Annotated in this window: 55 protein-coding genes (2 of these 55 running past the window's edge); 21 read left to right on the forward strand and 34 right to left on the reverse strand. The window is 69.6% G+C overall.

Features of this window, described 5'->3' with window-relative positions:
- The 8 genes from rimM to ABT294_RS01000 form a co-directional block, all read right to left on the reverse strand.
- Positions 1-162: the 5' end (the start) of a ribosome maturation factor RimM gene (gene rimM, locus ABT294_RS00965; RefSeq protein ID WP_350802610.1), read on the reverse strand. It extends 339 nt beyond the left edge of the window; the window shows 162 of its 501 coding nt (coding positions 1-162); it begins with the start codon at positions 160-162; its stop codon lies beyond the left edge, outside the window.
- Positions 163-231: 69 nt separating this feature from the next.
- Positions 232-477: an RNA-binding protein gene (locus ABT294_RS00970; RefSeq protein WP_214326199.1), complete on the reverse strand. Its 246-nt coding sequence runs from the start codon at positions 475-477 to the stop codon at positions 232-234.
- A gap of 1 nt (position 478) precedes the next feature.
- Positions 479-919: a 30S ribosomal protein S16 gene (gene rpsP, locus ABT294_RS00975; RefSeq protein WP_350802611.1), complete on the reverse strand. Its 441-nt coding sequence runs from the start codon at positions 917-919 to the stop codon at positions 479-481.
- 318 nt (positions 920-1,237) lie between these two features.
- Entirely contained in the window at positions 1,238-2,794 is a 1,557-nt protein-coding gene (gene ffh / locus ABT294_RS00980; RefSeq protein ID WP_350802615.1) for a signal recognition particle protein, read from the reverse strand.
- A gap of 55 nt (positions 2,795-2,849) precedes the next feature.
- Positions 2,850-3,437 carry a GTP-binding protein gene (locus ABT294_RS00985; RefSeq protein WP_350802617.1) on the reverse strand — a complete coding sequence of 196 codons (588 nt, stop codon included), beginning with the start codon at positions 3,435-3,437 and terminating at the stop codon, positions 2,850-2,852.
- Positions 3,418-3,765, reverse strand: a complete 348-nt coding sequence (locus tag ABT294_RS00990) for a DUF742 domain-containing protein (RefSeq protein ID WP_350803327.1) — start codon at positions 3,763-3,765, stop codon at positions 3,418-3,420. The genes ABT294_RS00985 and ABT294_RS00990 overlap by 20 nt, the downstream gene beginning before the upstream one ends.
- 59 nt (positions 3,766-3,824) lie before the next feature.
- Complete coding sequence (locus tag ABT294_RS00995) at positions 3,825-4,247, reverse strand: roadblock/LC7 domain-containing protein (RefSeq protein ID WP_350802619.1); 423 nt, start codon at positions 4,245-4,247, stop codon at positions 3,825-3,827.
- Complete coding sequence (locus ABT294_RS01000; RefSeq protein WP_350802620.1) at positions 4,244-7,048, reverse strand: nitrate- and nitrite sensing domain-containing protein; 2,805 nt, start codon at positions 7,046-7,048, stop codon at positions 4,244-4,246. Before ABT294_RS01000 ends, ABT294_RS00995 begins: the two co-directional genes overlap by 4 nt.
- Before the next feature lie 475 nt (positions 7,049-7,523).
- On the opposite strand from ABT294_RS01000, the gene ABT294_RS01005 reads away from it, so the two are divergent.
- From ABT294_RS01005 to ABT294_RS01025, 5 genes are all read left to right on the forward strand, one after another.
- Positions 7,524-8,471, forward strand: coding sequence for an ABC transporter substrate-binding protein (locus tag ABT294_RS01005; protein WP_350802622.1), 948 nt, complete (start codon positions 7,524-7,526; stop codon positions 8,469-8,471).
- Entirely contained in the window at positions 8,468-9,277 is an 810-nt protein-coding gene (locus ABT294_RS01010; protein ID WP_350802623.1) for an ABC transporter permease, read from the forward strand. Before ABT294_RS01005 ends, ABT294_RS01010 begins: the two co-directional genes overlap by 4 nt.
- Positions 9,274-10,050: an ABC transporter permease gene (locus ABT294_RS01015; RefSeq protein ID WP_350802625.1), complete on the forward strand. Its 777-nt coding sequence runs from the start codon at positions 9,274-9,276 to the stop codon at positions 10,048-10,050. The genes ABT294_RS01010 and ABT294_RS01015 overlap by 4 nt, the downstream gene beginning before the upstream one ends.
- A 9-nt stretch (positions 10,051-10,059) precedes the next feature.
- Positions 10,060-11,517, forward strand: a complete 1,458-nt coding sequence (locus tag ABT294_RS01020; RefSeq protein WP_350802628.1) for a dihydroorotase — start codon at positions 10,060-10,062, stop codon at positions 11,515-11,517.
- Positions 11,518-11,608: 91 nt separating this feature from the next.
- On the forward strand, positions 11,609-12,388 hold the full coding sequence (locus ABT294_RS01025; protein WP_350802629.1) for an ABC transporter ATP-binding protein: 780 nt from the start codon (positions 11,609-11,611) through the stop codon (positions 12,386-12,388).
- Between the two features lie 99 nt (positions 12,389-12,487).
- Here the strand turns inward: ABT294_RS01025 and ABT294_RS01030 are convergent, their stop codons facing one another.
- From ABT294_RS01030 to ABT294_RS01055, 6 genes are all read right to left on the reverse strand, one after another.
- Positions 12,488-13,066: a GTP-binding protein gene (locus ABT294_RS01030; protein WP_350802630.1), complete on the reverse strand. Its 579-nt coding sequence runs from the start codon at positions 13,064-13,066 to the stop codon at positions 12,488-12,490.
- Positions 13,047-13,451 carry a DUF742 domain-containing protein gene (locus ABT294_RS01035; RefSeq protein WP_350802631.1) on the reverse strand — a complete coding sequence of 135 codons (405 nt, stop codon included), beginning with the start codon at positions 13,449-13,451 and terminating at the stop codon, positions 13,047-13,049. Before ABT294_RS01035 ends, ABT294_RS01030 begins: the two co-directional genes overlap by 20 nt.
- Positions 13,452-13,471: 20 nt before the next feature.
- Entirely contained in the window at positions 13,472-13,894 is a 423-nt protein-coding gene (locus ABT294_RS01040) for a roadblock/LC7 domain-containing protein (protein WP_502911934.1), read from the reverse strand.
- Entirely contained in the window at positions 13,891-16,998 is a 3,108-nt protein-coding gene (locus ABT294_RS01045) for a sensor histidine kinase (RefSeq protein ID WP_350802632.1), read from the reverse strand. The genes ABT294_RS01040 and ABT294_RS01045 overlap by 4 nt, the downstream gene beginning before the upstream one ends.
- Positions 16,999-17,172: 174 nt before the next feature.
- Complete coding sequence (locus tag ABT294_RS01050; protein ID WP_350802633.1) at positions 17,173-18,570, reverse strand: aminobutyraldehyde dehydrogenase; 1,398 nt, start codon at positions 18,568-18,570, stop codon at positions 17,173-17,175.
- Positions 18,571-18,601: 31 nt separating this feature from the next.
- Complete coding sequence (locus ABT294_RS01055; protein ID WP_350802635.1) at positions 18,602-19,852, reverse strand: nucleotide disphospho-sugar-binding domain-containing protein; 1,251 nt, start codon at positions 19,850-19,852, stop codon at positions 18,602-18,604.
- Between the two features lie 143 nt (positions 19,853-19,995).
- Here ABT294_RS01055 and ABT294_RS01060 point away from each other — a divergent pair, with 143 nt between their 5' ends.
- A complete protein-coding gene (locus ABT294_RS01060) occupies positions 19,996-20,601 on the forward strand; it encodes a TetR/AcrR family transcriptional regulator (protein ID WP_350802636.1) in 606 nt (201 codons plus the stop codon).
- Here ABT294_RS01060 and ABT294_RS01065 read toward each other — a convergent pair.
- Genes ABT294_RS01065 through ABT294_RS01080 form a run of 4 tightly spaced genes read right to left on the reverse strand, consistent with a single transcriptional unit; the run spans position 20,595 to position 24,449 of the window.
- Positions 20,595-21,644, reverse strand: a complete 1,050-nt coding sequence (locus tag ABT294_RS01065) for an ABC transporter ATP-binding protein (RefSeq protein ID WP_350802637.1) — start codon at positions 21,642-21,644, stop codon at positions 20,595-20,597. The two genes, ABT294_RS01060 and ABT294_RS01065, sit on opposite strands and share 7 nt — an antisense overlap.
- Positions 21,631-22,410 carry an ABC transporter permease gene (locus tag ABT294_RS01070; RefSeq protein ID WP_350802638.1) on the reverse strand — a complete coding sequence of 260 codons (780 nt, stop codon included), beginning with the start codon at positions 22,408-22,410 and terminating at the stop codon, positions 21,631-21,633. Before ABT294_RS01070 ends, ABT294_RS01065 begins: the two co-directional genes overlap by 14 nt.
- Entirely contained in the window at positions 22,403-23,317 is a 915-nt protein-coding gene (locus ABT294_RS01075) for an ABC transporter permease (RefSeq protein ID WP_350802640.1), read from the reverse strand. Before ABT294_RS01075 ends, ABT294_RS01070 begins: the two co-directional genes overlap by 8 nt.
- 10 nt (positions 23,318-23,327) lie before the next feature.
- Positions 23,328-24,449, reverse strand: coding sequence for a polyamine ABC transporter substrate-binding protein (locus tag ABT294_RS01080; RefSeq protein ID WP_350802641.1), 1,122 nt, complete (start codon positions 24,447-24,449; stop codon positions 23,328-23,330).
- 365 nt (positions 24,450-24,814) lie between these two features.
- Between ABT294_RS01080 and ABT294_RS01085 the strand changes: the two genes are divergently transcribed.
- Both ABT294_RS01085 and ABT294_RS01090 read left to right on the forward strand, forming a co-directional pair.
- Positions 24,815-25,759 carry a hypothetical protein gene (locus tag ABT294_RS01085; RefSeq protein WP_350802642.1) on the forward strand — a complete coding sequence of 315 codons (945 nt, stop codon included), beginning with the start codon at positions 24,815-24,817 and terminating at the stop codon, positions 25,757-25,759.
- 40 nt (positions 25,760-25,799) lie between these two features.
- Positions 25,800-26,756 carry an SIS domain-containing protein gene (locus ABT294_RS01090; RefSeq protein ID WP_350802643.1) on the forward strand — a complete coding sequence of 319 codons (957 nt, stop codon included), beginning with the start codon at positions 25,800-25,802 and terminating at the stop codon, positions 26,754-26,756.
- Positions 26,757-26,759: 3 nt separating this feature from the next.
- Here ABT294_RS01090 and ABT294_RS01095 read toward each other — a convergent pair whose 3' ends face one another.
- From ABT294_RS01095 to ABT294_RS01110, 4 genes are all read right to left on the reverse strand, one after another.
- Positions 26,760-27,329: a GTP-binding protein gene (locus ABT294_RS01095; protein ID WP_350802644.1), complete on the reverse strand. Its 570-nt coding sequence runs from the start codon at positions 27,327-27,329 to the stop codon at positions 26,760-26,762.
- Positions 27,310-27,624 (reverse strand): DUF742 domain-containing protein, encoded by a 315-nt coding sequence (locus ABT294_RS01100; RefSeq protein ID WP_350803329.1) that lies wholly within the window; start codon positions 27,622-27,624, stop codon positions 27,310-27,312. Before ABT294_RS01100 ends, ABT294_RS01095 begins: the two co-directional genes overlap by 20 nt.
- A 66-nt stretch (positions 27,625-27,690) precedes the next feature.
- Positions 27,691-28,113, reverse strand: coding sequence for a roadblock/LC7 domain-containing protein (locus ABT294_RS01105; RefSeq protein ID WP_350802645.1), 423 nt, complete (start codon positions 28,111-28,113; stop codon positions 27,691-27,693).
- Positions 28,110-30,776: a sensor histidine kinase gene (locus ABT294_RS01110; protein ID WP_350802647.1), complete on the reverse strand. Its 2,667-nt coding sequence runs from the start codon at positions 30,774-30,776 to the stop codon at positions 28,110-28,112. Before ABT294_RS01110 ends, ABT294_RS01105 begins: the two co-directional genes overlap by 4 nt.
- A gap of 314 nt (positions 30,777-31,090) precedes the next feature.
- Between ABT294_RS01110 and ABT294_RS01115 the strand changes: the two genes are divergently transcribed.
- From ABT294_RS01115 to ABT294_RS01140, 6 genes are all read left to right on the forward strand, one after another.
- Positions 31,091-32,197, forward strand: coding sequence for a quaternary amine ABC transporter ATP-binding protein (locus tag ABT294_RS01115; protein ID WP_502911935.1), 1,107 nt, complete (start codon positions 31,091-31,093; stop codon positions 32,195-32,197).
- Positions 32,194-34,107: an ABC transporter permease gene (locus ABT294_RS01120; protein ID WP_350802651.1), complete on the forward strand. Its 1,914-nt coding sequence runs from the start codon at positions 32,194-32,196 to the stop codon at positions 34,105-34,107. The genes ABT294_RS01115 and ABT294_RS01120 overlap by 4 nt, the downstream gene beginning before the upstream one ends.
- On the forward strand, positions 34,104-35,075 hold the full coding sequence (locus tag ABT294_RS01125; protein ID WP_350802652.1) for an ABC transporter substrate-binding protein: 972 nt from the start codon (positions 34,104-34,106) through the stop codon (positions 35,073-35,075). The genes ABT294_RS01120 and ABT294_RS01125 overlap by 4 nt, the downstream gene beginning before the upstream one ends.
- Before the next feature lie 63 nt (positions 35,076-35,138).
- Complete coding sequence (locus tag ABT294_RS01130; RefSeq protein WP_350802653.1) at positions 35,139-36,074, forward strand: ABC transporter substrate-binding protein; 936 nt, start codon at positions 35,139-35,141, stop codon at positions 36,072-36,074.
- Entirely contained in the window at positions 36,050-37,699 is a 1,650-nt protein-coding gene (betA, locus tag ABT294_RS01135; protein ID WP_350802654.1) for a choline dehydrogenase, read from the forward strand. The genes ABT294_RS01130 and betA overlap by 25 nt, the downstream gene beginning before the upstream one ends.
- A gap of 69 nt (positions 37,700-37,768) precedes the next feature.
- On the forward strand, positions 37,769-38,218 hold the full coding sequence (locus tag ABT294_RS01140; protein WP_350802655.1) for a GbsR/MarR family transcriptional regulator: 450 nt from the start codon (positions 37,769-37,771) through the stop codon (positions 38,216-38,218).
- Between the two features lie 314 nt (positions 38,219-38,532).
- On the opposite strand, the gene ABT294_RS01145 is transcribed toward ABT294_RS01140, so the two are convergent.
- A complete protein-coding gene (locus ABT294_RS01145; RefSeq protein ID WP_350802656.1) occupies positions 38,533-39,465 on the reverse strand; it encodes an ABC transporter permease in 933 nt (310 codons plus the stop codon).
- Complete coding sequence (locus ABT294_RS01150; protein ID WP_350802657.1) at positions 39,462-40,400, reverse strand: ATP-binding cassette domain-containing protein; 939 nt, start codon at positions 40,398-40,400, stop codon at positions 39,462-39,464. Before ABT294_RS01150 ends, ABT294_RS01145 begins: the two co-directional genes overlap by 4 nt.
- Before the next feature lie 76 nt (positions 40,401-40,476).
- On the opposite strand from ABT294_RS01150, the gene ABT294_RS01155 reads away from it, so the two are divergent.
- A complete protein-coding gene (locus ABT294_RS01155) occupies positions 40,477-41,241 on the forward strand; it encodes a TetR/AcrR family transcriptional regulator (protein WP_350802659.1) in 765 nt (254 codons plus the stop codon).
- A 19-nt stretch (positions 41,242-41,260) separates the two neighbouring features.
- Here ABT294_RS01155 and ABT294_RS01160 read toward each other — a convergent pair whose 3' ends face one another.
- The gene (locus ABT294_RS01160; protein ID WP_350802660.1) at positions 41,261-41,710 is read right to left on the reverse strand and encodes a MarR family winged helix-turn-helix transcriptional regulator; all 450 of its coding nucleotides are present in this window, start codon (positions 41,708-41,710) and stop codon (positions 41,261-41,263) included.
- 84 nt (positions 41,711-41,794) lie between these two features.
- On the opposite strand from ABT294_RS01160, the gene ABT294_RS01165 reads away from it, so the two are divergent.
- The gene (locus ABT294_RS01165; RefSeq protein ID WP_350802662.1) at positions 41,795-42,226 is read left to right on the forward strand and encodes a hemerythrin domain-containing protein; all 432 of its coding nucleotides are present in this window, start codon (positions 41,795-41,797) and stop codon (positions 42,224-42,226) included.
- Here the strand turns inward: ABT294_RS01165 and ABT294_RS01170 are convergent.
- The 7 genes from ABT294_RS01170 to ABT294_RS01200 form a co-directional block, all read right to left on the reverse strand.
- Complete coding sequence (locus ABT294_RS01170; RefSeq protein ID WP_350802663.1) at positions 42,223-42,801, reverse strand: GTP-binding protein; 579 nt, start codon at positions 42,799-42,801, stop codon at positions 42,223-42,225. The two genes, ABT294_RS01165 and ABT294_RS01170, sit on opposite strands and share 4 nt — an antisense overlap.
- On the reverse strand, positions 42,782-43,144 hold the full coding sequence (locus tag ABT294_RS01175; RefSeq protein ID WP_350802664.1) for a DUF742 domain-containing protein: 363 nt from the start codon (positions 43,142-43,144) through the stop codon (positions 42,782-42,784). Before ABT294_RS01175 ends, ABT294_RS01170 begins: the two co-directional genes overlap by 20 nt.
- A 29-nt stretch (positions 43,145-43,173) precedes the next feature.
- Positions 43,174-43,596: a roadblock/LC7 domain-containing protein gene (locus ABT294_RS01180; RefSeq protein ID WP_049575902.1), complete on the reverse strand. Its 423-nt coding sequence runs from the start codon at positions 43,594-43,596 to the stop codon at positions 43,174-43,176.
- Positions 43,597-43,630: 34 nt separating this feature from the next.
- Positions 43,631-46,435, reverse strand: coding sequence for a sensor histidine kinase (locus tag ABT294_RS01185; protein ID WP_350802666.1), 2,805 nt, complete (start codon positions 46,433-46,435; stop codon positions 43,631-43,633).
- Between the two features lie 171 nt (positions 46,436-46,606).
- The gene (locus ABT294_RS01190) at positions 46,607-48,832 is read right to left on the reverse strand and encodes a [protein-PII] uridylyltransferase (protein ID WP_350802667.1); all 2,226 of its coding nucleotides are present in this window, start codon (positions 48,830-48,832) and stop codon (positions 46,607-46,609) included.
- Positions 48,829-49,167, reverse strand: coding sequence for a P-II family nitrogen regulator (locus ABT294_RS01195; RefSeq protein WP_184945529.1), 339 nt, complete (start codon positions 49,165-49,167; stop codon positions 48,829-48,831). Before ABT294_RS01195 ends, ABT294_RS01190 begins: the two co-directional genes overlap by 4 nt.
- Entirely contained in the window at positions 49,164-50,474 is a 1,311-nt protein-coding gene (locus ABT294_RS01200; protein WP_350802668.1) for an ammonium transporter, read from the reverse strand. Before ABT294_RS01200 ends, ABT294_RS01195 begins: the two co-directional genes overlap by 4 nt.
- A 198-nt stretch (positions 50,475-50,672) precedes the next feature.
- Between ABT294_RS01200 and ABT294_RS01205 the strand changes: the two genes are divergently transcribed.
- Positions 50,673-51,599, forward strand: coding sequence for an ABC transporter substrate-binding protein (locus ABT294_RS01205; RefSeq protein WP_350802669.1), 927 nt, complete (start codon positions 50,673-50,675; stop codon positions 51,597-51,599).
- Positions 51,600-51,608: 9 nt separating this feature from the next.
- On the opposite strand, the gene ABT294_RS01210 is transcribed toward ABT294_RS01205, so the two are convergent.
- Entirely contained in the window at positions 51,609-52,406 is a 798-nt protein-coding gene (locus ABT294_RS01210) for an alpha/beta fold hydrolase (RefSeq protein ID WP_350802670.1), read from the reverse strand.
- An 81-nt stretch (positions 52,407-52,487) separates the two neighbouring features.
- On the opposite strand from ABT294_RS01210, the gene ABT294_RS01215 reads away from it, so the two are divergent.
- Together ABT294_RS01215 and ABT294_RS01220 are read left to right on the forward strand one after the other, a co-directional pair.
- Positions 52,488-53,057: a TetR/AcrR family transcriptional regulator gene (locus ABT294_RS01215; protein WP_350802671.1), complete on the forward strand. Its 570-nt coding sequence runs from the start codon at positions 52,488-52,490 to the stop codon at positions 53,055-53,057.
- A 173-nt stretch (positions 53,058-53,230) separates the two neighbouring features.
- Positions 53,231-55,075 carry an ATP-binding protein gene (locus ABT294_RS01220; protein ID WP_350802673.1) on the forward strand — a complete coding sequence of 615 codons (1,845 nt, stop codon included), beginning with the start codon at positions 53,231-53,233 and terminating at the stop codon, positions 55,073-55,075.
- Positions 55,076-55,096: 21 nt separating this feature from the next.
- On the opposite strand, the gene ABT294_RS01225 is transcribed toward ABT294_RS01220, so the two are convergent.
- A complete protein-coding gene (locus ABT294_RS01225; protein WP_350802674.1) occupies positions 55,097-55,912 on the reverse strand; it encodes a DUF4344 domain-containing metallopeptidase in 816 nt (271 codons plus the stop codon).
- Positions 55,913-56,122: 210 nt separating this feature from the next.
- Here ABT294_RS01225 and ABT294_RS01230 point away from each other — a divergent pair, with 210 nt between their 5' ends.
- The gene (locus tag ABT294_RS01230; RefSeq protein ID WP_350802675.1) at positions 56,123-57,121 is read left to right on the forward strand and encodes an MFS transporter; all 999 of its coding nucleotides are present in this window, start codon (positions 56,123-56,125) and stop codon (positions 57,119-57,121) included.
- Positions 57,118-57,219: the 5' portion of a CASTOR/POLLUX-related putative ion channel gene (locus ABT294_RS01235; RefSeq protein ID WP_350802677.1), read on the forward strand. Its footprint extends 1,725 nt past the window's final position; only the first 102 of its 1,827 coding nucleotides appear in the window; the start codon lies at positions 57,118-57,120; its stop codon lies off the right edge, out of view. Before ABT294_RS01230 ends, ABT294_RS01235 begins: the two co-directional genes overlap by 4 nt.

A 57,219-nucleotide genomic window follows, 5' to 3' on the forward strand; every position in this document is an offset into this window, starting at 1 on the left:
CCAGCGGCAGCTCTCGATGACGAGCGGCCCCCTGTCGGCGGGGTCGGTGACGATCGACGCGCCGACGGCGAAGCGCAGCTCTGGATCGTCGGTGCGCACCTCGACGGTCACGTCACCGCGTACGCCGTGCGGGCGGCCTATCCGGCCGACGACCAACTGCACGTGAAACCTACCTCTTCTTACGCGAGCGCCCTCATCGGAGGAAACCGATGAGGGCGCACAAACCTGACGCTAACGGACTGCTTCGTGCAGGTCGAGGAGATCGACCCGGACGAACTTCCCGTCGGCCAGGGCGTTCACGACCGTGCGCAGCGCCTTGGCGGTGCGCCCGCCGCGTCCGATGACCTTGCCCAGGTCCTCGGGGTGCACCCGGACCTCCAGGACGCGCCCGCTGCGAATGCGGCGTGCGCGGACCCGGACATCGTCGGGATGTTCGACGATGCCCTTCACGAGGTGCTCGAGGGCCTCCTCGAGCACCTCAGCCCTCGCCCTCGGTCGGGGTCTCGGCGGGGGCCTCAGCCTCGTCCTTCTTCTTGGCCTTCTTCGGCGTGGTGGCGGCCGTGCCGGTGTCGCCACCGGACAGCGCCTCCTTGGCCGCGGCCTCGTAGAGAGCGTGACGGTCGGCCGCCGGCTCGGCGACCTTCATCGGCGCGGGGGCGGGCTCGCCCTTGAACTTCTGCCAGTCGCCGGTCAACTTGAGCAGCTTGAGAACCGGCTCGGTCGGCTGCGCGCCGACACCCAGCCAGTAGGCAGCGCGCTCGGCGTTGACCTCGATGCGCGAAGGGTTGTCCTTCGGGTGGTACAGGCCGATCTCCTCGATCGCCCGGCCGTCACGCTTGGTGCGGCTGTCGGCGACGACGATTCGGTACTGAGCGTTGCGGATCATGCCGAGCCGCTTGAGCTTGATCTTGACTGCCACGGGTGTGGTCTCTCCTGCATTCGAGCGTGGGCGAACGGCACCGCATCGAGTGGGGCACGATGGGGTGGCGTTCAAGGGACAGGCACAACTGGCGGGAGGTGAGAGGGCACCCGCCTGGTCGCGATGTTCCAACATGTCATTGTGCCAGATCCACGGCACTGCCTACGCCTGGAAGGCACATGCCGACGCAAAGGGTCGGCAAGCGTCGCGTGTCGTCCCGCCGTCAGGTCCGGCGCGGAGCCGCCTTGATCAGCAGCGCGCCGACGATGAGGTAGGCGGAGGACGGCCGGGCGAGCGGAGCGGCTCGCCCGGGTTGGGTTACTTCTGGCCGGGGAGGCGCAGCTTGCTCGGGTCGAAGCCGGGCGGGAGCTCCATGCCCGGCGGGAGCTTGCCGCCCAGGTTGCCCAGCACTCCGCCCTGCGTGGGCGCCGCGGGAGCCTCTCCCGAGGACGAGGACGACTTCTCGAGCGCCGCCTTACGCGGGTCGCCGCTGACGCGACGCCCCTTCTTCGTCTTCTTCTGCGCCTTGGCCGCCTTGCCCCGGCCGCCGCCCGGCATGCCGGGGATGCCCATCCCGCCGGCCATGCGCTTCATCATCTTCTGCGCGTCGAAGAAGCGGGTGACGAGGTTGTTCACGGCGGTCACCGTGACGCCGGAACCGGCCGCGATCCGCGCGCGGCGGGAGCCGTTGATGATCTTCGGGTCCTGCCGCTCCGCAGGGGTCATCGACCGGATGATGGCGGCGATGCGGTCGAGGTCGCGGTCGTCGATGGAGTTGAGCTGGTCGCGCATCTGCCCCATGCCGGGCATCATGCCGAGCAGGTTCTTGATCGGCCCCATCTTCTGGACCATCATCATCTGCTCGAGGAAGTCTTCGAGCGTGAAGCTCTCGCCCGAGGTCAGCTTGCCCGCCATCTTGGCGGCCTGTTCCTCGTCGAACGTCTTCTGCGCCTGCTCGATCAGGGTGAGGATGTCACCCATGTCGAGGATGCGGGAGGCCATCCGGTCGGGGTGGAAGGCGTCGAAGTCTTCCAGCTTCTCACCGGTGGAGGCGAACATGATCGGCTTGCCGGTGATGTGCCTGACCGACAGCGCGGCGCCGCCCCGGGCGTCGCCGTCGAGCTTGGTGAGGACGACGCCGTCGAAGCCGACGCCGTCCATGAACGCCTGCGCGGTGGTGACGGCGTCCTGGCCGATCATGGCGTCGACCACGAACAGGACCTCGTCGGGACGCACGACGTCGCGGATGTCGGCGGCCTGCCGCATCATCTCCTGGTCGATGCCCAGGCGGCCGGCGGTGTCGATGATGACGATGTCGTGCTGCTGCCGCTTGGCCTCGTCGATCGACTGGCGGGCGACCGCGATCGGGTCGCCGGAGCCGTTGCCGGCCTCGGGAGCGTACACGGCGACCTGCGCCCGCTCGCCCACGACCTGGAGCTGCTGCACGGCGTTGGGCCGCTGCAGGTCGGCGGCGACCAGCATGGGCGCGTGGCCCTGCTCGCGCAGCCACCTGGCGAGCTTGCCCGCCAGGGTGGTCTTACCGGCGCCCTGAAGACCGGCGAGCATGATGACGGTCGGCGGCGTCTTGGCGTAGCGGAGCCTGCGGGTCTCACCGCCGAGGATCTCGATCAGCTCGTCATTGACGATCTTGACGACCTGCTGCGCCGGGTTGAGCGCCTGGGAGACCTCGGAGCCGCGGGCGCGCTCCTTGACACGGGCGACGAACGCCTTCACCACCGGGAGCGCGACATCGGCCTCGAGCAGCGCGATGCGGATCTCGCGGGTGGTCGCGTCGATGTCGGCGTCGGACAGCCGACCCTTGGAACGGAGGGAGGAGAAGACCGATGTCAGCCGGTCGGAAAGGGTCTCGAACACGTGGTTGGCCAGTCCTCGAAGCGAAAGTGGGTCTGGACTCAGCCTAGCCGCTCTGTTAGCCGCTCCAGCCTGGCACGGCCATCCGGACTGTCAGCGCGTGCTCGACGAGATTGATCAGGGCGCTCTTGACGGAGTCCTTGGACCGGGCGTCCAGTCGGATCAGCGGGATGTGCGGCGCCAACGTGAGAGCGTCGCGCACCTCCGCGTCACTGTGCCCGTACTGGCCGTCCCAGCCGTTCACGCCCACGATGAAGGGCAGCTGGGCCTCTTCGAAGTAGTCGATGGCGGGGAAGCTGTCGGCCAGACGACGGGTGTCGACCAGGACGACCGCGCCGATGGCGCCGCGTACCAGGTCGTCCCACATGAACCAGAACCGGTGCTGTCCGGGCGTGCCGAACAGGTACAGGATCAGGTCACGGTCGAGTGAGACCCGCCCGAAGTCCATGGCCACGGTGGTGGTGGACTTCAGCGGCGTCATGCCGAGGTCGTCGATCCCGGCGGAGGCGTCCGTCATGACGGCTTCGGTGGTCAGCGGCATGATCTCCGACACCGCACCGACGAACGTCGTCTTGCCCACCCCGAAACCGCCGGCCACCACGATCTTGGTCGAGGTGAGGCCGGGGCTAGAGCCTGCGAAGTCCACTGAGCACCCTTTCGAGCAGGTTGACGTCTGGCCTTCCGGCATCCAGCTCCGGCTGATGCACGCGTACCAGACCTTCGGCCGCCATGTCGGCGATCAGCACGCGCACCACACCGAGCGGGATCCGGAGCAGGGCCGACACCTCGGCCACCGACCGGACCTGCCGGCACAGCTGGCTGATCGCCTGATACTCCGGCGTGATATGGGAGAACTCCCGGTACTCGGCCGTCGCGGACGATACCAAGGCCTCCATGGCCAGCTTGACCCGCGGCGCGGTCCGTCCCCCCGTCACTGCGTAGGGACGGACCGGCGACGCGGGATCAGAATGCAGCTGCGGCTGGGGCTGGGGTTCCCAACCGCCGCTGTTCCACCTGGGGTCCGTCACCTACATCACCTGGTCTGGCTTGCGCGCAACTCTGCGCGCACCGCCGGAGTGAGCACCTGTCCGGCGCGATCCACCATGAGCGTCATCTGGTACGCCACCAGCCCCATGTCGCAGTCGGGTGCGGCCAGAACGGCCAGGCAGGAGCCGTCACTGATCGACATGATCAGCATCAGCCCCCGCTGCATCTCGACGATGGTCTGGTTGACAGCGCCACCCTCGAAGACCCTGGCCGCTCCCTGCGTCAGGCTCACGAGCCCGGACGCGATGGCCGCCAGCTGATCCGCCCGGTCGGGGGGAAACCCCGACGAGGCGGCCAGCGGAAGGCCGTCGGATGACACGACGACCGCGTGGGCGACTCCTGGAACGGTGCTGACGAAGTCGGTGATCAGCCAGTCGACTCCGCGTGCCGCGTGGCTCAGGTCGTTCATACGCCCTCCTCCCTGCTATCGATGGGTCTCGGGCCGTTGGTGTTCGCCCTGCCCTCACTGATGTCTTCGCGTGCCGCTCTGAAGCCCTGCTGGAAGCTGGACAGGCGGCTGCGTACCTGGTCGGGTGAGACCGACGGCATCGGCGTGACGCCCTTCGGCGCCGAGGCAGTGTCCGCGGAGCCTGGCACGAGGTTCGCCTTGGGCACCCGTTTGGGCAGCCCGGCGGCGGTCGAACCGTCGCGCACCGGCTCGATCACAGCTTCCGCGGCGTGCCAGCCGACGTCGGCCTGGGACGAGCCCCAGTCGGCGGCGTTGTCGCTGTGCTCGAACCAGGCCGACTCCACCGAGGCGAAGATCGGCAGGAACTCGTCACCGGCCGACGGCGGGGTCACCGCCGGAATGGGGCCGGTGGCCGCCGCCTCCGTCTCCGGGAAGTCGAACTGCTGCCGGGGCGGCGGGCTCGTCTCCATCCGGTCGGCGAAGCTGCTCCAGTTCGGCGGCGGCTCGGCGGTGGGACGCTTGGGCAGGCCGTTGTCGCCCGTGCCCCGCGACGGCACCCAGACGTCGGCGGTGTCGTAACCGCCGCTGCGTGCGCCCGGCTCGGAGGGCCAGCCGTTGACCTCGGACGGCCACTGGGGCATCGACGGCCAGGCGTTGGCCGGCTGCGGATTGGACGGGTACGACGGGTGTCCGGGACCCATCTGGTAGCCGCCCCCCTGCCACTGCGGCGCGGGAGGCGCGGGGGGCGCCGGAGGCGCGGGCATCGCGGGGGCCGCGTAGGTCTCCTCGCGCGCGCCGCCGCCCGGCGAGCCGGCGTAGGAGGGGGGCGCCTGGTTGCCGAGCAGCGCCTCGGGCAGCAGCACCATGGCGGTGAGCCCTCCGGAACCGTGCGGGCGCAGCTGGACGCGGACGCCGTGCCGGTGCGCCAGCCTCGCGACCACGAACAGGCCCATGCGGCGCGAGACCGAGACGTCGACGGTCGGGGCGTCCGTGAGCCGCTCGTTGGCCTGGGTCAGCTCCTCGCCGGTCATGCCGATGCCGGCGTCGGTGATCGACAGCATGACGCCGCCGCCGTCGATCCTGCTGCCGGAGACCGTCACCCGGGTCTCGCGCGGCGAGAACGACAGCGCGTTCTCGACCAGCTCGGCGATCAGGTGGATGACGTCGTTGACGGCCTGCCCGGCGACGGACACCCCGTCGGGCACCTGTAGGACGACCCGCTCGTAGTTCTCGACCTCCGACAGCGAGGCGCGGGCCACGTCGACCAGCTTGACCGGCTGGCTCCAGCGGCGTGGCGGGTCCTGTCCGGCGAGGACCAGCAGGTTCTCGCTGTTGCGGCGCATGCGGGTGGCCAGGTGGTCGAGCTTGAACAGGTTCGCGAGCCGGCTCTCGTCCTGCTCGCCCTGTTCCAGGCCGTCGATGAGGGTGATCTGCCGCTCGACCAGGGTCTGGCTTCTGCGGGACAGGTTGACGAACATCGCGTTGACGTTGCTGCGGAGCCTGGACTCCTCGCCTGCCAGCCGGACGGCCTCGCGGTGCACCTCGTCGAAGGCCCGGGCGACTTCACCGATCTCGTCGACGGACGCGACGCCGATCGGCTCGACCTCCGGCAGGGCGGTCGACTCGGACTCGCGCAGCTGCTGGACCGTCTCCGGCAGGCGGCGGCCCGCGATGAACAGCGCCTCCCTGCGCAGCCTGCGCAGCGGGCCGCTCAGCGAGCGCGCCATGAGCGTGGTGACGACCAGCACGAGGATGAGCAGGATCGCGATCGCGATCGCGATGATCCACGCGCTCTGCTGCTCCGCGCCCTGCAGGGTGCGGCTGCGCAGCAGGATCGAGTCGGCGACCTGCTGCTCGACCTTGCGCATGCCGTCGATGGTCTTGCTGACGGCGTCGAACCACGCCTTGCCGTCGCGCTCGACCCCGAGGTTCCTGTCGGCCAGCGGCCGGCCGGAGTCCTGCAGGAACAGCGCGCGGGCCTGGATCAGCTCGGCCTGGTCGACGGCCTGGCCGCTGACGATGTCGTCGTACGCCTGGCGCAGGTTCAGCGGGACCTGGGCCCGGAAGGTGGCCAGCTCGCTGTTGCGCTGGGCGCGGGCGGCGATGAAGGCGTCGAGCTCTTCCTTGCCGAACTGCCTGGCGGCCAGCGCGGCGACGAGGAGCGCGCGCTGGCGGGAGACGTACTGTTTGGCCCTGGACAGCGCGGCGAAGCCGGAGACGCTGTCGGCCAGTTCCTTGTCGACGGCACCTTGGTCGATGCTGTCGTTGAGTGCGATGAAGTCGGAGATGCTCCGGTCGTAGAGCTCGATCACGGAGCCGACGTTCAGCTGGGAGTCGACCGCGGTCTTGCGGGACTGCTCGAGTTCGTCGAAGCGGTTCTTGATGCGAACGGCCTGCGCGCGCTGGGGGCTGTCGGAGCCGGCGAGGGCGTCGATGCCGCCGCGCACGTCGTCGACGAGCTTGTTGACCACGCTGTACTGGGCGGTGACGTCGGCCTGGCCGGATTCCCTGCGCCCTTGCGCGACGAAGCTGGCGGTGAGGTCGCGTTCCAGTTCGACCTCATGGGCGAGCGCGGTGAGCTTGCTGGCCAGGATCGCGGTGTCGTTGACCCGCTCGTACTCGCTGGCGCTGCTGATCGAGGTCGCGACGCGGAAGCCGCCGAGGACCAGGGCCGCCAGGGTGGGAATGACGACCAGTACCAGCAGCTTCGAGCGCACCCGCCAGTTACGAAGCGCGAAACCACCCGTCTTCTTCGCACGCCCGGCCCGTGCCGCGGCCTTGGACTTGACGTGAAGCGCCACGGGGGCGGACGCCTCAGCCGTTAAGCCGGGATCCCCGCCTGCTGGGGGGAATGCGTTCCTCACTGGCCTCCGCAACCTCTCCTCGACTGGTCTGGTGCAAGAGGATCACGTCATGCATGTTTTGCCGTGTGACGCCGACGCACCCATGGGGCGAGAGCTTATTTGAGCACAACAGCAGGAGATCGGCCAATACCGCATAAGTCGCAGCCGATCCGTATCCATACATATAGGGACAAATCCGACATTACCACTCGGCTCTGGTAGAGGCCGATATCTCACCTCCTAAACCAGGACATATCGCCCAGATGCTCACCTTGATCACCTTTTCCTGATATATATTGTTTAATTTCCAGAATCGGGGGGCCATGCGCAAGAGTTAGCTGCGCTAGGGTGCGACCGTCGTCGATCACCCCCCGTTCGAAGGAGACGCGACATGCGGTTCGGTGCACTAGGGCGCACCGCCCTGATTGGACTTGTGGCCACCCTTGTCATTACGGGGTGTTCCAGCTCAGATAGCAAGACCGGAGGCGCCACCAATGCCAATGGTCTTGAGAAGACGGACCTTCTGATCGGCGAGTACCCCGGAGCCGACGCCGCTCCGCTGTTCATCGCCATCGAGCGCGGCTTCTTCAAGGAGCAGGGCCTCAACGTCAAGACCGAGGCCATCCAGGCCCCGCAGGCGGTCCTGCCCAAGCTGGCCAACGGCAGCATGGACGTGGTGCTGGGCAGCTACCCGACCATCCTGTTCATCCAGGGCTCCGGTCAGGAGAAGTTCAAGTACATCGCCGACTCCTACCAGGGTGCGGCCGGGGCCTTCGGCGTGATGGTGCCGAAGAACTCGCCGATCAAGAAGGTCGCGGACCTGAAGGGCAAGAAGATCGGTGTTAACGCCACCACCGGTCTGGGAGTTCTCACCATGAACCCCCACCTCAAGATCGCCGGTCTCGACCCGAAGACGGACGTCCAATACGTTGTGGTACCGACCACGAACCAGCTGCAGTCGCTGGAGAAGGGTGACGTGGACGCGGTCTGGATGACCGACCCGTACGTCAGCGAGGCCAAGAACAAGCTCGGCGCGACCATGCTCCTCGACACCATGTCCGGTCCGACCGAGAGCCTGCCGATCACCGGATGGGCCGCCACCGAGAAGTGGGTGTCCGGCAACCCCAAGACGCTGGCCGCCTTCCAACGGGCCATGGCCAAGGCGCAGAACATCGCCGCCACCGACCGCAGCGCCGTGACGAAGATCCTGCCGACCTTCACCCAGATCCCGGCGGCGACCGCCGCCACGATCAACCTGGGCAACTACCCGACCACGCTGAGCCCCCAGCGCATCCAGCGGGTCGCGGACCTGATGCTCGAGTACGGCTTCATCAAGCAGAAGATCGACGTCAACTCGATGATCGTCGCCTCGCAGGGATGACGACGGCGACAACTCTGGCGCGCGGTGAGCGGTCCTCGCTCGCCCGCGCCAGGCTGGCCAAGCTCGCCCGCCACGCCATCGGCGTGGCGGCTTTTCTGCTCGTCTGGGAAGTCGTCGGCAGGACCGGCCTGGTCAAGTGGCTGCCCACCGCGTCGGACTCGCTGGCCAGGGCGATCGGCCTGGCGTTCGAGCCGGAGTTCCTCGGCGACCTGGTCTCCACGCTGACCGCCGCCGCGATCGGCCTCCCGCTCGCCGTGGTCGTCGCCGTGCCGGTGGGCCTGCTGCTCGGCACCGTGCCGGTCGTGGAGGAGATGACCCGGGCGATCGTCGAGTTCCTGCGGCCCATCCCCTCGATCGCGCTGATCCCGCTCGCGCTGTTCATCTTCCAGCCCGAGATCAACGCCAAGGTCGCGCTCATCGTCTACGCCTCCTCCTGGCCGATCCTGATCAACACTCTGTACGGCGTGCGCGACGTCGACCCGGTGGCCACCGACACGCTGCGCTCGTTCGGCTTCGGCTCGGGGGCCGTGGTCTGGCGGGTTTCGCTGCCGAGCGCCGCGCCGTTCATCTTCACCGGCATCCGGCTGGCCGCCTCGATCACGCTCATCCTGGCCATCAGCGTGGAGTACGTCGTCGGCGGCGCCGGCGGGCTCGGGGCCTTCCTCATCCAGGCGAGCACCGGCATCGGCGCCGACGCGATGATCGACGTGATCGCGACCCTGGTGTGGGCCGGGGCCATCGGGCTGGTCGTCAACACCCTGCTGCTGCGTGCCGAGCGGCGCCTGTTCAGGTGGCGGAACGCATGATCATGACCCTCGTCAAGCGCTTCTGGCTGATACCGGTGGTCCTCGTCGCCTGGGAGCTCGTCACCAAATCGGCCGCCAACCCGTACTTTCCCCCGCCCACGCAGATCGCGTCCCACATGTACGAGCTGTGGTTCTCCGGCCCGTACGTCCTCACCGATGAGGCGGTCCGCAACTGGGTTCCCAGCCTCGTCCGGGTGATCGGCTCGTGGAGCGCGGCCGTGGTCATCGGCGTCGCGCTCGGCGTCGCGATCGGCAGGATCGGGCAACTGGCCGACTACATCGACCCCCTGGTGGAGTTCGGCCGCGCCGTGCCGCCGCCCGCGATGCTCCCGGTCTTCCTGGTGCTGTTCACCATGGGCACGCAGGTGCAGGTGGCGACCATCATCTTCGGCATCATCTGGCCGATCCTGCTGAACTCCATCGACGGCGCGCGCAGCGTGGACCGTCTGCAGATCGAGACCGCCACCGTCTTCGGGGTCTCCGCGAGCCTGCGCTTCTTCCGGATCATCCTGCCCGCCGCTTCACCGAAGATCTTCGCCGGGCTGCGGCTGAGCGTGTCGCTCGCCCTGATCCTCATGGTGGTCTCCGAGCTCAAGGCCAGCACCGAGGGCATCGGCTACCTGCTCAGCCTGGCCAGCGACAACGTCGACTTCTCCGCCATCTGGGGCGGCGTGGTGGTGCTCGGGGTGCTCGGCTACGTACTCAACTCCCTGTTCCTCATGGCCGAGCGCCGCATGCTCAGGTGGCACCGCGGCGCCCGGCGTACCGCGTAGGAGGCCAATGTGACGGATCTGTTGCTGAAGAACGTGCGCGTGGTCACGCACGATCGGGACGAGCCCGTGCCCGCGGACATCGCCGTGACCGGCGGGCGGATCGACCGGGTCGGCCCCGGCCTGCCCACCGACGGCGTCGACGAGGTGATCGACGGCGACGGCAGGCTCGCCTTCCCCGGCGTCGTGGACGCCCACCAGCACTGGGGCATCTACAACCCGCTGCCGGAGGACTCGTCCTCGGAGAGCATGGCGAGCGCCCAGGGCGGCGTCACGACCGCGCTCACCTACATGCGCACCGGCCAGTACTACCTGAACAAGGGCGGCGCCTACGCCGACTTCTTCCCCGAGGTGCTGGCGCAGGCCGAGGGGCAGGCCTACATCGACTACGGCTTCCACCTCGCGCCGATGTCCAGCGGGCACATCGGCGAGCTGCCCGACCTGGTCGAGCGGTTCGGCGTGCCGTCCTTCAAGATCTTCATGTTCTACGGCGGGCACGGGCTGCACGGCCGCTCGGCCGACCAGAGCAGGTTCCTCATGCTGCCCGAGGGCGAGCGCTACGACTACGCGCACTTCGAGTTCGTGATGCGCGGCGTGCAGGCCGCCAGGGAGCGCTTCCCCAAGCTGGCCGACGAGATCTCGCTGTCGCTGCACTGCGAGACCGCCGAGATCATGACGGCCTACACCAAGCTGGTGGAGGAGGCGGGCGAGCTGTCCGGGCTGGCCGCCTACAGCGCCTCGCGGCCGCCGCACTCCGAGGGTCTGGCCGTCTTCATCGCCTCCTACCTGGCGCACGAGACCGGGCTGGGCAACGTCAACCTGCTGCACCTGTCGTCGCGCAAGGCGCTGGACGCGGCCATGCTGATGGCCAAGGCCTTCCCGCACATCAACTTCCGTCGCGAGGTCACGATCGGGCATCTGCTCGCCGACATCGACACGGCCAGCGGGCTCGGCGCCAAGGTGAACCCGCCGATCAGGCCGCGCGAGGACGTCGAAGCGCTGTGGCAGCACGTCCTGAACGGCAACGTCGACTGGGTGGTCAGCGACCACGCCTGCTGCCGGGAGGAGCTGAAGTTCGGCGAGCCGGCCGACGACGTGTTCCTGGCCAAGGCCGGTTTCGGCGGCGCCGAGTACCTGCTGCCCGGCCTGGTCACCGAGGGCGGCCGCCGTGACCTGTCGTACGGCCGGATCGCCGCGCTGACCGCGTGGAACCCGGCCCGCCGGTTCGGCCTGCGGACCAAGGGCACGATCGCGCCCGGGTTCGACGCCGACATCAGCCTGGTCGACCCCGACCAGGCGTGGACGGTGCGCGCGGCCGAGTCGGAGTCGACGCAGGAGTACACGCCGTTCGAGGGCTTCAAGCTCACGGCCAAGGTGACCGACACGTTCGTGCGGGGCAACCACGTGCTGGACTCCGGCAAGATCGTCGGCCGCCCGGTGGGACGGTACCTGTCCAGGCCGCTGGTCTGAGCCGATACCAGAATCAACCGCTTCGTAGGCAACATTTCGCCGCTTCGGTAGAGTCGCCGTGTTGTCTCCGGATTCCCCCTAAGGACATCCCTTGCTCGAGATAGACAACCTCACGCACGTGTACGGCAGCGGCCCCGGCGCCCACCGCGCCATCGACGGGCTGAGCCTGAGCGTCGCCGAAGGCGAGCTGCTGTGCATCGTCGGGCCGTCGGGGAGCGGGAAGTCCACACTGCTGCGCTCGATCGCCGGGCTGATCAAGCCGACGGGCGGCGAGATCCGGGTCGAGGGCACGCTGGTCAGCCAGACGCCCGACAACCTCGCGGTCGTCTTCCAGGACTACAGCCGCTCGCTGTTCCCCTGGATGTCGGTGGCCGACAACGTGGCGCTGCCGCTGCGGCGCAAGGGGATGGACAAGAAGGGCCGTCGCGAGGCGGCCGGCGAGGCGCTGGAGTCGGTGGGCCTGGCGGAGGCCGGGCGCAAGTACCCGTTCCAGCTCTCCGGCGGCATGCAGCAGCGGGTGGCGATCGCCAGGGCGCTGGCCTACCGTCCGACGCTCATGCTCATGGACGAGCCGTTCGGCTCGGTCGACGCGCAGACCCGCGAGGACCTCGAGGACCTCGTGCTGCAGGTGCGCGGCCACCACAAGATGACGATCGTGCTCATCACCCACGACATCGACGAGAGCGTGTACGTGGGCGACCGGGTGGTGGTCCTGTCCAAGGCCCCGGCGCGCGTGGTGGGCGACCTGAAGGTGGACCTCCCCGCGCCGCGTGACCAGATCACCACCAGGGAGCATCCCGACTTCGTGCATCTGCGCGCCGAGGTCGGGCGGCTGGTGCGCGGCGTCGAGTCGGAGACCACTCCCGCCTGAGGTCCCGGCTGAGGTCCCGCCTGAGGTCCCGCCTGACGAACGGCGAGTGCCGCCGGACTCCGGTCCGGCGGCACTCGGCGAAAGTCTTCTCGGCTCGTGTCAGGCAGGCGTGTGCATGTGGCGCGTCAGCGCGTGCTCCACGAGCGTGATCAGGGTGGACTTCACCGAGTCGCGTGCTCGGGCGTCCAGCCGCACGATGGGCGTGTGTGAGCCCAGTGACAGCGCTTCCCGGATCTCCTCCTCCTGGTGGGCGAATGTGCCGTCCCAGCCGTTGATGCCGATCACGAAGGGCAGCTTGGCCTCTTCGAAGTAGTCGATGGCGGGGAAGCTGTCAGCCAGACGACGGGTGTCGACCAGGACGACCGCGCCGATGGCGCCGCGTACCAGGTCGTCCCACATGAACCAGAACCGGTGCTGTCCGGGCGTGCCGAACAGGTACAGGATCAGGTCACGATCCAGCGAGACGCGGCCGAAGTCCATCGCCACGGTCGTCGTCGTCTTGTTCGGCGTGAGCGAGACGTCGTCGACGCCCGCCGACGCGTCCGTCATCACCGCTTCCGTGGTGAGCGGCAGGATCTCCGAGACCGCACCCACGAACGTCGTCTTTCCCACGCCGAAGCCGCCGGCCACGACGATCTTCGTCGAGGTGAGGCCGGGGCTAGAGCCTGCGAAGTCCACTGAGCACCCTTTCGAGCAAGTTGAGGTCCGGCTTTCCCGCGTCCAGCGCAGGCTGGTGCACGCGGATCAGGCCCTCGGACGCCATATCGGCGATCAGCACCCGGACCACGCCGAGAGGCTGGCGCAAAAGGGCGGAGATCTCAGCAACCGATCTGACGTTCCGGGTCAGCTGGATGATCGCCTGATACTCCGGACTAAGTAGTGAAATGTCTTGATATTCCGACGTCACGGAGGACACCAGCGCCTCCATGGCGAACTTCATCCGTGGGGCCGTGCGGCCACCGGTCACGGCGTAGGGCCGTACCAGGCTGCTCGGCTTCTGCGGACGTGGAGCCGCCGGATGCGGCGGAGTGTTATCACCAGCCCGACCTTGACCTGACACCATGATCTCCTGTCACCGCCCGGCTAGCGGGGGCGGGCCGCTTGCAGCTCGGCGCGGACGGCCGGGGTGAGCACCTGACCGGCGCGATCGACCAGCAGCGTCATCTGATAGGCCACCAACCCCATGTCACAGTCGGGCGCGGCAAGGACCGCCAAGCAGGACCCATCGCTGATCGACATGATCATCAGGAGCCCACGCTGCATCTCGATGACGGTCTGCGTCACCATGCCGCCCTCGAAGACCCGGGCGGCGCCCTGGGTCAGGCTGACCACACCGGAGGCCACCGCGGCGAGCTGGTCGGCCCGGTCCTTGGGGAAACCCTCGGAGAAAGCCAACGGCAGGCCGTCCGACGACACCACGACGGTGTGCGCGACGCCGGGCACATTGTTGACGAAGTCAGTGATCAGCCAACTGATGCCACGTGCTCCCTGGCTCAGTTCTCTCATTTGTCCTCCTCATTCTCTTCTCCGCGGGTGAACGCTCGGCCTTGGCGAACGCCCTGCTGGAAGCTGGAGAGCCGGCTCCGCAGCCGCTCGGGAGAGACCGGCGGCGCAGGAGACGTCGCCTCGGGCTCGGCCGGACTGGCCGTGCCCGGCACCAGGTTCGCCTTCGGCACGCGCCTCGGCAGACCTGAGGCGGTGGTGCCGCCCTGGGCGGGCTCGGCGGCGGCCTGCGCCGCCTGCCAGCCGCTGTCGGCGGGCGACGACCACGACGCGCCCGCACCCGACTGCCCGGGCTTGCGCTGCGGCAGCGCCGGTCGTTGCGCGGCCGGCGCCTCCGGCGGCGCGGAAAGCTCGGGCACCGCTTCCGGCTCCGGTTCGGGACGCGGCCTGAGCTCCTCCGGGTCGGGCCGGCGGAACCAGTCGGAGCCGACGGAGGAGAAGATCGGCAGGAACTCGTCGCTCTGCTCCTCGATCGGCGAGCTGCGCACCACGGGGAGCGGGCCGGTCAGGTCCTGCGAGGAGTAGTCGCCGGGGCCGAACGGGCTGTACGCGGAGTTCCCGTTCTGCTGTGCCTGCGGCTCCGCAGCGGGCCTGGGCGCGTCGCCGAACGACGGCCAGCGCGGCTCCTCGCCCGCGAACGGCGACCTGCGAGGCTCCTCACCGAACGCCGGACGACCCTGATCCTCACCGAACGCCGGGCGGGGCTGATCCTCGCCGAACGCCGGACGGTGGAGGTCGCCGAAGGACGGCCAGCGCGGCTCCTCCTTCATCGGAGGCGGCTCGGTCGCGAAGGACGGCCAGCGCGGCTCGTCCAGCGGAGGCGGCTGCTCGGCGAACGACGGCCACCTGGGCTCGTCCTGCTGCCTGGGCGGCTCGTCCGCGAAGGACGACCAGCGCGGCTCCTCCTGCTGCGCGGGCGAGTCGCCGAACGACCAGCCCGTGCTTCCCGGGGCGGGCAGCGTGCCCGGCCACTGGGTGTCGACGGGCATGTCGTCCTGGCTGCGGATGTCCGGCGTGTCGACGGCGGGCGGCGCGGCGAAGACGCCGGAGTTGTTCTGCGCCGGCTGGTCGAACAGGCTGCTCGGGTCGAACGTGGTGAAGGCGTCGTACTGGCTGCGCTGGTGCGGCACGTCCGGCTGCGAGCCGGCGATCAGCATGTCGGGCAGCACGACCAGGGCGCTCAGACCGCCGGTCTCGCGCATCCTGAGCTGGACCCTGACACCGTGGCGCAGGGCCAGGCGGCCGACCACGAACAGGCCCATGCGACGCGAGACGGCCACGTCCACGACGGGCGGGTTGGCCAGCCGCCAGTTGGCCTCGGCGAGTTCCTCCGGGCCCATGCCGATGCCCAGGTCGTTGATCGACACCAGCACTCCGCCCTCGGTGGGCGTGCTGCTGACCTGCACCTTGCTCTCGCGCGGCGAGAAGGAGATGGCGTTCTCGATCAGCTCGGCGAGCAGGTGCACGGCGTCGGTGACGGCGGGGCCGACGATCGAGATGTTCGACGGGATCTGGATCTGGACCCGCTCGTAGTTCTCGACCTCCGACAGCGAGGCGCGGGCGATGTCGACCAGCGGCACCGGCTCGCTCCACTTGCGCGCGGCCTCCTGGCCGGCGAGGACCAGCAGGTTCTCGCTGTTGCGGCGCATGCGGGTGGCCAGGTGGTCGAGGCGGAACAGGTTGGCGAGCCGGTCCTCGTCCTCCTCGCCCTGCTCCAGACCCTCGATCAGCTGCAGCTGCCGCTCGACCAGAGTCTGGCTGCGGCGGGAGAGGTTGACGAACATCGAGTTGACGTTGGTGCGCAGCTTGGCCTCGTCGCCGGCCAGCCTGATCGCCTCGCGGTGGACCTCGTCGAAGGCCCGGGCCACTTCCCCGATCTCGTCGCGGGTGTTGATGCCGATCGAGGGGACGTCCGGCACCTGGGCGCCGTCTCCGGACTCGCGCAGCACGCGGACCGTCTCGGGCAGCCGGGCGGTGGCCACCTGGAGCGCCTCGGCCCGCAGCCTGCGCAGCGGGCGGACCAGCGAGCCGGCGACCCGCGTGGTGAACACCAGGACGAGGAGCAGCAGGACCAGGATGGTGGCGCCGGAGACGATGGCGTTGCGCTGCTCGGTGTCGCTCAGCTCACGCGTCGTGGCCACGATGCCGGTGGCCAGGCCGTCCTCGACCTTGCGCATCGCGTTGGTGGTCTGCGAGGTGCTGTCGAACCAGGCGTTGATGTCGCGGCCGGGCGTGGTGATGTCCAGGTCCCTGATGCGGTGGTACTCGCGCTGCTGGGCCAGGGCGCGCTGGCGCATGGCGTCGGCGCGGTCGATCTCCGGGCCCCTGACGGCGTTGCGGTAGGTCTTGAGGTCCGCGGCGGAGGCTTCCTGGGTGAAGACGTCCTGCTCGGCCTGCTGCCTGTTCCACGAGCCGAGGAAGTCCGACAGGTCGTCGTAGTCGAGGTCGCGCTCGATCAGGGCGACGATCAGGATGACCTGCTGGCGCGAGACCTCCTCCTTCGCGCGCGAGAGCGCGACGAGGGCGGCCACGTCGCCCTGGAGGCCGTCGTCGCTGACGCCGGCGCCCAGGTCCTTCTGCAGGCCCGCGAGAACCTCGATCATCGTCGAGTAGGTGCGGACGGAGGCTCGGGGCGGGACGCTCGGGGCCGAGATCGAGTCACGCAGGCCGTCGAGGCCGTTCAGCCAGCGCCGCATGTTGTCGACGCTCTCGCGCACTCGGCTGGAGTGGGAGGCGTCGATGAAGGCGGCCGAGTCGAGTACCCGCTTCTTGGCGCTGTTGACGGCCTCGCGCTGGGTGCGGAGCGGGCCCATGCGGGCGCCTCGCCGGTTGTCGGCGAGGAACCACGCGGTGAGCGTGCGCTCCTTGCCGAGCTCGTGCGACAGCGCGCCGACGCGCTGGACCAGCTCGGCCACCTGGGTGAGCCGTCGGTACTCGGCGCTGGTGCCGATCGCGTTGGCCAACTGGACACCGGCGAGCAGCACACCCACGACGGTGGGGATGAGGATCAGCGCCACCAGCCTGGAGCGCACACGCCAGTTGCCCAGCCGGAACAGTCCGCCTGTGTACTCCCCCGACCTGGTATGCCTGGGGTTTTCCGTCCTCACTGAGTCTCGCAACCTCTCGCCGGTACGTGCTCGAAAAATCTGACACGCTTGGGGCGCATGGGATTATGTCGGGCCGGGTAATTGGAACACAACCCGTACCAGATCGGCCAACCGGACATACCCCATCAAATGCGACCAATGTGCCATGGACGTCGCATTTCGCCGCGCGTAATTTCAGGCCGGCCGGAAGGAGTCCCGCTCCGCCGGCGCCGCGTGCTTGACCATCAGATGCCGGGTGACCGAGTACTCCTGCACCGCTTCCTGGCTCATGTCCTTGCCGAACCCGCTGCCCTTGACACCGCCGTGCGGGGCCTCACTCGCGATGGGCAGGTGGTCGTTCACCCAGGTCACGCCCACATCCAGGCGGTGCGAGACGCGCATCGCCCTGGCCACGTCACGCGACCAGACCGAGGACGCCAGCCCGTAGCGCGTGTCGTTGGCGAGCCGGACGGCCTCGTCCTCGCCGTCGAACGGCAGGGCCACTAGGACCGGTCCGAAAAGTTCACCTTGGACGATCTCGCTGGCCTGCGCGACGTCCGCCACGAGTGTCGGCGGGTAGAAGAAGCCCGGCCCGTCGAGCGGCGCGCCACCGTGCACCACACGCCCGCCCGAGCGGGAGACGAAGCCGTGCACCCGGTCGCGGTGCGCAGCCGAGATCAGCGGGCCGATGTCGGTGGACGGGTCCCGCGGGTCGCCGACGGTGATGCCGGCGAGCGTCTCCCTGATCGCCTCCACCGCCTCGTCGTACACCTGGCGGGCCACGTAGACCCGGGTGGCGGCGGTGCAGTCCTGGCCGGTGTTGTAGGTGGCGCCCATGGCGACGCCGTGGGCCATCTCCGCCAGGTCGGCGTCCTCGAAGACCAGCGCAGGAGCCTTGCCGCCCAGTTCCAGGTGGACGCGCTTGAGCGTCTTCGCCGCGCCCGTCATCACGGCCCTGCCGGTCTCCGTCGAACCCGTGACGCTGACCATGTCCACGCCCGGGTCGGTGACCAGCGCCTCGCCCACCTCGGCGTCGCCGGTGACGGCCTGCACCAGCCCAGCGGGGGCGCCCGCCTTGGCGAACAGCTCCGCCAGCCGGAGCGTGGTGCGCGGCGTCTGCGGCGCCGGCTTGATGACCACCGCGTTGCCCGCGGCCACCGCCGGGCCGACCTTCCAGACGGCCATGACGAACGGGAAGTTCCACGGCGCGATCGACCCCACCACGCCGACCGGGCGGCGCAGCATGACCGAGGTGTAGCCACGGCTGAACACCCCGGCCCCCGAGCCCTCCAGCGAGCGCGCGGCGCCCGCGAAGAAGCGCAGGTTGTCGACGGCGAAGGGCAGCTCGCCGTCCCTGAAGACGGCGGCGGGCTTGCCCGTCTCCTCGACCTCCAGCCGGGTCAGCTCCTCGGCGTCGGCCTCGACCAGGTCGGCCAGCCGCAGCAGCAGCCGGGCCCGCTCGGCGGGCGTAGCCTCCGACCACTCGCCGAACGCCTCGCGCGCCTTCTGCACGACCGGCTCCACGGCCGCGACCGGGGTGTCGGGGACTTCGGCGCACGGAAGGCCGGTGGCGGGGTTGATCACTACACGCATGGGGGTTCTTTCCTCAGGTCGGCCCCGGCTCCTACTGGCCGAGCTGCTCGATCAGGTCGGCGGCCTTGCGCAGGCCGTCGCGGCGGCGGATCTCCTCGCCCGCGGCGGCCAACCGGGACCGCATCTCGGCGTCGCCGAGCAGGCGGTCGAGCGCGCCCGTCAGCTCCTCGTCGGTGAAGCCGTAGGTCGAGAGTCTGACACCATAGCCCAGTTCGTCCACCCGCTGGGCGTTGTCGTACTGGTCCCAGAAGAGCGGCAGCAGGATCATCGGCTTGCCGAAGTGCGCCGCCTCCGTGGTGGTGTTGTTGCCTCCGTGCGTGATGACCAGGTCACACATCGGAATGATCTTGGTCTGCGGGAGGAACTCGGCGCCCCACATGTTGTCGGCCAGCTTGATCTCCTCGTGCAGCGGGCCCTTGGAGACGATGTACTGGTGCGGGGTGCCGGCGAGCACGTCGATCACCCGCTGCATCAGCTCCACGTCCGACGAGCCGAGCGAGCCGAGGGAGAAGTAGACCAGCGCGCCCTCGCCGCGGGTGAACGGCAGCTCGAACGGCTCCTCGGTCTCGCGCACCGACGAGTCGAGCCGGTGCCAGCTCTCGCCCAGGGGGCGGGCGTCGGTGTAGTCGAGGATCTCCGGGTACACGTAGAGGTTCAGGTCGCCCTCGTGGATGAAGTCGAGGTCGGGCAGCGGCTCGGCGCCCTGCTCGACGCACCACTCGTTGAAGGCGTTCCACAGCTCGCGGTGGGTGCGCTCGTACTCGGCGCGGAAGGCCGCCCACTCGCCGCGGTGGTCGGCTGGCAGCCCGGAGAAGACCGGCGCGACGTTCTCGCCGCGCACCTCCAGCGGGTTGCAGGAGACGATGCGGACGAACTTCTTGCCCGTCGTGAGCAGCGCCGGGAACGTGATCACGTTGTCCTCGACGATGACGTCCGGCTGGACCCGCTCGATGATCGCCTTGAGCTGCGGCTCGCAGTACTTGACGCCGTCGATCAGCGACTCCCAGATCGGCTTCGTCACGGTCTCCAGCTGCTCGAGCGTGCTCTTGCGGTACTCGGGCGCGGTCTCGCGGATGAAGTCCTTCCAGAACTGCCCGGGGTCCTGCTCCTCGGCGTCCTCGGCCGGAGGGGCGAGGTCGACCAGGTCCTCCTCGAAGCCGAGCGCTTCCAGCTTGCCCTTCCACGACGCCTCCGCCGCGAAGACGACGCGGTGACCCCGGCGGCGCAGGATGTCGCCGATGCCGATGCTGTTGTTCGTCGGTCCGTAGGCGCTTTCAGGCATGAACAGGATGGTGAGAGACATCGAGCAACTCCGGGGGGGACGTCAGCTTTGAAGGGGAATTCAAATACTTGTCTAGCGGGAAGGTCAACTTCAAGGCACTATGGTCACGGCTTCCTGAACGACGCACAAACAAGGTGGTGAGCATGGCCCAGCGCAAGAGCCGTACGGACCGGCGCCTCGACCTCATCGAGGCCGCACGCAGGGCCATCATCCGCCACGGCATCGACGGCGTGCAGCTCTCGCACGTGGCCGAGGAGGCCGGGCTGACCTCCGGCGCCGTGCTCTACCACTACCCCGACCTGAGCGAGCTGCTGGTCGAGGCGCAGCACTCCGGGATGGAGCGCTTCTACGAGCAGCGGCTGCGCCAGCTCTCGACGCTCACCGACCCGGCGGAGAAGCTGGCCAAGACGATCAGGTCGGGGCTGCCCACCGGCTCGCTCGACCCCGACGTGCGGCTGCTCAACGAGCTCGGCGGGGCGGCGGGCCGCAACAGGGTGTACGGCGTGCTGCTCACGTCCCTGTACGACCGCCAGGTGTCGATGTACCAGTCGATCCTCGACACGGGGGCCGCGCTGGGGGTGTTCACGCTGCGCGGCGACTCGCTGACGATCGCGCGCAACCTGGTGGCGCTGGAGGACGCCTACGGCTACCGCATCACCGCCAGGCACCCGGTCATCGGCCCGGAGGAGGCGGCAGAGCTGATCCTCTCCTACGCGCGCACGGCGACGGGCCACGCCCTCGATCATTGACCCACCGGGATGATGACCGCGTCCCTGGCCTCCCACTGGAGCTTGACCTGGGCCCCCGGCTGCACGGTGCTCGCCCCCTGGACGGCCACCAGGACGGGCTTGACGTGTCCTGGCACGTCGATCGACAGGTGCGAGACGCCGCCGTAAAAGCTCACGTCCAGGACGCTGCCGTCGAGGCCGTCCGCGGCCTCCGCGTCGCCCAGCCTGATCTTCTCCGGGCGGACGCCCAGCAGCGCCTTGACGCCGTCCTCCAGGCCCTCCAGCGGAGTGCCGGGGAGCGAGCCGAAGTCCGGCGTCTGGAGGGCGTCGGCGCCGCCCGCCGTACCCTCGAAGAGGTTGTTGGCGCCGACGAAGTCGGCCACGAACCGGGTGCGGGGCCGCTCGTACAGGGCGACGGGCTCGTCCACCTGGCGGACCTGGCCGGTGTCGAAGACCGCGATGCGGTCGGCGAGCGACATGGCCTCCTCCTGGTCGTGGGTGACGACCACGAAGGTGATGCCGACCTCGTGCTGCAGCCGCTTGAGCTCCAGCTGCATGTCGGCGCGGACCTTCTTGTCGAGCGCCGACAGCGGCTCGTCCAGCAGGAGCAGCCGGGGCCGCTTGACGATCGAGCGGGCCAGCGCGACCCGCTGGCGCTGGCCGCCGGACAACTGCGCGGGCTTCCTGTCGCCGTGCGCCGACAGGCCCACGGTCTCCAGCACCTCGCCGACGCGCTGCTTGATCTCCTGGCGTGGCAGCTTCTCCTGCTCCAGGCCGTAGGCGACGTTCCTGGCCACGGTCATGTGCGGGAACAGCGCGTACGACTGGAACATCAGGCTGATCGGCCGCCGGTTCGGCGGCGTGGCGAGCAGGTCGTCGCCGTCGAGCGTCACCGTGCCGCTGTCGGGCGTCTCGAAGCCCGCCAGGATGCGGAGCAGGGTGGTCTTGCCGCAGCCCGAGGGGCCGAGCAGGGCGAAGAACTCGCCCTGCCCGATCTCCAGTGAGACGCCGTCGAGCGCGGTGACGTCGCCGAACCGGCGGGTGATCCCGTCAATCTTGAGCACGTGACTCCCCGATCTTGGTCATCCGCTGCCCGGCGATCACCGCCGTGAAGCTCACCAGGAGCAGGATCGCGGCCAGCGCGTTGATCTTCGGGGTCACCCCGAAACGAATCATTGAGTAGATGACGATCGGCAGCGTCTGTTCGGTGTTGCCGATCGTGAAGAAGGCGATGACGAACTCGTCCAGCGAGAGCGTGAACGCCAGCAGCGCGCCCGCCACGATGCCCGGCACGAGCTGCGGGAGCGTGACCCTCATGAAGGTGGTGACGGGTCCCGCGCCGAGGTCGCGGGAGGCCTCCTCCAGCGAGGTGTCGGTGTTCGTCAGCCTGGTGCGCACCACGGCGGCGACGAACGCCATCGAGAACAGCGCGTGCGACAGGACCACCGAGTAGAGGCCGAGCGTCAGCTTGATCGTGCCGTAGAAGATCAGCAGGCCGATCGCGATCACCAGGTCGGGCAGCACGGCGGGCATCAGCGCGAACGCGTCGAGCGCGCGCGACCGGGTGTGCCTGGCCAGGCCGACCGCCAGCAGCGTGCCGAGGACGGTCGCGATCACCGTCGAGCCGGCCGCCACGATCAGCGTGTTGACCAGTCCGTCCCTGACGCGCTCGTCCTGGGCCAGCTCGCCGTACCACTTGAGGCTGAACCCCTCGTAGGTGTACGCCGACTTGCCGGAGTTGAACGACATCACGACCAGCACCGCGATCGGCAGGTACAGGAAGGCGTACGTCAGCCAGAACGGGATCTGGAGCAGTTTGAACCTACGCACGACGGGCCGCCCATGCCTGCACGACGAGCAGCACGATCAGCACCGCCACGAGCGCCAGCGCCAGCGTGGAGCCGAACGGCCAGTCGCGCGCCTTGAGGAACTCGGTGCGGATCAGGTTGCCCACCATCACCGTCTTGCCTCCGCCGAGCATCTCCGGAATGACGAAGTTGCCGAAGCTGGGCACGAACACGAACAGGCAGCCGGTCAGCACGCCCGGCACGGTCAGCGGCAGCGTCACCTTGCGGAACGTGGTGAACGCCGACGCGCCCAGGTTCGCGGACGCCTCGCGCAGCTGCGGGTCGAGCTTCTCGATCGTCGCGTACAGCGGCAGCACCATCAGCGGCAGGTAGGAGTAGAGCAGTCCGGTGACGATGGTCCCCTGGTTGTACAGCAGCTCGAACGGGCCCAGGCCCAACGCCTTGAGCCCGGAGTTCACCAGGCCGGGCCCGCTGAGCAGGATGATCCAGGCGTAGACGCGGATGATGAAGTTCGTCCAGAACGGCAGCACGATCGCGATCAGCGCGATCGTCTTCCACTTCTGCGGCAGCTGGGCGATCAGGTAGGCCGTCGGGTAGCCGAGCGCCAGCGCGATCAGCGTGGTGAGACCGGCGATCTTCAGCGAGCTGCCGACGACGTCCAGGTAGAGCGGGTCGAACAGGCGGGTGAAGTTCTCGGTGGTGAACTCGTAGACGACGCCACCGAAACGTCCGCGCTGGAAGACCGTGTAGCTGAGCACCAGCGCCAGCGGCACCAGCAGGAGCACGATCAGGTATGTCAGGCCGGGCGCCAGGAAGGTGACCGCGGCGAGGGGGCCGCCAGGCCGGCCCGCCTTCCGGCCACGCTTCCCGCGCGCGGGCCTGGCGTCCCCCGAGGGGGACGCCGGCCTGGCCTCGGTTTCTGCCTTCACTGCACTACTTCTACTTCGCCCCGACCTCGGTCTGGAGGCGGGTGAACTTCGTTGACGCCTGCCCCAGGTCGATGATCGACTCGCCGTTGAGCAGCTCGGCCGGCTTGATCCCCAGCAGCGAACCCTTGGCGATCTTCACCTGGTCCATGGCCGCCTTGTTCGGGACCTTGTAGTTGATGTTCTCGGCCGCCCAGCTGTGGATCGCGGGGTCGAGGATGTAGTTGATCAGGGCGTGCGCCGCCTCCTTGTTCTTGGAGGACTTCATGATCACCATGGTGTCCACCCAGAGGTCGCTGCCCTCCTTCGGCACCACGAACTTGATGTTCTGCTTCTCGTCGGTGGTGGGGCACCAGCCGTCCCACGCCTCGACCATCATGGCCTCGCCCGACTTCAGCTTGTCGCCGAAGGTGGTGTCGTCGTAGCCGAGCAGGTGCGGCTTGGCGTCCATCAGGAGCTGCTTGGCCTTGGCGATCTCGTCGTCCTTGTCGGTGTTGACCGAGTAGTGGAGCGCCTTGAGCGCGGGCAGGGCCAGCCAGCGCTCCGTGGTCATCATCGTGACCTTCTTCTCGGCCCAGGACGGCGGCTTGAGGATGTCGTTCCAGCTCGTCGGCGGCGACTTCACCAGGTCGCTGCGGTAGCAGATGCCCGTCGTGCCCCAGGTGTAGGGGACGGAGTACTTGTTGCCCTTGTCGTAGGAGAGCTGGGTGGCCTCGGGGTAGAGGTTGGCCAGGTTGGGGATCAGCTCCGGGTGGATCGGCTCCAGCAGGCCCTGCGCGTTCAGCGCCTGCGCGTACTGACCCGACACGAACGCCACGTCGATGCCGCTGTCGCCGTTGGCGGTCAGCTTGGTCATCGCCTCTTCGTTGGTGGCGTGCAGAGCGATCTTCATGTCGGAGACCTTGAGCTTCTCCTTGACCTTCTCAGGAAGCTCCTTGGGCGTGTAGCCGTCCCACACCGTGATGCTCAGCGACTGCTTCGACAGGTCGGCGTTCGGGTTGAGCTGGTCAGCCGTCGCCTGGGGCGCGCTCTCCGCGCTGTTTGACGACTCACCGCCGCACGCCGCTGCGGCGAGCGCGAGGCCGGCCACCGCGACGACGGCCGGCAGACGACGGGTGATCCGGGTACGGAACACGTCCGCTACTCCTTCTGAATTGCGATGGACGAGAGGGCGCGATCAACCGGGCACGGCAGACCAGACCAGGAGTGTTGCAGCAGAAATCAACATGGGCAAGACTTTTCCGGACATTGTCACCAGGAAGTTTGATCACAGTGTTGAATCCGGATTCAATATGGAAGCGGCTGACCTCTCTCGGTGAGACCCCCCTCACCGCCCGGGACCGCGGGCTGACCACCGCGCTCCTCACCGGTCTGGCACGTTCCGGCACCGAGGTGCCGCCGCCGTTCGCCGTCCGCCGGTTCCGTGCCCTGCCAACCTTCTCGTACGAAGGTCGCGAACTCCACACTGGGGCCCCCGCTGAACGAGATTTCGGTGAACACGTGGACCAGACGAACTACTCCGTCGTGGTGGGCGAGCAGGTGGTGGTCAAATGGCTCACACCGCCGGTGGCGATGCCCCATCCGGCCCCGGAAATCCTCGCCCATCTCGTTGAGGTCGGCTTCAACGACACCGCTCCGCCCTACGCCGCCCTCACCTGCGTGGACGGAGATCAGGAGACCCTCCTGGCGCTCGCCACGGGCTACCTCCCCGGCGCCAGGGACGGCTGGGAGTGGTGCGTGGACGAGGCGGAGGCCGCCCGCACCGCCTTCGCCGCCGAACTCGGCCGCCTCGCCGCCGACCTCCACCTCGCCCTGTCCACCCTGCGCCCCTCCACCGACATGGGCGGCACGGCGAACAGCGCAGCAGGCCGGGCGGCGGGCGGCGTCGCCGATCGTGCGGCGCGGGCCGTTGACGAGGCGCTGGCCCTCACCGACGGCGAGGACGGCCGGTGGCTGGCGTCGAAGGCCGCGGAGCTGAGGCGCGGGCTGGCCCCGCTGCGGGACGGCGTCACCACTCCCCTCATCCGCATCCACGGCGACCTGCACGTGGGCCAGATCCTCCAGTGGCGCGACGGCTACGCCGTGATCGACTTCGACGGCAACCCGACCGTCACCGACGCGGAGCCGTACCAGCCGGCCGCCCGGGACGTGGCCCAGCTGACCACGAGCCTGGAGCACGTGGCACAGGTGGCCGTCAAACGGCGAGGCGTCCCGGCGGACCAGGCCGCCGCCTGGGCGCGGGAGGCACGCGCGGTGACGCTGGACGCCTACCGGGCACGCCTGGCCGAGCGCGGCAGGCCGGAGTTGCTGGACGAGTCGCTGCTGCGCCCGTTCGAGATCGAGCAGGAGTGCCGCGAGCTGATCTACGCGGCCCGCCACCTGCCTCGCTGGCGCTACGCCCCCATGGGCGTGCTGCGCGCCTGGTACCAGGACGACACCCGATGAACCCCGCCCTCGACCAGGCCGGACACCAAGAGGAGACCCCATGAACCCCGAGCTCTACCTGGCCGATCTGGAGGCCAAGCCCGCCGCCCTGGCCGCGCTGGCCGACGCGCTGGACGCGGCCGACCCGTTCGACGCGCTCCCGGAGGGCGTCCGCCGGGTGCTCTTCCTCGGCATGGGCAGCTCGCGTTACGCCGCTGGTGTGGCCGCGCTGCGGCTGCGTGCCGCGGGCGTGGACGCGTACGCCGAGTACGCGTCCGCCTCGGCGACCTTCCCGCCGGGGCCGGAGACGCTGGTCGTGCCCATCTCGGCGACCGGCGGCAGCCGGGAGACGCTGGACGCCGTGGCACGCTACACGGGCCGCGAGTCGTTCGTGGCGGCGCTCACCAACGACCCCGACTCACCGATCGCGCAGGACGCCGACCTGGTGGTCCCGATGCTCGCGGGCCAGGAGCGCGGCGGCGTGGCCTGCCGGACGTTCCAGCACACGCTCGCCCTCCTGCTCGCGCTGGAGTCGCGCCTGACCGGGTCCCGGCGCGACGTGGCCGCCCTGGTGCGGCGGAGCGCCGAGGCCACCGCCGACCTCCTCGACCGCCGGGACCAGTGGCTCCCGACGGCGCTGGAACTGCTCGACGGCCCGCACGGCGTCTACGCGATCGCCCCCGCCGAGCGCCTGTCGTCGGCCCAGCAGTCGGCCCTGATGTTCCGCGAGGGCCCGCGCCGCCCGGCCGACGCCTGCGAGGCGGGCGACTGGTCGCACGTGGACGTCTACCTCACCAAGACCCTCGACTACCGGGCCATCCTCTACCCCGGTTCGCGCTACGACGAGCAGGCCATGGACTGGGTCCGCCAGCGCGGCTCGACCGTCCTGACCGTGGGCGCGGACGTCAAGGACGCGGCCGCCGCGGTCCACTACCGGCACGAGGAGGACGCCGACGTGGCCCTGCTGACGGAGACGCTGGTGGCAGAGCTGGTGGCCGCCCACTGGTGGAGCCGGTAACCGTCAGGGGTGTGTCCTGGCCATGAGGGCGTGCTCGACCAGCGAGATGAGCGTGCTCTTGACGGCCTGGCGGGCGCGCGCGTCCGTGCGGACGATCGGGACGTGCGGCGAGAGCGTGAGCGCCTCCCGCACGTCGTGCTCGCCGTGCGGGAACTCCCCGTTCCAGCCGTTCAGCCCGACGACGAACGGCACCTTGGCGTTCTCGAAGTAGTCGACGGCGGGGAAGCTGTCGGCCAGCCGCCGCGAGTCGACCAGGACGACCGCGCCGACGGCCCCGCGCACCAGGTCGTCCCACATGAACCAGAACCGGTGCTGACCTGGGGTGCCGAACAGGTAGAGGATCAGGTCGTGGTCGAGGGAGAGGCGGCCGAAGTCCATGGCCACGGTGGTGGTGGTCTTGCCCGGCGTGCGCGCCAGGTCGTCGATGCCGGCCGAGGCGTCGGTCATCAGCGCCTCGGTGGTCAACGGCATGATCTCCGACACCGAGCCGACGAACGTGGTCTTGCCGACGCCGAACCCGCCGGCGACGACGATCTTCGTCGAGGCGAGCCCACTAGAGCCTCCGAAGTCCACTGAGCACCCTTTCGAGCAGGCTCCTGTCGGGCAGGCCCGCTTCCAACTGCGGCTGGTAGACCCGTACCAGCCCTTCCGCCTCCATGTCCGCCACCAGCACCCGGGCGACGCCGAGCGGGATCGCGAGCAACGCGGAGATCTCCGCCACCGACCGTACCTGACGGCACAGTTCGCTTATCGCACGGTACTCCCTCGTGAACGCCATGCCCAGCTGAGCGGACGTCGCCGAGGACACCAGCGCCTCCATGGCCAGCCCGCTCCGCGGGGCCGTACGGCCGCCGGTGACCGCATACATCCGGACCAGCGAGCTGCGCTCCGGCTCCGGCCCGCCGTCATGCCACGATGCCAAGATCCACTCCGATCACCAGGGGCGTGCGGCCGACAGCTCCGCGCGGACGGCAGGTGTGAGCACCTGCCCCGCGCGTTCGACCAGGATCGTCATCTGGTACGCCACCAAGCCCATGTCACAGTCGGGTGCGGCCAACACGGCAAGCGACGATCCATCACTGATGGACATCACCAACAGCAGCCCGAGATCCATCTCGATCAGGGTCTGGGTGACTCCTCCACCCTCGAACACGCGCGCCGCGCCCTCGGTGAGGCTGACCAGCCCGGCCGCGATGGCCGCCAGCTGGTCGGCGCGGTCTCGGGGAAAGCCGCGGGAGAAGGCCATCGGCAGGCCGTCCGCGGAGACGACCACCGCGTGGGCGACTCCGGGCACCTGCTCGACGAAGCCGGTGACCAGCCAGTTCACATCCCTGGCCTCCGGGCTCAGATCCTTCACTCGTCCTCCTCTAGCTCGGCGCGGCCTTTCCGCACACCCTGCTGGTAGCTGGCAAGCCTGTGACGCAGCCGGTCGGGCGAGACCGGCAGTGCCGGCGGCGGGCCCTGCTGCAGGGCGGACGACGCGGAGCCGGGCACCAGGTTCGCCCTCGGCGTCCGCCTGGGCAGCCCGGAGGCCGTCGTCCCGCTGTCGGCGGGCTCGCTGGCCGCCCCCGCGGCCTGCCACCCGTCGTCAGCGGGCGAGTCCCAGGAGGGCTCGCGCCGGTCCGGTGTCGGCGCGGCCTTGCTGAACCAGCTGCTCGACTCGACGGCGCTCGACTCGACGCTGCTCGACTCGACGGAGGAGAAGATGGGCAGGAACTCCTCGCCCGACGGCGAGGGCTGCGGCGGTTCGGGCGCGGGCGGCGGCGTCTCCGCCGAGTGGGTGCGCTGAGAGACGAACCAGGACGACGGCTCGGGCGGCGGCACCGTGTCGTAAGCCGAACCGGTGGCCGACTCGTAGGCCGACTCTGCGGACGGGAAGACGGGCCCGTCGAAGGACGGCTCGGGCGCGCGGACGGCCCTGTCGAACGGCGACTCGGTCAGAGAGTCGAACGAGCTGCCGAAGGAGCTGTCGAACGAGGGGTGGCCGTGCCTGGGCATGGACGGTGTGGCCTGCATCGGCACAGAGACGAACGGCGCCGGGTCCGGCAGCGCGCCGGGCACCGGCGTCAGCAGGGTCTCCGGCACCAGCACCATGGCGGCCAGCCCGCCGACGTCCTGCCGGCGCAGCTGCACCCTGATGCTGTGCCGCAGCGCGAGGCGGCCGACCACGAACAGGCCCATCCGGCGGGAGACGGACACGTCCACGACGGGCGGGTTGGCCAGCCGCCAGTTGGCCTGGGTCAGCTCCTCCGGGCCCATCCCGATGCCGTTGTCGGTGACCGACACCATCACCCCGCCGCCGTCGATGCGGCTGCTGGAGATGACGACCTTGGTGTCGCCCGAGGAGAACGAGACGGCGTTCTCGACCAGCTCGGCGAGCAGGTGCACGACGTCGCTGACGGCCTGCCCGGCGACCGCGACCTCCGACTGCACCTGGATGCTGACCCGGTCGTAGCTCTCCACCTCGCCGAGCGCGGCGCGCACGATGTCCATCAGCTCGACCGGCTCGCTCCACTTGCGTGCCGCCTCCTGCCCGGCGAGGACCAGCAGGTTCTCGCTGTTGCGGCGCATGCGGGTGGCCAGGTGGTCGAGTCTGAACAGGTCGCCCAGCCTGGTGTCGTCGCGCTCACCGCGCTCCAGCCGCTCGATCAGGGTGAGCTGCCGTTCGACCAGCGTCTGGCTGCGTCGCGAGAGGTTGACGAACATCGCGTTGACGTTGGAGCGCAGCCGCGCCTCGTCGCCCGCCAGCCGGACCGCTTCCCGGTGCACCTCGTCGAAGGCGCGGGCGACCTCGCCGACCTCGTCCTTGGAGAAGATGCCGATGGGCGGCACCTGCGCGTTGGCGGCGCCGTCCCGCGTCTCGCGCAGGTGCTGGACGAAGTCGGGCAGCCGCTTGCCCGCGATCTCCAGCGCCTCGGTGCGCAGCTTGCGCAGCGGGCGGACCAGCGACCTGGCCACCCCGGTGGTGATCAGCAGGACGGCCACCAGCAGCGCCAGCACGGCACCCGCGATGACGTAGGCGCGCTGCTGCTCGGCCGAGCTCAGCTCCTGACTGCGGGTGACGATCCCGGCGGCCTGGCGCTGCTCGACCTCGCGCATCGACCCGGCGACGACGTCGCTCGCCTCGAACCACTCCTTGGCGTCGTCGCGCCTGCCCCTGCCCAGGTCCAGGCCGCGCAGCGGAAGCCCGGCGGTGGCCCTGATCAGCACCAGCTCGCGCAGGAACAGCATGCGGTCGGAGGACCTGCCGTTGACGGTCTCGTCGAAGAAGCGCCGTTCGCCGGAGGTGGCCTCCGCGGCGAAGCTTCTGCGCTCGTTGGTCTCCCGCGACAGCTCGCCGAGGAAGCGCTTGAGTTGTTCCTGGTCGAACCTGCCCTCGACCAGGACCGTGGTGACCAGCGCCTGCTGGTGGGAGATGCTCTCCTTGGCGTGGGCGAGCGCGTCGAGCATGCGCGACTGGCGGAACAGTTCGTCGTCCTGGCTGCCCTTGATCAGCTCGTTGTGCACGGAGAGCAGGTCGTCGATGACGGTGGTGTAGAGGTCGACGGCGGCCGAGGGCAGCAGGGCCGCGTCGAGTGCCTGCTGGCGCAGCCCGGCGAGGTCGTCGAGGCGGCTCAGCATGGTCTCGATCTGGTCGGCGGTGCGTCCCGTCACCTCGCCCAGGAGTTGCTGGGCGTTCGCGCGTACCTGTTTGACGCCCTCGTTCACCTGGTCCATCTGGCTGCGCACGCTCGACAGCATGGTGGTGGGCCGTCTCTTGGCGATGTACCAGGAGGTCCTGGCGCGCTCGCCGGAGATCAGGTGGGTGAGCGCGCCGACCTGTTCGGAGAGACGGGCGAGCTTGTTGGTGCGGGCGTAGTCGGCGGCGGCGCCCGTCGAGGCGATCACCTGCACGCCGCCGAGCAGCACGGCGGCGGCGGTCGGGATCAGGATGAGGGCCACCAGCCGTGCCCGGACGCGCCAATTGCGCAGGCGCCAGTTTCCCTCGTCTGGCTGCCTCTCGCCCAACTCAGTACTCACCGAACGCAACCTCTCGCCCGAATCGGCGTATTTGGAGGGACCTGTGGGATCCCTGAGAAATCCAGCAAGTCCGGGTAATTGGAACACATCCCAAGTGAGACGGCCAATCGAACATAACGCGACAAAAGTCAAGCTATGTGACGGGAGTGAAGAGAAGCTGGTGCTCCTATCGTGGAGCCATGGGGCGAAAAATAATCCTATGACTTGATAGGTGTCCACTTATGGGCGATTGTCGCGTTCCAACGAGGTAACGCCGGAGAGGCACCCCGGTCTCTTCAAGGTCACGCCGTTGAGATTTCCGTTTACGAAGCCATATGTTGAGCCCCGCGATAGCCAAGGAGGCGAGCGTGGGGGATTCTCCCGACAGTGCGGCCATTGACGTCGAAGGGCTGTGGAAGATCTTCGGTGCGACGGCGGAAAAGGTGCTGGGCAGCGAGGACAGGAATCTCGAACCGGCGGCGCTGAGGGAGAAGACCGGCTGCACCGCCGCCGTCAGGGACGTCAGTTTCGCCGTACGCCCCGGTGAGGTCTTCGTGGTCATGGGGCTGTCGGGAAGCGGAAAGTCGACGCTCGTCCGCTGCCTGACCCGGCTCGTCGAACCGAGCGCGGGCGAGATCAGGATCGGCGGCGAGGACGTCGGCCGCGCCTCCCCCGCCCGCTTACGCGAACTGCGCCGCCATCACGTCAGCATGGTCTTCCAGCACTTCGGCCTGCTCCCGCACCGGCGGGTGATCGACAACGTCGCCTACGGGCTGGAGGTCCAGGGCCTGGCCAAGGCCGCCAGGCGCGCCCGCGCCGGCGAGATCCTCTCCCTCGTCGGCCTCGACGGCCACGCCGACGCCTACCCCGACCAGCTCTCCGGCGGCATGCAGCAGCGGGTCGGGCTGGCCCGCGCGCTGGCGGTCGATCCCCAGGTGATGCTGTTCGACGAGCCGTTCAGCGCGCTCGACCCGCTGATCCGCCGCGACATGCAGGCCGAGGTGATCCGCCTGCACAGGGAAGTCGGCAAGACCATGGTGTTCATCACGCACGACCTGTCGGAGGCGCTCAAGCTGGGCGAGCGCATCGCGATCATGCGGGCGGGCTCGATCGTGCAGCTCGGCACGCCGGAGGAGCTGGTGGGCGCCCCCGCCGACGACTACGTGGCCGACTTCGTCCGCGACGTGCCGAGGAGTCACGTCCTCACGCTGCGCTGGATGTGCCGCCCGCCCGAGCCGGGCGAGTCGCTCGACGGCCCGGCGCTGCCCGCGACCACCATCATCAAGGACGCCATCGCCGTCGCGTCCGGCTCGGCCCGGCCGATCAGGGTGGTCGACGGCGACGAGCTGGTCGGCGTCGTGGACCGGGTCGACCTGCTCACCTTCCTGTCCGGGCAGGACCAGCCGGTCCACGACGCGCACGCCGCACGGGCCGGCGCATGAGCACCACGGCCGTCTCGACCCCGTCCAGGATGAAGCTGCCGCGGTGGGCGGCCCCGGCGGGAGTGACGGTCCTGCTCGCGCTGGCGTACCTGGTCTTCCGCGGGACGGGCACCCTCCCCCACGACAACGACGCCCCGCAGTTCACCGCCATCACCGACCTGCGCGAGTGGATCGACGACAACAGGAACTCCAGCCCGCTGTTCCTGTACTTCCTCAACTACATCCGGCTGTTCGTCGGCGGCGTCTACACGCTCTTCCAGAGCGTCCTGTACGTGCTGGGATGGCCGGGGCTGATCGGCGTGCTCGGCGCGCTGGCCTGGCTGGCGGGCGGCTGGCGGATCGCGCTGCTGGCCGTGGCCGGGACCGGCTCGTTCGGCGTGCTGGGCCTGTGGGAGTCGAGCGTCGACACGCTGGCGCTGGTCGCCGCGTCGGTGCTGCTGTCTCTGGCGGTCGGGATCCCGCTCGGGGTGTGGGCGGGGCTCTCGCGCCGGGCGCGCGGGGTGGTCACGCCGGTGCTCGACATCATGCAGATCATGCCGACGTTCGCCTACCTGGCGCCGCTCGTGCTCTTCTTCCACATCGGCCCGGCCGCGGGGGCCATCGCGACGATGATCTACTCGATCCCGCCCGCGATCCGCATCACCTCGCTGGCCATCCAGCAGGTCTCCCCCACCGCGGTCGAGGCGTCCGCGTCGCTCGGCGCCACCCGCGCGCAGACGCTGTTCAAGGTCTACCTGCCGCTCGCCAGGTCCACGATGGCGCTGGCCGTCAACCAGACGATCATGATGGCGCTGTCGATGGTGGTCATCGCCAACCTGATCTCCGCGCCGGGGCTGGGCGGCGACATCATCCGCGGGCTGTCGCGGGCGCAGGTCGGCATCATGCTGCCCGCGGGCATCGCGATCGTGGTCATGGCCGTCGTCCTCGACCGGACCATGACGGCCCTCGCCAGGCGCGACCCGCACAGCAGGCTCGGCAGGGGCCGGCTGGTGGGGGCCGCCGCGCTGGTCGTGGCCGGGCTCGCGCTGACCCCGCTGCTGCCCGCCGAGTGGCCGCAGAACTGGTCGGTCAACTTCGTGGCCGCGGTCAACGACGCCGTCCACTGGGCCGAGAGCAACTGGTACGCCGTCACCACCTTCGTCAAGGACGCCACCTCCACGGGCCTGCTCAACCCGCTGGAGGAGGTGCTCACCTCGGCCCCGTGGTGGCTGGTCGCCACCGCCATGCTGCTGCTGGCCTGGTGGGTGAGCGGTGTGCGGGCCGCGCTGACGGCGCTCGGCTGCCTGCTGGCGATCGCGCTGCTGGGCACCTGGGACCACGCCATGCGGACGCTCACCACGGTGACGGTCGCGGTGCTCGTGACCCTGGTCATCGGCCTGCTGCTCGGCGTGGCGGGGGCCCGCTCGCCGAGGTACTCGGCCGTGCAGCGTCCGATACTCGACGCCGCGCAGACCATGCCCGCCTTCGTCTACCTGCTCCCCGCGCTCGCGCTGTTCGAGACCACCAGGTTCACCGCGATCTTCGCCTCGGTCATCTACGCGGTCCCGCCGGTCGTCCGCCTGGTCGAGGACGGCATCAGGGCGGTCCCCGCCACCGTGGTGGAGGCCGCCGTCTCCGCCGGGTCCACCCCGGGGCAACTGCTGTGGAAGGTGCAGCTCCCGATGGCGCGCCGGGCCATCCTGCTGGCCGCCAACCAGGGCATCGTGCTGACCCTGGCCATGGTGGTCGTCGGCGGGCTGGTGGGGGCGGGGGCGCTCGGCTACGACGTGGTCACCGGCTTCTCCCAGCGCACGGACTTCGGCATGGGCTTCGCCGCGGGCATCGCGACGGTCCTGCTCGGCATCATGCTCGACCGCATCACGCAGGGCGCCGACAGGCGCCCGTCCCCCCAACAAAGGAAGAACGCATGAAGATCCGCCTGCTCGCAGGCCTGCTCACGCTCGGACTCGCCGCCGCCGGGTGCGGTGGCGCCAAGGTCGAAGAGTCTCCCAGCGCCGCCGCTCCGCAGCAGGGCAGCGCCAGCGCCGCGAGCGCCGGCACCGTGAAGATCGCGATCAACCCGTGGGTGGGCTACGAGGCCAGCGCCAACGTCGTCGCGTACCTGCTGAAGAACGAGCTGCACTACACCGTGGAGCTGCCCGAGATCAAGGAGCAGCTCTCCTGGGAGGGCTTCGAGACCGGCGACGTGGACGTCATCATCGAGAACTGGGGCCACCCGGATCTGAAGAAGAAGTTCATCGACGAGAAGAAGGTCGCGCTGTCGGCCGGGTCGACGGGCAACAAGGGCATCATCGGCTGGTACGTCCCCAAGTGGATGGCCGACAAGTACCCGGACATCACCGACTACAAGAACCTGAACAAGTACGCCTCCCTGTTCAAGACCTCCGAGTCCGGCGACAAGGGCCAGATCCTCGACGGCGACCCGAGCTACGTCACCAACGACGAGGCCCTGGTCAAGAACCTCAAGCTCGACTACAAGGTGGTGACGGGCGGCAGCGAGGCGGCCCTGCTCAAGTCCGCCACGCAGGCGCAGGAGCAGAAGAAGCCGCTGCTGTTCTACTTCTGGACGCCGCACTGGCTGTTCGACAAGGTCGAGCTGACCCGGGTGAACCTGCCCGCCTACGCCGAAGGGTGCGACGCCGACCCCAAGAAGGTCGCCTGCGACTACGCCGAGCTGGACCTGGACAAGATCGTCAGCAAGAAGTTCGCCGACACCGGCGGCAAGGCGTACGAGCTGGTCAAGAACTTCACCTGGACCAACGAGGACCAGAACGCCGTCGCCAACGACATGACCAACAACGGGCTGACCGGCGAGCAGGCCGCCAAGAAGTGGATCGAGGCCAACACCGCCAAGTGGCAGGCCTGGATCCCCAAGTGACCCTCACGTGACCGCTCGTGACGGTGGCCCGGACATCCGCGGCCACCGTCGTGGAGACCTCTGATGCGAACCAAGACGCTCGCGGGGCCGCTGGTCGCGGCCCTGCTCCTGACCGCCTGCTCCAGCGAGGAGCCCGCGCCGGCCGCCGGGGCGAAGGGGACGGTCGACATCGACATCCACGGCTGGCTGGGGTACGAGGCCCAGGCGGCCGTCCTGAGCTATCTGCTCGAGCACGAACTGGGGTACAAGGTCCGGACCAGGAAGATGAAGGAAGAGGATTCCTGGAAGGACTTCCAGAGCGGCAAAGTCGACGTGATCGTTGAGAACTGGGGCCACAACGATCTCAAGAAGGAGTACATCGAGGACAGGAAGGTCGCGTTGTCGGCCGGTCTCACCGGGAACAAAGGCGTGATCGGATGGTATGTCCCTGAGTGGATGGTCAGGAAATACCCAGATATCACCGACTGGCGACGTCTGAACAAGTATGCAAGCCTCTTCCGTACCGCTAAATCGGGAAATGCCGGTCAAGTGCTCGACGGCGACCCGTCCTTCGTGACCAACGACGAGGCGCTCATCCGCAACCTCGACCTCGATTACAAGGTCGTCTACTCCGGCAGCGAGGACGCTCTCATCAAGGCGGCCGAGTCGGCGACCAAGAATCGGACGCCACTACTCATGTATTTCTACGAGCCGCAATGGCTGTTCACCAAGCTCAAACTCGTCAAGATCAACCTCCCGCCGTACGCCATCGGCTGCGACGACGACGCCGCCACGGTCGCCTGCGACTACCCGCCGTACCTGCTCGACAAGATCGTGAGCAGGTCGTTCGCCCAGAACGGCGGCAAGGCCTACGAGCTGGTGCGCAACTTCACCTGGACCAACGACAACCAGAACGCGGTCGCCAGCGACATGGTCAACAAGAGGATGACCGCCGAGCAGGCCGCCAAGCGGTGGGTGGACGAGAACAAGATCGTGTGGAAGGACTGGATTCCGCGTTGAGCTTCGACTACGTCATCGTGGGCGGCGGATCGGCCGGATGCGCCCTGGCCAACCGGCTGAGCGCCGACCCGTCGGTGTCGGTGCTGCTGCTGGAGGCGGGCAGGCCCGACTACCTCTGGGACGTGTTCATCCACATGCCGGCCGCGCTGATGTTCCCCATCGGCAGCCGCTTCTACGACTGGAAGTACGAGTCCGAGCCCGAGCCGCACATGGGCGGACGGCGCATCTACCACGCCCGCGGCAAGGTCCTCGGCGGTTCGAGCAGCATCAACGGCATGATCTTCCAGCGCGGCAACCCCCTCGACTACGAGCGCTGGGCCGCGGACCCGGGCATGGAGCACTGGGACTACGCGCACTGCCTGCCGTACTTCAAACGGATGGAGAACTGCCTGGCGGACCCCGGCTCGGCCCTCCGCGGCGACGGCGGCCCGCTCAAGCTGGAGCGCGGCCCGGCCCGCGGCCCGCTGTTCGACGCGTTCTTCGAGGCCGTCCAGCAGGCGGGCCACCCGCTCACGGACGACGTGAACGGCCTGCGCCAGGAGGGCTTCGCGGCCTTCGACCGCAACATCCACCGCGGCAGACGGCTGAGCGCGGCGCGCGCCTACCTGCATCCGGTGCGAAACCGCCGCAACCTCACGATCAGGACGCGTGCCCTCGTGGAGAAGGTCGTCTTCGAGGGGACGCGGGCGGTCGGCGTGGTCTGCGGCGGCGAGCGGATCACGGCCGGCGAGGTGATCCTGTGCGGCGGGGCGATCAACTCGCCGCAGCTCCTGCAGTTGTCGGGTGTCGGGCCCGCGCGGGTGCTCGAACCGGTCGGCGTGCCGGTGGTGCACGACCTGCCGGGCGTAGGGGAGAACCTCCAGGACCACCTGGAGGTCTACGTCCAGCACGCCTGCACCCGGCCGGTGTCGCAGCAGCCGTCGCTGGCCATGTGGCGCAGGCCGTTCATCGGCGCGCAGTGGCTGTTCCTGCGCGGCGGGCCCGGGGCGACGAACCACTTCGAGGCGGGCGGGTTCATCCGCTCGAACGACGACGTGGCCTACCCGAACCTGATGTTCCACTTCCTGCCCATCGCGGTCCGCTACGACGGCTCCGCCCCGGCGGGCGGGCACGGCTACCAGGTGCACGTCGGGCCGATGTACTCCGACGCCCGCGGCCACGTCCGGATCACCTCGGCGGACCCCGGGAAGAAGCCCGAGCTGCGGTTCAACTACCTGTCCACCGAGCAGGACCGCCGCGAGTGGGTGGAGGCGATCAGGCACGCCAGGGAGATCCTGTCGCAGCCCGCGTGGGCGGACCTGGACGGCGGCGAGCTCTCGCCCGGTCCCGAGGTCCGGACCGACGAGGAGATCCTGGCCTGGGTCGCGCGTGACGGCGAGACCGCGCTGCACCCGTCCTGCACCTGCAGGATGGGCGTGGACGAGATGTCGGTGGTCGACCCCGCGACCATGCGGGTGCACGGCCTGGACGGGCTGCGCGTCGTGGACGCGTCCGCCATGCCGTACGTGACGAACGGCAACATCTACGCGCCCGTGATGATGCTGGCCGAGAAGGCGGCCGACCTCATCCTCGGCAACACCCCCCTGGCTCCGGAGCCCGTCGAGTTCTACCGCCACACGCCCTGACGATTCGCCTAGTCCAGGAGTTTCAGCCTATTCTGAAATAGCATCAGACGACGAAAGGCTGTGGCCGACATGGCACCATCGGGTGACGCCGATCACGAGCAGTTGCTCGAATGGGTCGAGCGCGTGGCGACGTTCTGCAACGAGGCGTGGGGGCTCGCCCCGATCACCGGCCGCATCCTCGGCTGGCTGCTGATCTGCGCCCCGCCCGAGCAGTCGGCGGGCGACATCGCCGACGCGATCGGGGCCAGCAGGGCGTCGCTGACGTCCAACATGCGACTGCTGACGTCCATCGGCCTGGTCAGGCGGCACACCCGGGCCGGCGAGCGCACCGCGTACTACCGGATCGAGGACGACGCGTTCGAGAAGGTGGTGCGCCAGCGCCTGGCGGCGTTCGCCGCGTTCGGCGCCATCGCCGAGGAGGGCCTCAAGCTCGGCGTCGCCGACGAGGCCCGCACCCGGCGCATCCGCTCAGCCCAGCAGTCGATCGCCCTGCTCACGGAGCCGGGCCGAGCCCACTGAGCCGCAGCACCACGCTCCCACCCGGAGCGTCACCGATCCCATAGGGCGCTGATCGGCAGCGCGGTCAGCCGATCACCGAAGGCCAGCGATCGCGCTCCGGTCCGGTGCCCGACCTGCGAGTCCGGTGTCCGTGACGTGCAACTTGGGACGTCGTATGGCGCGGGCGTTCAGGTTGCGTGACCAGGCAAGCAGGAACCTCTCCTCCTACCTGTGGAATCGACATTCCACAGGTAGGTGAACCGACATTTCACGGGTCGTCGTACCGACATTGTGCGACCACAGCACCGACATCTCACGACCTGGGTCGGTGGATCTCAGCGGTCGAGGCGCTGGTAGAGGCGGACCGAGAGGGTGAAGAAGACGGCCGTGATCAGCAGTGGCCAGACGACGGCCATCTGCACCGGATGCTGGGCCACCCAGGAGTCGCCGCCCCAGCCGGGGTTGCCGAACAGCTGTCTGGCCGCGGCCACCGTCGAGGAGAGCGGGTTCCACTCGGCGATGGCGCCGAGCCAGCCCGGCATGGTGCCGGGGGCGACGAAGGCGTTGGAGAGGAAGCCGATCGGGAACTCCAGGGTCTGGATGGCGGTGATCGCACCCGGTTCCTTGGTCAGCAGTCCGAGGTAGATCCCCGCCCAGAGCAGGGCGAAGCGGAGCAGGAGCAGCAGACCTACCGCGCCCAGGGCGCCCAACGGGTCATCAGGACGCCAGCCGACCGCCAGCCCGCAGGCGAGCATGCCCGCCAGCATCAGGACCGAGGTCAGCAGGTCGGCGACCGCCCGGCCGAGGAGGACGGCCGAGGGTGCCATCGGCATCGAGCGGAACCTGTCGGTCACGCCGCGCGACAGGTCCGTGGTGACCGCGACCATGGTGGCGCCGAGGCCGAACAGCATCGTCATGCCGTACATGCCGGGCATGAGGAAGGCGAAGTAGTCGGCGCCGTCGGGCACGTCCACCGCACCGCCGAACAGGTAGCCGAACGCCAGGGTGATCATGACGGGGAAGACCACCCCGAACACGATCGTCATGGGCTGGGCGGTCCAGTGGATCAGGTCCCGCCTGGCGACGGTCCAACCGTCGGCCAGGGCCCAGCGCAGCCGGGCTAGCGGCCCGTCCTCGACGGCGGGCCTCTGGTTCGCGAGCGCCTGACTCGCCGCCGTCGAGCGAGCGGCCGTCGGGTTCGCGAACGCGGCGCTCGCGGGCCGCTGGTTCGTGGGTGTCGGGTTCGTGGGTGTCGGGTTCGTGGTCATCGAGGCAGCTCCTCGTTCTCCGTGAGGCTCAGGAAGACCTCGTCCAGCGTCGGCCTGCGCAGGCCGACGTCCTCCACGTCGACGCCCGCCGCCGCGAGCGCGCCCAGCACCTCCGTCAGCGCCTGGACCCGCTCCGTCACGGGAGCGCTGACATGCCGGGTGTCCTCGTCGCACTCCGCCGGCGCGGACGCCACCCGCCCGACGATCTCCACGGCCTCCGCGAGCCGGTCCGCGTGCCTGACGACCACGTCCACGCGGTCGCCGCCCAGCCTGGACTTCAGCTCGTCAGGGGTGCCCTCGGCGATCACCCTGCCGCTGTCGATCACCGAGACGCGGTCGGCGAGCTGGTCGGCCTCCTCCAGGTACTGGGTGGTGAGCAGGACCGTGGTGCCGCCCGCGACCAGCCCGCGCACCGCCCGCCACACCTCGGCGCGGCTGCGCGGGTCGAGGCCGGTCGTGGGCTCGTCCAGGAAGAGCACCGGCGGGGAGAGGATCATGCCGGCCGCCAGGTCGAGGCGGCGTCGCATGCCTCCCGAGTACTCCTTGACCGGGCCCGGATGCTCCAGGCCGAACGCGTCGAGCAGCTCGGCGGCCCTGGTGCGGGCCGTGCGGGAGTCGAGGTGGTAGAGGCGTCCGAACAACTCCAGGTTCTGCCGCCCGGTCAGCACCTCGTCCACGGCCGCGTGCTGGCCGACCAGGCCAATGCTGCGCCGCACCTGGTGGGGCCGCGTGGCCAGGTCGAAGCCCCCCACCGACGCGTGACCGCCGTCGGGACGCAGCAGCGTGGTGAGGATGCGGACGGCCGTGGTCTTGCCCGCGCCGTTGGGGCCGAGCAGCCCGCAGACGGTGCCCTCCCTCACCTCCAGGTCGAACCCGTCCAGCGCGGTCTTCTTGCCGTAGGTCTTGCGCAGGCCCTGCGCCAGTACCGCTGACATGGCACCTCCATTTCCGTACGCCGTACCGTACAGCATACGATTGAAGCCACGCAACCGTACGGTGTACCGTACGGATGTGACGATCGAGTACTCCGGCAAGGGCGACCCGGCGCGCAGCCTCGCGCTGCTCTGGCGCACGAGCGAACGCACCAGCCGCAAGGGCAAGCCCGACCTGAGCGTCGACAGGATCGTGCGCGCCGCCATCGAGGTGGCCGACGCCGAGGGGCTGCAGGCCCTGTCCATGCGCCGGGTCGCCGAGAAGCTCGGCGTCGGGACGATGTCGCTCTACACGTACGTGCCGGGCAAGCCCGAACTGTTCGACGTCATGCTCGACACCGTGTACGGCGAGACGGCCAGGCCGGAGGACGTGCCCGGCGGCTGGCGGGAACGCCTGGCGCTGATCGCCAGGGAGAACTGGGCGCTGTACGTGCGCCACCCCTGGCTGCTCCAGGTGGCGACGAGCCGCCCGGTGCTCGGGCCGAACGTCATCGCCAAGTACGACTACGAGCTCCGCGCCGTCTCCGGCATCGGGCTGACGGACGTGGAGATGGACTCCGCGATCACGTTGATCACCGGGTTCGTGCACGGCACGGCCAGGGGCGCGGTCGAGGCCGCGCAGGCGGAGAGTGAGACGGGGATGTCCGACGACCAGTGGTGGGCCGCGCACGCGCCCTTCCTCAGCCGGATCGCCGACACCAGCCGCTACCCGACGGCCGCACGGGTCGGCGAGGCCGCCGCCGAGGCCCTGGGCAGCGCCTACAGCGCGCAGCACGCCTTCGAGTTCGGCCTGGAACGCGTCCTCGACGGCATCGGGGCCCTGATCGCCGGCCGCGCGACCTGAGGGGCCGACAGCGCTCAGCTCAGCCCGACAGCGCCTGCTCGTAGGCGAGCAGCGTGCGCACGAACAGCCGCCGCTCGGCGGGAGTGAGCGGTTCCAGGGCCGCGCGCCAGGCGGCGGCCCCGTGGCCGAGCCATTCCGAGATGGCGTCGCGCCGCGCCTCGGCGATGCTGACGATCGTCCGCCGCCGGTCGGCGTCGTCCTCGCGCCTGTCGAGGACGCCCTTGCGGCTCAGTTCGCCGACCATCAGGCTGACCGTCGCCGGCGCCACCTCCAGCCGCGACGCCAGTTCGTTGACCGTCATCGCCCCGTCGAACAGCAGGTAGGCCAGCAGCGACAGGTGCCGGGGCGCGAGCGAGAGCGACCGCAGCTCTTCGGGCACTCCCAGCCGCTTGGCCCTGCCCACCATGCGCGGCATCAGCAGCAGCAGCGTGCGGATGCTCTCGTCCACGCTCAGGCCGTCCGTTGACATCCGCCATGCACCCCAATACCTTTAATGAGCAATTAGCTATGCATACAAAGCTATTTTGCCCCGCCTGGACGAAGGATAGTGAACATGATGGAAGCCCAGCAGGACGGCACCGGCGACGCGGAACGGGTCCGGGCCTTCGGGGACGAGCTGGTGGCCGTGCACGACTGGTTCCGCGCCGAGCTCGCCCGGCTCCGCACCGGGGAGCCGCTCAGCGGCGAGCTACGCGCCCACTGCGTGACGTTCTGCGAGCGGCTGAGCTTCCACCACTCGGGCGAGGACCGGGTGGCCTTCCCCCACCTGGAGGAGCGCTTCCCCGAGCTGAAGGCCGCCCTCGACCGGCTGCGCGCCGAGCACGTGGTGGTCGCCGGGCTGGTCGAGCGGCTGGCCAACGCCGGCACCCGGGACGAGCTGGACCGCCTCTCCGCCGAACTGGAAGCCCACTTCGACTACGAGGAGAAGCAGCTCGTCCCGGTGCTCAACTCGCTGGACGGAGTTCCCTGGGAGGTCCGCCGCTAGGAGACGGGAGCCGACCGCAGCCGCACCACGTGCTCCACCAGCGAGATCAGCGTCGCCTTGACCGAATCGCGGTTGCGCGCGTCCGTGCGCACGATCGGGACGTGCGCCCCCAGCGCCAGCGCCTCACGCACCTCGTTGTCCGAGTGCGGGAACTGCCCCTCCCAGCCGTTGACGCCGATCACGAAGGGCAGCTTCGCCTCCTCGAAGTAGTCGATGGCCGGGAAGCTGTCGGCCAGCCGCCGGGTGTCGAGCAGCACCACGGCCCCGATGGCGCCACGCACCAGGTCGTCCCACATGAACCAGAACCGGTGCTGTCCGGGCGTGCCGAACAGGTACAGGATCAGGTCGCGGTCGAGGGAGAGGCGGCCGAAGTCCATCGCCACCGTCGTCGTCTGCTTGTTGGGGGTCAGACCGAGGTCGTCGATGCCCGCGGACGCGTCCGTCATCACCGCTTCCGTGGTGAGCGGCAGGATCTCGGACACCGCCCCCACGAACGTCGTCTTACCGACGCCGAACCCGCCCGCGACGACGATCTTCGTCGACGTGAGGCCAGGGCTAGAGCCTGCGAAGTCCACTGAGCACCCTTTCAAGCATGTTGAGGTCTGGCTGTCCCTGGCTGAGGCGCGGCTGGTGCAGGCGGACGAGCCCTTCGTCGGACATGTCCGCAACAAGCACCCTGGCCACACCCAGCGGGACCCGGAGCAGGGCCGATATCTCGGCGACCGACCGGAAGGTCCGGCAGAGCTGCATGATGGCCTCCTGCTCGGGTGTGAGCATGGCCATCTCGTCGTCCGGTATGGACATGGACGAGATCAGCGTCTCCATCGCCAGGTGGTAACGCGGCTCCGAACGGCCGCCGGTCACCGCGTACGGGCGGAACAGGGGCTCGTCGTCCCCGGTTCCGCTACTGCCGTACACGGCCCTCCTCCATCAGTTCCACCATTGCATCACCGCGTCCTGGCGGCCTGGAGCTCGGCGCGCAGAGCCGGCGTGAGGGCCTGCCCGGCCCTGTCGACCAGCAGCGTCATCTGGTACGCAACCAGCCCCATGTCGCAGTCGGGCCCAGCCAGCACGGTGAGCACGGAACCGTCGCTGATCGCCATCACGATGAGCAGGCCGCGCTGCATCTCGACCACGGTCTGTGACACCGAGCCGCCTTCGAACACGCGGGACGCGCCCACGGTCAGGCTCAGCAGCCCGGCGGAGACCGCGGCGAGCTGGTCGGCCCGGTCCGGCGGGAACCCCTCGGAAGCGGCCAGGCAGAGGCCGTCGGCCGAGACGACGACGGCATGCGCCACGCCGGGGGTGTTCCGCACGAAGTCGGTGATCAACCAGTCAAACCGGTGCGCCTCGTGGCTAAGGGTCGTCACGCGTCCTCCTTGATGGGACACGCAGGCCGCTCGCTCACTGTTGTTCCTCCTGTTCACGTACCTCCGCGCGACCCCGCCGCACGCCTTGCTGGTAACTGGCCATCCGGCGGCGCATCCGGTCGGGGGAGACCGGCGGCGTCGGGTCCTGCCGTTGCTGCTGCTGCGGCGCGGGCTGGCTGGCTGTACCTGGTACCAGGTTCGCTTTGGGCGTGCGTTTGGGGAGCCCGGCGGCGGTGGTGCCGCCGAGGCTCGGGTCGCTCGCGGCGGCCGCCGCCTGCCAACCGGCGTCAGCGGCGGTTCGCCACGCTTCCTCCCCAGAGCGTACGGCTTGCGCGGAGTCCTGCTCATCCCGATGGGACGAATCCGAGCCCTGCTCGCCTTGCGGCCTACGGAACCACGCCGACTCGACCGAGGCGAAGATCGGCAGGTACTCCTCCTGCTCCGCGTCCATCGGCGAGACCTCCACCGACGGGTGCGGGTCGGGCCTGCGCACCTCGTTCGTGTTGTACGGCGAGGACGCGGGCGCGGGCGGCGGCGCCTGGAACGGGCCCCGCGAGAAGTCGTTGCTCGGGAAGGACGGGAAGGAGCCGGTGCGCTCCGTGCTCGGGTACGAGGCGCCCGGGGGGCGCGGGGGGCTCTGAGGGCTCTGGGAAGTGGGCTGGCTCGGGTACGAGCCGCTGGGCGGGCTCGGGTAGGACGTGGGGCTCGGGTACGACGGGAAGGAGCCGGGGTCGAACGACGGCTGCCTGATGCTGCCGCCGTCCGTGTTGGCGGTGAACGGGCTCCTGGGCGCCGAGCCGGTGCTGTCGAAGGAGTCGAAACTGCCGAAGGAGTGGAACGAGCCGTTGCCGTTGCCGTTCTGCCCCGCGGGGACCATGCCGCCGCCGGCGCCGTAGGCCTGGCGCGGCTGCAGGGGCTGCTGTACCGCCTGAGGGAGCAGCGACGTCGGCAGCAGCACCATCGCGATCAGGCCGGCGCCGTCGCCCTTGCGGAGCTGGACCCGGATGCCGTGGCGCAGCGCCAGCCGGCCGACCACGAACAGGCCCATGCGGCGGGAGACCGACACGTCCACGACCGGCGGCTCGGCCAGGCGGCGGTTGGCCTCGGCCAGCTCCTCCTCGGTCATGCTGATGCCGGAGTCGGCCACCGACAGCAGCGCGCCGCCGCCCTCGACGAGGCTGCTGGAGACGACGACCTGGGCGCTGCTCGGCGAGAACTGGATGGCGTTCTCGACCAGCTCGGCCACCAGGTGGACGAGGTCGTTGGCGGCGCTGCCGAGCACGGATGTGGAACGGTGCACCTTGACCTGGACCCGCTCGTAGCCCTCGACCTCCGACAGCGCGGCCCGTACCACGTCGACCAGCTTGGCCGGCTGGCTGCGCCTGCGGGTGGCCTCGTGACCGGCCAGGACCAGGAGGTTCTCGGAGTTGCGCCGCATGCGGGTGGCCAGGTGGTCGAGCTTGAACAGGTCGGACAGCCGGCCGCCGTCCTGCTCGCCCTTCTCCAGGCCGTCGATCAGCGAGATCTGCCGCTCCACCAGCGTCTGCGTGCGGCGGGAGAGGTTGACGAACATCGCGCTGATGTTGCTGCGGAGCTCGGCCTCCTCGCCGGCGAGCCGCACGGCCTGGCGGTGGACCTGGTCGAACGCCTTGGCGACCTCCCCGATCTCGTCGTCGCCCTCGACCTCGATCGGACGCACCTCGGTCGAGACGTCGCCGGTCACGCGCAGCTTGCGGACCACGTCCGGCAGCCGGAATCCGGCGATCTCCAGGGCCTCCGTGCGCAGGCGGCGCAGCGGGGTGACCATCGAGCGGGCGATGGCCACGGTGAGGAGCAGGACGAGCAGCAGCAGCGCCAGGATCAGCACGCCCGCGATGACCGCGTTGCGCACCTCGGCGTCACGCAGTTCCTGGCTGCGCAGGTCCACCTTGTCCTTGAGCGTGGTCTCGACCGAGCGCAGCGCCTCGATGGTGGCGGTGTTGTCGTCGAACCACTCCTGGGGGCGGGGGATCAGGTCCGCCCTGAGCCTGGCGCCCGGGGCCCTGCCGCTGGCCAGCGTCACGGCGCGGGACTTCATCAGCTCGGTGCGGTAGTACTTGTCCAGGGTCAGCGCCTTGGACAGCTCCATGCCGACCTGCGCGCCGGCCTCCTGGCCGACGGAGGCGATCTCGGAGTGCTGCTCGGCGCTGGAGGCGATGAACCGCTCGACCTCCTTGGCGTCCACGCCGGACGCGTTGTAGGCGTTCATGAGCAGCTGGATGCGCTGGCGGGAGACCTGCTCCTTGGCCCGCGCCAGCGCGCCCATCGCGCGGAACTGGCCGATGATCTGCGGGTCGTCGCTGAGCAGGCTCAGCTCGTCGTGGACGCGCAGGAGGCTGTCGACCGGGGAGTCGTAACGCGAGGGGTCCTTCTGGCCCTCCTTGCGGACCCTGGGCAGCACCACGGTGAGGTCGGAGCGGGCGCGCTTGATGGCCTCCAGGACGCGCTCGCCGTACGACTCGTCCATCGCCGCCATGTCGTCCAGGACGGTCTTGACCAGCCGGTCGACGGCGGCCTTGCGCTCGTTGTACACCGCGCCGAGCTTCTTGCGCATCGCGGAGCTGGCGCCCATCCAGCCGCCGGTGTCACGCTCCAGCCCGATCGCCTGGACCAGGTCGCGGAGCCGGCCTGCCTCGGCGGCGGCGGCGGAGGTGCGGTCGTAGGCGCCGATGCTCTGGACCGAGGCCAGCACGCGCGCTCCCCCGAGCGCGACGCCGACGACGGTGGGAACCAGGATGAGCGCGGTGAGGCGCCACCGGACACGCCAGTTGCGCAGGCTGTACCGCGACAGCGGCCGCACTGGGCGGTCCCGCCTCGCGGCATGGCCGCTGTCGGAATTCCCCGTTGTCACTGCTACCGCTACCCCTCAATCCGCTGTCAAGCCGTCCCACAAGGTATCCGCAGCATCCGACGTATCAGGTCAAATCGGACACAATTGTTACAAATGTGACCGCTGGTCGTGTGCCGTTGGTTACCGCAGTGCAGCAAGCACCACGTCGCGGACCTGGGTCCGCTGAGCGTCGTCGCTGAGGGGGCGTCCGGCGCGGTCAACCACATAGAAGACGTCCACCGCCTCCGCGCCGAGAGTCTCCACTCGGGCGGCTCGTACGTCAAGACCGCACTCACCGAAAGCGCGTCCAATGCGCCACAGGAGTCCCGGCCTGTCATGGGCCCTGACTTCGACCACCGTGGCCGTCTCGGAAGCGTCGTCGACCAAGGTCACACGCGGTGGCGCCACGGGCACCCGAGCAGGCCTCATCGACCTGGTACGGCGGGCCAGCCGCTGCTCGATGTCAAGGCGTCCAGCAAGGACGAGCCGGAGGTCCGCCTCCAGGGTCGCGGGGTCGGGCGGCGACCCGTACTCCGGGATCACCGAGAACTCGATCACGGCCGTGGACCCGGCCGAGGCGGCCGAGGCGGAGCGGACCACGAGCCGGTGCGCCGCCAGCACGCCCGCCGCGCTCCACAGCAGCCCCACCCGGTCGTGCGCGACGACCGTGACCGCTCCCCCGTTCACCCGGATCGCGCCCCCGCCGTGCCTGGCCAGCGCGGCCTGCTCGGCCGACAGATGGGGCGCCTTGGGCGGCGGTGAGCCCGACAGCACCGAGCGCACCCGCCGCACCAGGTCGGCCACCAGCCCGGCCTTCCAGGCGTTCCAGGCGGCGGGCCCGGTGGCGTGGCCGTCGGCGATGGCCAGCGGGGCGAGCAGGTCGAGCACCTCGCGGGAGCCGACCGTGCCCGCGACCTTCTCGATGGTGACCGGGTCGTCGAGGTCGCGACGGGTGGCGGTCTCGGGCAGCAGCAGGTGGTGGCGGACGACGGTGGCGAGCGTGTCGACGTCCTGCGGGGGCAGGCCGATGCGGGCGGCGATGTCGCGGACGACGACCTCGCCGGTCGCCGAGTGGTCGCCGGGCCAGCCCTTGCCGACGTCGTGCAGCAGCGCCGCGATCAACAGCAGGTCCGGGCGGGACACGTCGCGGGTGTGGCTCGCGGCGTTGGCCGCCGCCTCGATCAGGTGCCTGTCGACGGTGAAGCGGTGGATCGGGTTGCGCTGCGGACGATGCCGCACCCGCTCCCAGTCAGGAAGCAGCTTGACAAGGATGCCCGCCTGGTCGAGCTCCTCCCACACCGGGACGGCGGCCCGTCCCGCGCCCAGGATGGAGACCAGCGCGTCGCGCGCCTCCTCCGGCCACGGCACCGGCATCGGAGGCGACTGAGCAGCCAGGACGGACACCGTGGCGGGCGCGAGCGGCAGCCCGGAGTCGGCCGCGGCGGCGGCCGCCCGCAGCACCAGCACCGGGTCCTTGCGCGGGTTCGCGCCCCTGGCGAGCACCACCTCCCCGCCGTGCTCGACCACCCCGTCGGCCAGCGGACGGCGGCCCCGGGGAGCCGGGCCTGACACCAGCCTGTCAACCGTGCGCCAGGTCGCGTCGAAGGCGTGTGAGATCGTCCGGCCCGCCTCGGCGAGCCTGCGCATCAGCGCCTCGGCGTCGAGCAGGCCGAGCAGCCCGGCGACGGCGTCCTGCTCCTGCAGCACCAGCCTGTCGCTGCCGCGGGCCGTGACGACATGCAGGGCGTGCCGCACGTCCAGGACGAACTCGTGGGCCTCGCGGGCGCGCGGGCCCGGCGCGGACGCCACCCACGCCGCCGCGACCGCCTGCATGGCCTGGACGTCACGCAGCCCGCCCCGGCCGTCCTTGAGGTCGGGTTCCAGGAGGAAGGCCAGCTCGCCGCTGACCTGGGCACGCTGGTCGGCCGCCTCGCGCAGCTCCCCCAGCCTGCGCCGGGAGTCGGCCCGCCACTCGGCGAGCACCGCCTCCCTGGCCTTCCTGGTCAGGTCGGGGTCACCGGCGATGTGCCTGGCCTGGATGAGGCCGAGCACCGCCTTGAGGTCGTCGCGGGCCACCGCCACGGCCTCCTCCACGGTTCGCACCGAGTGGTCGAGGCCGACGGCGGAGTCCCAGATCGGGTACCAGATACGGTCGGCGATCCTGGCCACGTCGCGGCGGCCGCTGTGCAGCAGGACCAGGTCGAGGTCGCTGCCCGGAGCCAGTTCGCCCCGGCCGAGGCTGCCGACGGCGACCAGCGAGACCTGGCCGCCGTCGTTCGCCGTCCGGAAGAGATCCTTGAGCCAGCGGTCGGTGTCCGCGGCCCGCTCCTTGCGGGCCGCGGCGAAGGAGCGCGCCTCTCCCCTCACAGGGCCTCAGGACCGCGCTCTCCCGTACGGACCCGGATCACCGTGTCGACGGGGACGGACCAGACCTTGCCATCACCGATCTTCCCGGTCTGGGCGGCCTTCACGATGACGTCGATCACGTCCTCGGCGTCGTCCTCCTCGGCCAGGACCTCCAGCCGAACCTTGGGCACCAGGTCCACCTGGTACTCCGCGCCGCGGTACACCTCGGTGTGACCGCGCTGGCGGCCGTAGCCGCTCGCCTCGCTGACCGTCATGCCCTTGACGCCGAACTGCTCCAGGGCCGCCTTGACGTCATCGAGCTTGAAGGGCTTGATGACGGCCGTGATCAGCCTCATGCTTCCACCTTCTTCTGGGCCGGAGTGAGGGGACCGTTAGGGGAGGTCACGCCGGAAGCGTAGACCGTGCCGAGGTCGTAGCCGGTCTCGGCGTGCGCGGTGACGTCGATGCCGGTGACCTCTTCCTCGACCGGGATGCGGAAGCCCATCGTCTTGTCGATGACCTTGCCGATCACCCAGGTCACGATGAACGAGTAGCCGCCGACGGCGATCGGGCCGAGCACCTGCAGGCCGAGCTGGGTGAGGCCCCCGCCGTAGAGCAGGCCCTTGTTCTGCTGCGGCAGGAAGGGGTAGACGGCCAGGAAGCCGAGCGAGACCGCGCCGATGACGCCGCCGACCAGGTGGACGCCGACCACGTCGAGGGAGTCGTCGAAGCCCAGCTTGTACTTCAGGCCCACGGCGTAGGCGCAGACCGCGCCCGCGACCAGGCCGATCAGCATCGCGGCCCACGGGTCGACGAAGCCACACGCGGGGGTGATGGCGACCAGGCCGGCGACCGCGCCGGAGGCGACGCCGAGGCTGGTGGCGTGCCCGTCGCGCAGCTTCTCCACCACGAGCCAGGCGCCCGCGGCCACCGCGGTGGCGATCTGGGTGTTCATGAACGCCAGCGCCGCCGTGCCGTCGACCGCCAGCTCGGAGCCGGCGTTGAAGCCGAACCAGCCGAACCACAGCAGGCCCGCGCCGAGCAGGACCAGCGTCAGGTTGTGCGGACGCATCGGCTCCTTGCGCCAGCCGTGCCGCTTGCCGATCACCAGGGCCAGGGCCAGCGCGGCGGCGCCGGCGTTGATGTGGACCACCGTGCCTCCGGCGAAGTCCTCGATGCCGAGGGCGTTCAGCCAGCCGGTGCCCCACACCCAGTGCGCCACGGGGAAGTAGACGATCGTCGCCCAGACGAAGGTGAACAGCACCCAGGCGCCGAACTTCGCCCGGTCGGCGATCGCGCCGCTGATCAGGGCCACGGTGATGATGGCGAACGTCAGCTGGAAGGCCGAGAAGACCAGGCTGGGCATCCCGGTGCCGTCGTCCTTGGTGGCGGTGTTCACCAGGCTCTGCAGGCCGATGTGGTCGAGCCCGCCCACGAAGTTGTTCAGCCACGCCATGCCGTTGTCGCTGAAGGCCAGCGAGTGCCCGAAGAGCACCCAGGCGATGGTGACCGTGATGATGGCGACGAACGACATCATCATCATGTTCAGGACACTCTTGGCCCTGGTCATGCCCCCGTAGAAGAACGCGAGTCCCGGTGTCATCAGCAGCACCAACGCGGTTGCCGCAAGCATCCAGGCTGTCGTGCCGCTATCGATCTTCACGACGCGACCCTCCTTACATGTGACGTGTGGCCACAGCGTGTTCGCCCGCGGTTTCGTGGCTCGACCGGGTGTGTTTCACATGCGTGAATCTCGCCACAGTGGTGTTTCGCCCGTGTTTCGGACCACTCACACCCCGCATTGCGGACGTGAGCGGCGCTAGGCTTAGGGTTGCCTAACCTAATAGATCAAGGAAGTTTCATGCGCCTGCGCCTGGCCGTCGCCGCCGTGCTGCCCCTCCTCGCCCTCGCCGCCTGCGGCACCTCCACCTCCTCCCAGGAGGCAGGCCCCACCCGGACCGTCAAGCACGCCATGGGCGAGACGAAGGTGCCGGAGTCCCCCAAGAGGGTCGTGGTGCTCGACACCGACAAGCTCGACACGATGGTCTCCCTCGGCCTCGCCCCCGTCGGCGCGGCGCAGGCGACGGAGAGCCAGGCGTGGCCCAAGTACCTGGGCTCCGCGCTGTCAGCGACGAAGGCGGTGGGCACCCTCCAGCAGCCCAACCTCGAAGCGATCATGGCGCTCAAGCCGGACCTGATCCTCGGCACCAAGTTCCGCCAGGCCGCCTTCTACGACAAGCTCAGCAAGATCGCGCCGACGGTGTTCACGGAGAAGGTCGGCGTCACCTGGAAGGAGAACTTCCTCCTGGACGCGACGGCGCTGGGCAAGAAGGACCAGGCCGACCAGCTCCTTTCTGCCTACGAGAAGCGGGCCAAGGAGGTAGGGGCCAGGTTCTCCGCGCTGAAGGTGAGCATCGTGCGGTTCATGCCGACCGAGATCCGGATGTACGGGCCCGAGTCCTTCAGCGGCATCGTGGTGGGCGACGCGGGAATCCCCCGGCCTGAGGCGCAGCAGCTCGCCGCGCAGCAGGACAAGCGCTTCGGCAAGCTGAGCCAGGAGAACATCGCGCAGGCCGACGGTGACGCGATCTTCTACACCGCGTACGGGGAGGCCGCGGCGAAGAGCCAGGCGGCGGTGACCGGCGGGCCGCTGTGGAAGAACCTCGCCGCGGTCAAGGCGGGTCACGTCCACAACGTCGACGACGAGGTCTGGATGCTGGGCATCGGGGTCACCGCCGCGGGCAAGATCCTCGACGACCTGGACAGGTACCTCACCCCGCTCGTCTGACCCCTCGGGTCAGCCCCAGAAGCGGCGCAGGTGCGGCACCAGCTCGCCCGCGCGCTCGTCGGGGAAGAAGAGCCTGCCCCCCTCGATCTCCACCACCTCCTTGACACCGGGGATCGTGTCGCGCAGCCAGTACGCCCAGCTGACGTCGAAGAAGACGTCGCCCGTCCCCCACACGACCAGGGTCGGCACGGTCAGCTCGGCGAGCTGCGGCTCGATGGCGACCATGTCCTCGGCGTCGATGGAGGTCAGCAGGCGCTCGAACGCCTGCCCGCCGCCGGGCTTGTCCAGGATCGGCCGCAGGTAGTGGTCCACCAGGTCCGCCGGGTCCTCGATGCGTTCGTAGCCGTCGCCGAACGCGGTGTGGACCAGCAGTTCCGGCTGCTCGAGCGCGACGGCCGTCAGCGCGGCCAGCTCCCCGCCGGCCGCCAACTCGACCGTGGGCTTGAACGCGTCGGGCGGGGTGTTGGTGTGCACGTCGCAGTTGGTGAGCGTGAGCGAGCGCAGCCGTTCCGGGTGCCGCACCGCGAAGACCTGCGCGACCGCGCCGCCGGTGTCGTTGGCGACGAGGTCCACCTGGTCCAGGCCGAGCCCGGCGCAGAGCTCCTCGACCGCCCCGGCGAGCGCGGGGATGGACAGGTCGTCACGCGACGCGCTGCCGCCGTGCAGGGGCAGGTCGATGGCGACGCACCGGCGCTCGTCCCGGAACTCGGCGATGACGTTGCGCCACAGGTACGAGCTGGTGCCGACGCCGTGCACGAACAGGCTGACGGGCCCGTCGCCGACGTCCACGTAGGAGATGCCGTCCATGGGTGCTTGCCTCCAGAATTACAAACCGACTGTCGGTCTACGAAATTACCGACTGACTGTCGGTTTGTCTACAGTGGACGCATGAACCTCAAGGCGGAACGCGGCGCGGCCACCCGCGACCAGCTCCTCGCGATCGCCACGCGGCTGTTCGCCGAGCACGGCTACGAGGGCACCTCCATCGAGGCGGTCCTGCAAGAGTCGGGGCTCAGCCGAGGGGCCCTCTACCACCACTACGCGGGCAAGGACGCCCTGTTCGAGGCGGTGCTTGAGGCCACGGAGGCGGCGATCATGGCCCGGATCGTGCAGGCGGTCGAGGGCATCGGCGAGCCGGCGGAGATGTTGAAGGCGGGCACGCTGGCCTGGGTACGGCTGGCCGGAGACCCGGTGATCCAGCGCATCGTGCTGATCGACGCCCCCTCGGTGATCGGCTGGGAGCGCTGGCGGGCCTTGGAGGAGCGCTACTCCTTCGGCATGATCAAGGGAGCACTGGAGGCGACGGGCGCGATCCCCGCCGCCTACCTGGACCTCCACGCGCACATGCTGCTCGCCGCGATCAACGAGAGCGCCCTGCTGGTGGCCAGGGGCCGCGACCAGGCCACGGCGGAGGCGGCCATGGAGGAGTTCCTGCGACGCCTGCTCAGCCAGGGCTGACGCGGCGGCCCCGACCGGCCAGGTCGGATGCCACGTGGGCGCGTCGACGGGGCGTCGATGCTTCGTCTATGAGATGTCTACCGGCCACCATCACCATGGCCTCCGTTCAGATCGGAACCGTTGGGGGGTCAACGATGAGGCCGATACGTTTCGGCGTGTTAGGGACTGTTGAGGTGTGGCGTGGGGATGATCGCCTGGACGTGGGCACGCCACGCAACAGGGAGGTGCTCGCGCGGCTGCTGCTGTCGCCGGGGAGGGTCATTCCCGTCCACCGGCTGATAGCCGATCTCTGGGAGGGTTGCCCGCCGCCCCAGGCGCTGTCGTCGTTACGCACGTTCGTCTGCCGGGTACGGCGCGTGGTCGAGCCACCCGCCCATGAGCACGGCCGGCCGTCCGTGCTGATCACCGAGCCGCTCGGGTACGTCCTGCGCGTGGACGAGGCGGCCCTCGACTCGGCCCGGTTCGAGCGGCTGCTGCGGCAGGCGAGGGAGGCCGCCGATCCGAGTACCGTCCTCGGCCTGGTCGACGAAGCCCTCGGCCTGTGGCGCGGTCCTGCCTACGCCGAGTTCGCGCACGCCCTGTGGGCGAAGGGAGAGGTGGCCAGACTGCAGGAACTGCAGCTCGGCGCGACGGAGCACAGACTCGGCACCCTGCTGACGCTGGGGCGGCACGGCGAAGCCGTACCCGAACTGGAAGCGCACGCGCGCGCCCATCCGACCCGTGAGGAGGGCTGGCGGCTGCTCGCTCTGGGCCTGTACCGCTCGTCCAGGCAAGGCGACGCCCTTGCCGCGCTGCGCGACGCCCGTCGCTACCTTGCCGAGGAGCTGGGCGTCGATCCCGGCTCCGAGCTGCGGAAACTCGAGGCGGACATCCTCTCGCAGACCGCCGAGCTCGATCTGCCGGCGGCACCGGTGGCGATCAGGAAGCCGGTCGCGCGCCTGCGCTGCCTCGGCCGGGACGATCTGCTCGCGACCGCCGGAGCGGCGATGGCCGCCGCGGAGTCCGGCAGCGGCGGCAGCATGGTCTTCGACGGCGAGCCCGGCGTCGGCAGGACCCAGTTGCTGCGAGGGGTCGAGGCCCTGGCCGACATGCGCGGCTTCCAGGTGGCGTGGGCGCAGGCGCACCCGCTTGAGCGCGAGTACGACTACGGCGTGGCCCGGCAGGTCTTCGAACCGATCCTGTACTCCATGCCGGAGAAGGAGCGACACGAACTGCTCCGCGGGACGGTGGAGCCCGCGGCCGACATCGTCTGGCACAACCGGCCGTCGTCGGGCGGTCCCGACGGGCTGCACGCGCTCTACCGGCTCGCCGTGCGACTCGCGGAGCGCGCGCCGCTGCTGATCGCCATCGACGATCTGCAGTGGTGCGACCCCGGCTCGTTGCGCTGGCTGGCCTACCTGGCCAGGCGCATCGAGGAGGTACCCCTCGTGGTCGCCGCGACCAGGGCGACGGGTGTCCCGGCCGGCGACGATCAGCTGCTTGAGTCACTCTGCTCGCTCTTCACTCCGGTGCGCCTGGGCGGTCTGCCCGCCGAGGCGGCCTCGGCCCTCGCCGCCGAGGTGTTCGGCGCGGAACCGGAGCCCGCGTTCCTCGCCTCCTGCCTGCACGAAACGGGCGGCAACACGTTTCTGCTGGCCGAGCACGTGAAGGCGCAGGCCACGGGGACGCGGTCCACCTCCATCGCGCGGTGGGTGGCCGGCCACCTGCGTCACGCGGGTCCCGGGGCCGCCACGCTGGCCAGGGCGGTCGCGACGCTCGGCCACGGGGCCGAGTTCCACGTGGTGGCCGACCTGGCCGGACTGGCGGACAGCCAGGCGGCCGCCGCTCTGTCGGCGCTGGTCGGCATGGGGATCCTGCGTGACGGGTCGCCGCTGCGGTTCACCCAGCCCGTCGTGCGGCAGGCCGTGCTCGATGGGGTGCCGGCCAGTGTCCCGCTGTTCGCCCTGACCTCGATCGTCACCCCGGAACCTCCCGGCTCTCCGGTGCGCTCGGGCGTGCCGGGGCCGGTCGGCGGCTGACGCGACGGTGTCGCCGACGGCTCAGCCCTTGATGTGCGGCTCCAGCAGCTTCGACCAGGCGTTGGAGAGCTTCTCGTACTCGCCGGGGCACCTGTCGGCCCGGTCCTCCGGCAGCCCGTCCGGCCCGACCCAGTCGGCGTAGGCCTTGGGATCGGAGCCGTAGATCCAGCACATGTAGTTGAACGCGCGCTGCTCGTCCATCGAGTGCTCGTCATAGAAGGGGAGCTTGGCCCGGTCCTGGTCGTTGGCCGAGTCGAAGTAGTAGTTGATCGTCTGGACGCTCGCGGAGTCGTCCTCGCCCTGGGCCATGAGGAAGGCCGACAACTGGTCGGCCGCGTCGTCCTCCTTGCCCAGGGCGGGGAGGTCGTAGATGTCGATCACGGCGTGGCCGAGCTCGTGGAACAGCGTGTCGACGAGGTTGGCCTGGCCGTGCTGGGTGTTCTCCTCCTCGGTCTCGGCCTTGTCCTTGTAGCGGGTGAAGCCGTCGACCACGAGCTCGTAGCACATGGTGATCTTCTTGTCGTCCGGGCTGTAGTAGGCGTTCACCTGGTCGCACTGCTCACCGGCCAGCGTGACGTCGTGCGGCAGGATGAGCATCTCGTTGAGGCTGCTGGCGAAGCCTTCGAGGGCCTTGCCCGACTGCAGCAGCTCCAGCCCCTCGGCGGCGACGTCGGTCGTCGCCTTCCCGTACTCGGCGACGAACTTCCCCGCGGCCTTGGGGGCGTCCGACGCGGCCGCGGCCGGTTTCTGTGCCGGCGTGTCCGCGCTTCCGCAAGCGGACAGCGTGGTGGCGAGGAGCAGTGCCCCGGCGCCCGTCGTGAGCCGATTCCACTTCATCAGAGGTCTCCAGGTCGAACATTTGCTGACCCCTGGATCCTGAAGTCACGATCTTGATGATCGATGGACGGACGGTCTCCGAGGTCCGCCAGGCGGAGATCGACGACGGGCACGTCCAGCGGATCGCCGAACGCGAGCGAGCCTGGGCGGTTATATCCGTTAATGTCCTGTCAATCGGGTGTCGACGGCGACGATCCAGGCTCTCCGGTCATGACCACTCAGCCTTATCCGCAACAGCGGCCCCATGCTCGTCCAGCGCACGAGCAAACCGGCACGACCGAGCACCTCGCCCCTCCTCCCAGCGCGGAGCCCACGGAGGCGAAGTCGGACCGCGGCAGCGTCCTGGAGCTCCTCGAGAAGATCGGCTCGGTTGCCCTTCCGCTGGCCGTCGCTCTCTACGCGGTCCTCTACATCGGTCTGCAGAACGTCTACTACGTCTTCGGCATCACGCCCGAGCAGGCGGGCCTCGACCAGGCGACGATCTTCGCCCGGCTCATCGGCACCCTGGTGACGGTCCTGCTCGGGCTGATCCCGCTCGTGGGAGCGATCGTGGGCTTCGGCTGGCTCGTCAACCTCGTCCTGAGGGGCCGAGCCGGCCGCGCGGTCGACAGGCTCAGGGAGAAGCCCTGGCTCGCGGCCGTGATCGGCGCTCTCGCCTCCAGCCTGGCCTACTGGGGGTATCTCAAGGTCGTCCAGGGCGTCTCGGCCAGGGCCGCGCTCTTCACGGCTCTGGGCGTCGTCGTCTTCGGCCTGCTGGTGCCCTACCGGCTGCTGCGGCGACGCCCCTCCGGCAGAGCGGGGATGAAGGTGCTCACCGGCGCGCTCGTCGGCCTGGGCCTCGGCTTCCTGCTGGCCGGTCAGATGGTCCAGGGCGCGCTGGACATCTACGAGAACGGCAACGGCAACTACGTGCTCGATCTCGTCGGAGTGAAGAACCAGTGGGCCACCGTGCAGGACGGCGACGGCAAGCCGCTCGACAAGGAGCGTGAAGGAGACCGGATGATGCTGCTCGGCGAGGAGGACGGAACCTACGTCTTCTACGACTGCGGCATGGCGGAGACGATCCGCCGTCCCGTCGAGGCCACCACGCTCAACTCCATCGAGCTCGACCCCGACTTCACCGAAGGCGGCACGCAGAAGCCCGTCAAATGTGGTTACGCCCTGCCCGAGGCCGAGCAGCCCCACGAGGACGAGGCTGAGCAACCATGACCAGAGAGCGCTTGCGCTATTGGTTCGACAACACCATGTCCAAGGGCACACCCGCCCTCATCGGCTGGCTCGCCGTCGTCTCGCTGATCCTGGTCCTC

The sequence above is a fragment of the Nonomuraea sp. NPDC000554 genome (assembly GCF_040300065.1).
In the GTDB taxonomy this organism is placed as follows: domain Bacteria; phylum Actinomycetota; class Actinomycetes; order Streptosporangiales; family Streptosporangiaceae; genus Nonomuraea.

What these genes read in the sequence shown, in the direction of transcription:
- ABT294_RS01115 (WP_502911935.1), top strand. Translation starts at nt 31,091, where the DNA reads ATGTTGAGCCCCGCGATAGCCAAGGAGGCGAGCGTGGGGGATTCTCCC.
- ABT294_RS01215 (WP_350802671.1), top strand. Translation starts at nt 52,488, where the DNA reads ATGAACCTCAAGGCGGAACGCGGCGCGGCCACCCGCGACCAGCTCCTC.
- ABT294_RS01100 (WP_350803329.1), bottom strand. Translation starts at nt 27,624, where the DNA reads ATGTATGCGGTCACCGGCGGCCGTACGGCCCCGCGGAGCGGGCTGGCC.
- ABT294_RS01090 (WP_350802643.1), top strand. Translation starts at nt 25,800, where the DNA reads ATGAACCCCGAGCTCTACCTGGCCGATCTGGAGGCCAAGCCCGCCGCC.
- ABT294_RS01055 (WP_350802635.1), bottom strand. Translation starts at nt 19,852, where the DNA reads ATGCCTGAAAGCGCCTACGGACCGACGAACAACAGCATCGGCATCGGC.
- ABT294_RS01035 (WP_350802631.1), bottom strand. Translation starts at nt 13,451, where the DNA reads ATGGTGTCAGGTCAAGGTCGGGCTGGTGATAACACTCCGCCGCATCCG.
- ABT294_RS01230 (WP_350802675.1), top strand. Translation starts at nt 56,123, where the DNA reads ATGACCACTCAGCCTTATCCGCAACAGCGGCCCCATGCTCGTCCAGCG.
- ABT294_RS01130 (WP_350802653.1), top strand. Translation starts at nt 35,139, where the DNA reads ATGCGAACCAAGACGCTCGCGGGGCCGCTGGTCGCGGCCCTGCTCCTG.
- ABT294_RS01145 (WP_350802656.1), bottom strand. Translation starts at nt 39,465, where the DNA reads ATGACCACGAACCCGACACCCACGAACCCGACACCCACGAACCAGCGG.
- ABT294_RS01140 (WP_350802655.1), top strand. Translation starts at nt 37,769, where the DNA reads ATGGCACCATCGGGTGACGCCGATCACGAGCAGTTGCTCGAATGGGTC.
- ABT294_RS01225 (WP_350802674.1), bottom strand. Translation starts at nt 55,912, where the DNA reads ATGAAGTGGAATCGGCTCACGACGGGCGCCGGGGCACTGCTCCTCGCC.
- ABT294_RS01205 (WP_350802669.1), top strand. Translation starts at nt 50,673, where the DNA reads ATGCGCCTGCGCCTGGCCGTCGCCGCCGTGCTGCCCCTCCTCGCCCTC.
- ABT294_RS01120 (WP_350802651.1), top strand. Translation starts at nt 32,194, where the DNA reads ATGAGCACCACGGCCGTCTCGACCCCGTCCAGGATGAAGCTGCCGCGG.
- ABT294_RS01050 (WP_350802633.1), bottom strand. Translation starts at nt 18,570, where the DNA reads ATGCGTGTAGTGATCAACCCCGCCACCGGCCTTCCGTGCGCCGAAGTC.
- ABT294_RS01165 (WP_350802662.1), top strand. Translation starts at nt 41,795, where the DNA reads ATGATGGAAGCCCAGCAGGACGGCACCGGCGACGCGGAACGGGTCCGG.
- ABT294_RS01160 (WP_350802660.1), bottom strand. Translation starts at nt 41,710, where the DNA reads ATGTCAACGGACGGCCTGAGCGTGGACGAGAGCATCCGCACGCTGCTG.
- ABT294_RS01040 (WP_502911934.1), bottom strand. Translation starts at nt 13,894, where the DNA reads ATGAGAGAACTGAGCCAGGGAGCACGTGGCATCAGTTGGCTGATCACT.
- ABT294_RS01150 (WP_350802657.1), bottom strand. Translation starts at nt 40,400, where the DNA reads ATGTCAGCGGTACTGGCGCAGGGCCTGCGCAAGACCTACGGCAAGAAG.
- ABT294_RS01060 (WP_350802636.1), top strand. Translation starts at nt 19,996, where the DNA reads ATGGCCCAGCGCAAGAGCCGTACGGACCGGCGCCTCGACCTCATCGAG.
- ABT294_RS01010 (WP_350802623.1), top strand. Translation starts at nt 8,468, where the DNA reads ATGACGACGGCGACAACTCTGGCGCGCGGTGAGCGGTCCTCGCTCGCC.
- ABT294_RS01015 (WP_350802625.1), top strand. Translation starts at nt 9,274, where the DNA reads ATGATCATGACCCTCGTCAAGCGCTTCTGGCTGATACCGGTGGTCCTC.
- ABT294_RS00995 (WP_350802619.1), bottom strand. Translation starts at nt 4,247, where the DNA reads ATGAACGACCTGAGCCACGCGGCACGCGGAGTCGACTGGCTGATCACC.
- ABT294_RS01210 (WP_350802670.1), bottom strand. Translation starts at nt 52,406, where the DNA reads ATGGACGGCATCTCCTACGTGGACGTCGGCGACGGGCCCGTCAGCCTG.
- ABT294_RS01195 (WP_184945529.1), bottom strand. Translation starts at nt 49,167, where the DNA reads ATGAGGCTGATCACGGCCGTCATCAAGCCCTTCAAGCTCGATGACGTC.
- ABT294_RS01125 (WP_350802652.1), top strand. Translation starts at nt 34,104, where the DNA reads ATGAAGATCCGCCTGCTCGCAGGCCTGCTCACGCTCGGACTCGCCGCC.